The sequence below is a fragment of the Psychrobacter sp. Ps4 genome (assembly GCF_022129285.1).
Classification (GTDB): domain Bacteria; phylum Pseudomonadota; class Gammaproteobacteria; order Pseudomonadales; family Moraxellaceae; genus Psychrobacter; species Psychrobacter immobilis_A.
On the sequence record NZ_JADQAK010000007.1, the window covers coordinates 1 to 57671 of the forward strand.

General features: G+C 44.0%; 49 protein-coding genes and 2 pseudogenes (1 of these 51 running past the window's edge). 25 read left to right on the forward strand and 26 right to left on the reverse strand.

Annotation, left to right across the window (positions count from 1 at the left end; genetic code table 11):
• Positions 1-26: 26 nt before the first annotated feature.
• The 3 genes and pseudogenes from I3252_RS05630 to I3252_RS05640 all read left to right on the forward strand — a co-directional run.
• Positions 27-899 (forward strand): annotated as a pseudogene (locus tag I3252_RS05630) (IS3 family transposase); the annotation flags it as partial.
• A 264-nt stretch (positions 900-1163) separates the two neighbouring features.
• The gene (gene pgsA / locus I3252_RS05635; RefSeq protein ID WP_238034504.1) at positions 1164-1835 is read left to right on the forward strand and encodes a CDP-diacylglycerol--glycerol-3-phosphate 3-phosphatidyltransferase; all 672 of its coding nucleotides are present in this window, start codon (positions 1164-1166) and stop codon (positions 1833-1835) included.
• A 218-nt stretch (positions 1836-2053) separates the two neighbouring features.
• The gene (locus tag I3252_RS05640) at positions 2054-2827 is read left to right on the forward strand and encodes a hypothetical protein (RefSeq protein WP_238034505.1); all 774 of its coding nucleotides are present in this window, start codon (positions 2054-2056) and stop codon (positions 2825-2827) included.
• A gap of 92 nt (positions 2828-2919) precedes the next feature.
• On the opposite strand, the gene I3252_RS05645 is transcribed toward I3252_RS05640, so the two are convergent.
• A complete protein-coding gene (locus tag I3252_RS05645) occupies positions 2920-3414 on the reverse strand; it encodes a pyridoxamine 5'-phosphate oxidase family protein (protein ID WP_087814538.1) in 495 nt (164 codons plus the stop codon).
• Positions 3415-3879: 465 nt separating this feature from the next.
• Between I3252_RS05645 and purL the strand changes: the two genes are divergently transcribed.
• From purL to I3252_RS05660, 3 genes and pseudogenes are all read left to right on the forward strand, one after another.
• On the forward strand, positions 3880-7878 hold the full coding sequence (purL, locus tag I3252_RS05650) for a phosphoribosylformylglycinamidine synthase (protein WP_238034506.1): 3999 nt from the start codon (positions 3880-3882) through the stop codon (positions 7876-7878).
• 316 nt (positions 7879-8194) lie between these two features.
• On the forward strand, positions 8195-8686 hold the full coding sequence (locus tag I3252_RS05655) for a hypothetical protein (protein WP_192524103.1): 492 nt from the start codon (positions 8195-8197) through the stop codon (positions 8684-8686).
• Between the two features lie 165 nt (positions 8687-8851).
• Positions 8852-8988, forward strand: a pseudogene (locus I3252_RS05660) (transposase); the annotation flags it as partial.
• A gap of 841 nt (positions 8989-9829) precedes the next feature.
• Here I3252_RS05660 and tdh read toward each other — a convergent pair.
• From tdh to I3252_RS05705, 9 genes are all read right to left on the reverse strand, one after another.
• Positions 9830-10855, reverse strand: a complete 1026-nt coding sequence (gene tdh / locus I3252_RS05665; protein ID WP_192529555.1) for an L-threonine 3-dehydrogenase — start codon at positions 10853-10855, stop codon at positions 9830-9832.
• Positions 10856-10939: 84 nt separating this feature from the next.
• Complete coding sequence (kbl, locus tag I3252_RS05670; RefSeq protein ID WP_238034507.1) at positions 10940-12130, reverse strand: glycine C-acetyltransferase; 1191 nt, start codon at positions 12128-12130, stop codon at positions 10940-10942.
• A 265-nt stretch (positions 12131-12395) separates the two neighbouring features.
• The gene (locus I3252_RS05675) at positions 12396-13136 is read right to left on the reverse strand and encodes a pyridoxine 5'-phosphate synthase (RefSeq protein ID WP_238034508.1); all 741 of its coding nucleotides are present in this window, start codon (positions 13134-13136) and stop codon (positions 12396-12398) included.
• A gap of 44 nt (positions 13137-13180) precedes the next feature.
• A complete protein-coding gene (locus I3252_RS05680) occupies positions 13181-14056 on the reverse strand; it encodes an N-acetylmuramoyl-L-alanine amidase (protein ID WP_238034509.1) in 876 nt (291 codons plus the stop codon).
• Between the two features lie 202 nt (positions 14057-14258).
• On the reverse strand, positions 14259-15041 hold the full coding sequence (locus I3252_RS05685; protein ID WP_238034510.1) for an MOSC domain-containing protein: 783 nt from the start codon (positions 15039-15041) through the stop codon (positions 14259-14261).
• A 225-nt stretch (positions 15042-15266) separates the two neighbouring features.
• The gene (gene rsfS / locus I3252_RS05690; protein ID WP_238034511.1) at positions 15267-15680 is read right to left on the reverse strand and encodes a ribosome silencing factor; all 414 of its coding nucleotides are present in this window, start codon (positions 15678-15680) and stop codon (positions 15267-15269) included.
• Between the two features lie 141 nt (positions 15681-15821).
• Positions 15822-16736: a nicotinate-nicotinamide nucleotide adenylyltransferase gene (locus tag I3252_RS05695; protein WP_201540598.1), complete on the reverse strand. Its 915-nt coding sequence runs from the start codon at positions 16734-16736 to the stop codon at positions 15822-15824.
• A gap of 281 nt (positions 16737-17017) precedes the next feature.
• Complete coding sequence (gene pta / locus I3252_RS05700; RefSeq protein WP_238034512.1) at positions 17018-19174, reverse strand: phosphate acetyltransferase; 2157 nt, start codon at positions 19172-19174, stop codon at positions 17018-17020.
• A gap of 214 nt (positions 19175-19388) precedes the next feature.
• A complete protein-coding gene (locus I3252_RS05705; RefSeq protein WP_055123535.1) occupies positions 19389-20621 on the reverse strand; it encodes an acetate kinase in 1233 nt (410 codons plus the stop codon).
• 684 nt (positions 20622-21305) lie between these two features.
• Here I3252_RS05705 and I3252_RS05710 point away from each other — a divergent pair.
• The 4 genes from I3252_RS05710 to I3252_RS05725 all read left to right on the forward strand — a co-directional run bounded on the left by I3252_RS05710 (position 21306) and on the right by I3252_RS05725 (position 25238).
• On the forward strand, positions 21306-21590 hold the full coding sequence (locus tag I3252_RS05710) for a lipoprotein (RefSeq protein ID WP_238034513.1): 285 nt from the start codon (positions 21306-21308) through the stop codon (positions 21588-21590).
• 93 nt (positions 21591-21683) lie between these two features.
• Positions 21684-23039 carry a diaminopimelate decarboxylase gene (lysA, locus tag I3252_RS05715; protein WP_269129641.1) on the forward strand — a complete coding sequence of 452 codons (1356 nt, stop codon included), beginning with the start codon at positions 21684-21686 and terminating at the stop codon, positions 23037-23039.
• 262 nt (positions 23040-23301) lie between these two features.
• Positions 23302-24189, forward strand: coding sequence for a diaminopimelate epimerase (dapF, locus tag I3252_RS05720; protein WP_045443366.1), 888 nt, complete (start codon positions 23302-23304; stop codon positions 24187-24189).
• 14 nt (positions 24190-24203) lie between these two features.
• Entirely contained in the window at positions 24204-25238 is a 1035-nt protein-coding gene (locus I3252_RS05725) for a tyrosine recombinase XerC (RefSeq protein ID WP_238034514.1), read from the forward strand.
• A gap of 41 nt (positions 25239-25279) precedes the next feature.
• Here I3252_RS05725 and I3252_RS05730 read toward each other — a convergent pair whose 3' ends face one another.
• Positions 25280-26176, reverse strand: a complete 897-nt coding sequence (locus I3252_RS05730) for a nitrilase-related carbon-nitrogen hydrolase (protein WP_238034515.1) — start codon at positions 26174-26176, stop codon at positions 25280-25282.
• Positions 26177-26489: 313 nt separating this feature from the next.
• Between I3252_RS05730 and rpoN the strand changes: the two genes are divergently transcribed.
• Complete coding sequence (gene rpoN / locus I3252_RS05735) at positions 26490-28145, forward strand: RNA polymerase factor sigma-54 (protein ID WP_238034516.1); 1656 nt, start codon at positions 26490-26492, stop codon at positions 28143-28145.
• A 428-nt stretch (positions 28146-28573) separates the two neighbouring features.
• The gene (gene raiA / locus I3252_RS05740) at positions 28574-28942 is read left to right on the forward strand and encodes a ribosome-associated translation inhibitor RaiA (RefSeq protein WP_045443369.1); all 369 of its coding nucleotides are present in this window, start codon (positions 28574-28576) and stop codon (positions 28940-28942) included.
• 237 nt (positions 28943-29179) lie between these two features.
• On the opposite strand, the gene thiS is transcribed toward raiA, so the two are convergent.
• From thiS to I3252_RS05760, 4 genes are all read right to left on the reverse strand, one after another.
• A complete protein-coding gene (gene thiS / locus I3252_RS05745; RefSeq protein ID WP_055123529.1) occupies positions 29180-29380 on the reverse strand; it encodes a sulfur carrier protein ThiS in 201 nt (66 codons plus the stop codon).
• Between the two features lie 136 nt (positions 29381-29516).
• Positions 29517-29894 carry a DUF423 domain-containing protein gene (locus tag I3252_RS05750; protein WP_201627307.1) on the reverse strand — a complete coding sequence of 126 codons (378 nt, stop codon included), beginning with the start codon at positions 29892-29894 and terminating at the stop codon, positions 29517-29519.
• Between the two features lie 63 nt (positions 29895-29957).
• Positions 29958-30821, reverse strand: a complete 864-nt coding sequence (gene rpoH / locus I3252_RS05755) for an RNA polymerase sigma factor RpoH (RefSeq protein WP_198329691.1) — start codon at positions 30819-30821, stop codon at positions 29958-29960.
• 241 nt (positions 30822-31062) lie between these two features.
• Positions 31063-31518: a sulfurtransferase TusA family protein gene (locus I3252_RS05760; RefSeq protein WP_238034517.1), complete on the reverse strand. Its 456-nt coding sequence runs from the start codon at positions 31516-31518 to the stop codon at positions 31063-31065.
• 492 nt (positions 31519-32010) lie between these two features.
• On the opposite strand from I3252_RS05760, the gene I3252_RS05765 reads away from it, so the two are divergent.
• Positions 32011-33681, forward strand: coding sequence for a M48 family metalloprotease (locus I3252_RS05765; RefSeq protein ID WP_238034518.1), 1671 nt, complete (start codon positions 32011-32013; stop codon positions 33679-33681).
• Between the two features lie 47 nt (positions 33682-33728).
• Here I3252_RS05765 and I3252_RS05770 read toward each other — a convergent pair whose 3' ends face one another.
• Together I3252_RS05770 and rpsU are read right to left on the reverse strand one after the other, a co-directional pair.
• Positions 33729-34178 carry a GatB/YqeY domain-containing protein gene (locus I3252_RS05770; RefSeq protein ID WP_045443381.1) on the reverse strand — a complete coding sequence of 150 codons (450 nt, stop codon included), beginning with the start codon at positions 34176-34178 and terminating at the stop codon, positions 33729-33731.
• A 144-nt stretch (positions 34179-34322) separates the two neighbouring features.
• A complete protein-coding gene (gene rpsU, locus I3252_RS05775) occupies positions 34323-34538 on the reverse strand; it encodes a 30S ribosomal protein S21 (protein WP_010195908.1) in 216 nt (71 codons plus the stop codon).
• Between the two features lie 409 nt (positions 34539-34947).
• On the opposite strand from rpsU, the gene I3252_RS05780 reads away from it, so the two are divergent.
• The 6 genes from I3252_RS05780 to I3252_RS05805 all read left to right on the forward strand — a co-directional run bounded on the left by I3252_RS05780 (position 34948) and on the right by I3252_RS05805 (position 40025).
• On the forward strand, positions 34948-35352 hold the full coding sequence (locus I3252_RS05780; RefSeq protein ID WP_238034519.1) for a hypothetical protein: 405 nt from the start codon (positions 34948-34950) through the stop codon (positions 35350-35352).
• 84 nt (positions 35353-35436) lie between these two features.
• Positions 35437-35946, forward strand: coding sequence for a c-type cytochrome (locus tag I3252_RS05785; RefSeq protein ID WP_238034520.1), 510 nt, complete (start codon positions 35437-35439; stop codon positions 35944-35946).
• A 341-nt stretch (positions 35947-36287) separates the two neighbouring features.
• Positions 36288-37346 (forward strand): tRNA (adenosine(37)-N6)-threonylcarbamoyltransferase complex transferase subunit TsaD, encoded by a 1059-nt coding sequence (tsaD, locus tag I3252_RS05790; RefSeq protein WP_238034521.1) that lies wholly within the window; start codon positions 36288-36290, stop codon positions 37344-37346.
• A gap of 55 nt (positions 37347-37401) precedes the next feature.
• A complete protein-coding gene (locus I3252_RS05795) occupies positions 37402-37773 on the forward strand; it encodes a CrcB family protein (RefSeq protein WP_045452571.1) in 372 nt (123 codons plus the stop codon).
• Between the two features lie 198 nt (positions 37774-37971).
• Complete coding sequence (locus I3252_RS05800) at positions 37972-39015, forward strand: hypothetical protein (protein ID WP_238034522.1); 1044 nt, start codon at positions 37972-37974, stop codon at positions 39013-39015.
• 290 nt (positions 39016-39305) lie between these two features.
• The gene (locus I3252_RS05805) at positions 39306-40025 is read left to right on the forward strand and encodes a hypothetical protein (RefSeq protein WP_238034523.1); all 720 of its coding nucleotides are present in this window, start codon (positions 39306-39308) and stop codon (positions 40023-40025) included.
• Between the two features lie 334 nt (positions 40026-40359).
• Here I3252_RS05805 and I3252_RS05810 read toward each other — a convergent pair whose 3' ends face one another.
• The 4 genes from I3252_RS05810 to potA form a co-directional block, all read right to left on the reverse strand.
• Positions 40360-41250 (reverse strand): LysR family transcriptional regulator, encoded by an 891-nt coding sequence (locus I3252_RS05810; RefSeq protein ID WP_238034524.1) that lies wholly within the window; start codon positions 41248-41250, stop codon positions 40360-40362.
• 108 nt (positions 41251-41358) lie between these two features.
• Positions 41359-42189 (reverse strand): spermidine/putrescine ABC transporter permease PotC, encoded by an 831-nt coding sequence (potC, locus tag I3252_RS05815; protein WP_238034525.1) that lies wholly within the window; start codon positions 42187-42189, stop codon positions 41359-41361.
• The gene (gene potB, locus I3252_RS05820) at positions 42189-43067 is read right to left on the reverse strand and encodes a spermidine/putrescine ABC transporter permease PotB (protein WP_238034526.1); all 879 of its coding nucleotides are present in this window, start codon (positions 43065-43067) and stop codon (positions 42189-42191) included. Before potB ends, potC begins: the two co-directional genes overlap by 1 nt.
• The gene (potA, locus tag I3252_RS05825; RefSeq protein ID WP_345945878.1) at positions 43067-44329 is read right to left on the reverse strand and encodes a spermidine/putrescine ABC transporter ATP-binding protein PotA; all 1263 of its coding nucleotides are present in this window, start codon (positions 44327-44329) and stop codon (positions 43067-43069) included. The genes potB and potA overlap by 1 nt, the downstream gene beginning before the upstream one ends.
• A gap of 492 nt (positions 44330-44821) precedes the next feature.
• Here potA and I3252_RS05830 point away from each other — a divergent pair, with 492 nt between their 5' ends.
• From I3252_RS05830 to I3252_RS05840, 3 genes are all read left to right on the forward strand, one after another.
• Positions 44822-45460 (forward strand): carbonic anhydrase, encoded by a 639-nt coding sequence (locus tag I3252_RS05830; protein ID WP_238034527.1) that lies wholly within the window; start codon positions 44822-44824, stop codon positions 45458-45460.
• Between the two features lie 152 nt (positions 45461-45612).
• Complete coding sequence (gene gloA, locus I3252_RS05835; RefSeq protein ID WP_087814567.1) at positions 45613-46194, forward strand: lactoylglutathione lyase; 582 nt, start codon at positions 45613-45615, stop codon at positions 46192-46194.
• A 115-nt stretch (positions 46195-46309) separates the two neighbouring features.
• Positions 46310-47284, forward strand: a complete 975-nt coding sequence (locus I3252_RS05840; protein ID WP_238034528.1) for a mechanosensitive ion channel domain-containing protein — start codon at positions 46310-46312, stop codon at positions 47282-47284.
• Between the two features lie 111 nt (positions 47285-47395).
• Here I3252_RS05840 and I3252_RS05845 read toward each other — a convergent pair whose 3' ends face one another.
• From I3252_RS05845 to ribA, 3 genes are all read right to left on the reverse strand, one after another.
• Positions 47396-47866, reverse strand: a complete 471-nt coding sequence (locus I3252_RS05845; RefSeq protein WP_045443409.1) for a cytochrome c — start codon at positions 47864-47866, stop codon at positions 47396-47398.
• 429 nt (positions 47867-48295) lie between these two features.
• Positions 48296-49303: an oxygen-dependent coproporphyrinogen oxidase gene (gene hemF, locus I3252_RS05850; protein WP_238034529.1), complete on the reverse strand. Its 1008-nt coding sequence runs from the start codon at positions 49301-49303 to the stop codon at positions 48296-48298.
• 30 nt (positions 49304-49333) lie between these two features.
• Complete coding sequence (gene ribA, locus I3252_RS05855) at positions 49334-50005, reverse strand: GTP cyclohydrolase II (protein WP_238034530.1); 672 nt, start codon at positions 50003-50005, stop codon at positions 49334-49336.
• Positions 50006-50559: 554 nt separating this feature from the next.
• Between ribA and dxs the strand changes: the two genes are divergently transcribed.
• Together dxs and I3252_RS05865 are read left to right on the forward strand one after the other, a co-directional pair.
• Positions 50560-52617 (forward strand): 1-deoxy-D-xylulose-5-phosphate synthase, encoded by a 2058-nt coding sequence (dxs, locus tag I3252_RS05860; RefSeq protein ID WP_238034531.1) that lies wholly within the window; start codon positions 50560-50562, stop codon positions 52615-52617.
• Between the two features lie 352 nt (positions 52618-52969).
• Positions 52970-53797, forward strand: a complete 828-nt coding sequence (locus I3252_RS05865; RefSeq protein WP_238034532.1) for an inositol monophosphatase family protein — start codon at positions 52970-52972, stop codon at positions 53795-53797.
• 53 nt (positions 53798-53850) lie between these two features.
• On the opposite strand, the gene I3252_RS05870 is transcribed toward I3252_RS05865, so the two are convergent.
• Together I3252_RS05870 and I3252_RS05875 are read right to left on the reverse strand one after the other, a co-directional pair.
• Positions 53851-55290 (reverse strand): wax ester/triacylglycerol synthase family O-acyltransferase, encoded by a 1440-nt coding sequence (locus I3252_RS05870; protein WP_238034533.1) that lies wholly within the window; start codon positions 55288-55290, stop codon positions 53851-53853.
• A 113-nt stretch (positions 55291-55403) separates the two neighbouring features.
• Positions 55404-56228, reverse strand: a complete 825-nt coding sequence (locus tag I3252_RS05875; RefSeq protein WP_087814573.1) for a thiazole synthase — start codon at positions 56226-56228, stop codon at positions 55404-55406.
• 161 nt (positions 56229-56389) lie between these two features.
• On the opposite strand from I3252_RS05875, the gene gspE reads away from it, so the two are divergent.
• Positions 56390-57671, forward strand: the 5' portion of a protein-coding gene (gspE, locus tag I3252_RS05880; RefSeq protein WP_193011286.1) for a type II secretion system ATPase GspE. It continues 272 nt past the right edge of the window; only the first 1282 of its 1554 coding nucleotides appear in the window; the start codon lies at positions 56390-56392; its stop codon lies beyond the right edge, outside the window.

Consider the following 57671-nt stretch of genomic DNA (forward strand, 5'->3'; position numbering starts at 1 on the left):
ACGTAGGGCTATGCCCGCAGTGATAGTTAGTCAGGTACGCCTTTATCAAAGATAATCAGCACTTCTTTAGCATCACCACTATGTGCCGTGTGCTAAGTGTTAAGCCATCAAGTTATTACGACTGGCTGAGTCGTGATATCAGTGACCAACAGATACATCGTAATCAGTCTGAGCTACTGGTTAGGGCTGCTCACAGTGAAACTCGTGAGCGCTATGGTGTTGAGCGACTGCATGCAAAGCTCATAGAGCAAGGCCATGATATTAGCTTGTACATGGTCAGACGTATCAAAGAAGAACATGGCATAAAATGCCGTCGCCATAAACGCTTTAAAGTCACTACAGACTCAAACCATAATAAAATGGTTTATCCAAACGTGTTGGATCAGCAGTTTGATGCTAAGCGTCCTAATGAGTCTTGGGTCAGTGACATCACCTATATCTGGACGAATGAGGGTTGGCTGTACTTAGCAGGGGTTAAAGACTTATACACTAAAGAGCTGGTTGGCTATGCCATTAACAAACGTATGACCGCTGATCTAATATGCAAAGCATTGAACATGGCCATCAAGAACAAACGGCCCAGCAAAGAGCTAATAGTTCACTCTGACAGAGGCAGTCAGTACTGTAGCCATGCCTACCACAAGATTATCAAACAGCATCAGTTTACAGGCTCAATGAGCGCTAAAGGTAATTGCTTCGACAATGCACCCATAGAAAGCTTCTGGGGCACTTTAAAGAACGAGCTGGTATATCACGAAGACTATAAAACAAGGTTTACAGCCATCAGCGATATCATTGGCTATATTGAGCTGTACTACAACCAAACGAGGATTCAAAAGAGTTTAGGCTATAAATCGCCAAGACAGGTGTGGTTTGATTATTATCGTCAGGCTGCGTAACTAAAATCTCCCAAGTTTAAGTCTACGGGATTGACGGCAGGGGTCAGATTGATTAATTTTAATAGTCATTCCACTATAAAAATATTATTGCGTTAACCTCGCTTGAAGTATTAAATATACATCTACATTCGGTTGCCTTGTGCTGGTTTTAAATTCAACCGACATTATATCGATAACTGAATAGCTAAAGAGATGGCATGACGACCTGCGTGAAAAATGCTAAGCTATCTACCATTAATATGTTTATATAAAACTGGGTTTGCCATGACTGATAATACGCATTTGCATACGCAGGAGCCGCAAAATACCAAGAGTATTTTTAACTTGCCTAATAACCTTACTATCGCGCGGATTTTAATGATTCCGCTATTTGTCGCGATTGCTTATTGGCCACCTGCTATGGGAATTGGCCTGCCTGCCATATCAGACAATGTGATTGCGCGGGTCGGTATGAGCGAATTTAGTGATAGCTTGTTACGCCATTTACTTTTGACTAGCGTTTTTATTATTGCAGCGATTACTGATTGGCTTGATGGATATTTTGCCCGTAAGCTTAATGTTATGTCAGCCTTCGGTCGTTTTTTAGACCCTGTCGCTGATAAGTTAATGGTGGCGGCGGCGCTTATTATCTTGGTGCAATGGCATCCCAATATTATTATGGCAATCGCCGCGATTGTGATTATCTCGCGTGAAATTGCGGTGTCAGCGCTACGTGAATGGATGGCAGAGTTGGGCAAAAGTACCAGTGTGGCGGTGTCGTATGTCGGCAAGCTAAAAACGACGTTTCAAATGGTGGCTATTACGGTACTTTTATTAAACTGGGAGTCGCTCGAAACGATCGGTTATGTGCTGATGGTTGCTGCTGTTATTTTGACACTATGGTCGATGATGATTTATCTTAAAGCGGCTTGGCCTTACCTAAAGCAAAGCGGGTAAATATATAACGCAGATATGATCAACAAACAACATAGACAACAAAAAACGCCAGTCGCATTAGCCGCTGGCGTTTTTTATGGTCTGTTTGAAATACGGCTGATGTTGCCTATTTGTCTTAGACATTGTTTGTATGGTTGATATATACTAAAAATTAGTAAACAAAATACAAGAAAATTGATCCAGCTATCATGAAACGGCATTCAAATAAGGAAATAAGCATGACAGTACATCAGACACAATCGGGCGTTGCCGTATTATTGTTGGCATTATTAACGGGGTGTTCTTCTGGCTCAAACATGCAGGAAGAGTCCACCTCAACCATTCAGCGAGAAAAATCTATCGAAACAGACGCTACTGCAGAACGTTCTACTCAGGACGCGGCAGAATCGGAGCGTTTGGGCACAAAATGGGGTGATGATGTCAACTCTGAAGTGACGACTGTTGATCTGCGCCGTACGAGTAGTGAGCCGATCGAGCAGATGCAGGTTCGTTATGCAGAAAAAGCCTATAATGGACGTGCGGTAAATAGCATGTCGCTACTGGCGGGCAAGGTTGATTTTTCGATGGAAACGGACACAGATACGTTATCGATCTATCGAGATTCGGGTAATTACTACGTCCAAGGTCAAGCGGGTCAGGCCTATCGTTTGGTGTACAACAATAACAGTCCCAATACTTATGAAATCGTCGCTAGTGTCGATGGAATCAATGTCCTCAATGGCAGCGCTGCCAGTCGCTATGACAGTGGATATGTGCTACATCCAAATGATAACTTGGTGATTGAAGGCTTCCGTAAGAGCCAAAGCTCAGTAGCATCCTTTATATTTAGCAAACCAGAAAGTGCCTATGCTGCCAATACCAGCTCAGGTTCTATCAATAACACAGGTGTAATAGGTACAGCCGTTTATGGTCTATATGATCCATCTAAGCCGAAGACTCAACAGCCGCAAGCTTACCCTGCGGACAATGGTTATGCGAAACCACCGCAGTAATGCCTATCGATAGAAAATAGATAACGCGTAAAGAAACGCCAGTCGCATTAGCCACTGGCGTTTTTAATTTTGCTATTTCTGATTTAGATAACTTATAACGTTACTGAGTTATTTTCACCTAGGTTAGTTGCTTTCTTACCATCCATCACAGCAGCAGTGGTCATCTTAAACATATTGACGACCGAGCTACCACTGAGCCAATATTCAGCACCGTGTGGTACGACTTTAATCAGCTGTACATTTGGATCTTCTTTACCTTGCTCATAAAAAGCATTGTAGATCGGCGACCATAGCTCGTCTAATTTCTCTTGGTCTTCAACCAGTTCCGCTTTACCATTAATTGAGACATAGTTTTTGGCGTCTTGGCTGACATATGCCAAGTTTACTTGCGGATCTTTCTCAATGTCACTCACGGTTTCGGTAGTCTTATCACCAATAAACCAAATTTCTTTTGCACCGATGCTCATCTCGCTCGTCGTCATTGGGCAGGCATGCAAATGCCCTTCGTGAGTACGAGTTGTCATCATGGCAAACTTAATGTCTTTTACCAATTCTTGCACTTTATTGATGTGGTCTTGTCTACTCATAGTAAATTTCCCTTTCTTTATTTTGATTAAGTCGTAGTGATTAAATAGTTGATTGGTTATAGTAGTTTTTATTCAGGCTAAGCGTTTTTCAAATTAAGCGTTTTCCAAGTATCGAAAACCAGATGAATTGAGAAAAACGATCGTCGCCTTAACAACTGAAACTAGAATACCTAGTTGTGACCTTGTGTTTATATAGGTTGCCCGTAAGGCGATGTGAGGGTTTGTAAGGACTATAAGCTTTAGGTAAAAATTGTGACGACATCGCTGTTAAGTTTCTGTTGTGAAAGTAGCCTGTTTTAAAAGTAACAAGGGTTTCAACGATGGCGAAGATTCCACTATTATTGAATAGCAAGCATCAGCAATTTATCTTGGTTTTGACCTGCTTATTACAGGGCTTCTTGTTATAATACCCAGACCATTTACTTTGCATGGCAGAGATGCCTTGATCTTACGGATTATGCCTTTATGATGACCATCGCCGGACAACCGTTTCTTACCGATTTTCAGACGCAGCAACTCATCAGTCAGTTCCAGCAAAAAACCGAGCTAAATGTCAGCCAAATCCATACCCAGCAAGTGTATGTGTTATCACGAGAACTAGAAGGTGATGAGCATAAAAAAGCGCTAGACTTACTTGCTGTCGATAGTAGCACTGTCCTTGAAGCCCCAAAAAGCAATCAATTACAAGTCATCGTAGGTCCACGTTTTGGCACGATTTCGCCATGGGCAAGTAAAGCGACTGATATTTTTAATAACTGTGAAATTGCGATCAATCGCGTCGAGCGTGTCGTTGTCTATACGCTGACCATCGATAGCAAGATCAGTGAAAAGCTGTCTACTGCCGCTGAGCAGGTGTTGTTTGACCGTATGACGCAGAGCTTGGTTTATGACTTGAGCGATGTCAGCAAATTGTTTGACGATCAAGCGCCAGCATCACTAAATCATATCGATGTGATCGGACAAGGTCAGTCAGCACTAGAATCAGCTAATACAGAATTCGGCTTTGCGTTATCAAGTGAAGATATTGATTATTTAATGAACGCCTATGTCAATGAGTTGAAACGCAACCCAACTGACGTTGAGCTGATGATGTTTGCACAGGCAAACTCAGAGCATTGCCGTCATAAGATTTTCAATGCTCAGTGGACAGTTGATGGTGAAGTGCAGCCAAAATCACTGTTCCAAATGATTAAAAACACGTACCAGTCGAATCCACAAGGTATCTTGTCAGCGTATAAAGACAATGCTGCGGTGATGGCAGGGTCTGATGGCATGCGTTTTTATCCTATCCCAACTGACGCGATGGATGCCAACTCAATCCATCCTTACGACTTTCATCAAGAAGCAATCGATATCTTAATGAAGGTTGAGACGCACAATCATCCAACAGCGATTGCCCCTTATTCTGGTGCGGCAACAGGTGCTGGCGGTGAGATTCGTGACGAAGGCGCGACTGGTCGCGGTGGTAAGCCAAAAGCGGGTCTAACAGGATTCCACGTGTCACATCTGCATATCCCAGAGCTTAGTGAAAAGTGGGAGCAGTCAGGTCAATTGAGTACGCAGGATTATGGTACGCCAGATCGTATGGCAACCAGCCTTGAGATCATGACCGAAGCGCCATTAGGCTCAGCCAACTTCTCAAACGAGTTTGGTCGTCCAAATCTATGCGGTTACTTCCGTAGTTTTCAGCTAGATACCTCTGCCGCAAAAGACGGTAGCGAGATGCGCGGCTATCATAAGCCAATTATGCTGGCAGGTGGTTACGGCAATATCAAACGCAATCTGATTGAAAAAAATGCAATCCAAAAAGGCGATTTGCTTATCGTTCTTGGTGGCCCTGCGATGCAAATCGGTCTGGGCGGCGGTGCCGCATCGTCAGTCGATAGTGGTGATCTTGATGAGGGTTTAGACTTTGCCTCAGTTCAGCGCGATAACGCTGAGATGGAGCGTCGTTGCCAAGAAGTCCTAGATCGCTGTTGGGCACTAGCGGGCGATGATGTCGATGTAAGCAATAACAGTAAAGACGGCAACCCAATCGTTTCACTACATGATGTAGGGGCAGGTGGTCTGTCTAATGCGATGCCAGAATTGGTCAATGACCATGAAATGGGCGCGCATCTGAACTTGCGTAAGATTCCATCATTAGAAGCGGGTATGTCGCCAATGGCCATCTGGTCAAACGAAGCGCAAGAGCGTTATGTGCTCGCGATTCGCCCAGAGAGCAAAGATCAGTTCGATGCCATCTGTGCCCGTGAGCGCTGCCCATATGCTATCTTGGGCGAGGCGACGGATATCCGCCAGCTAATCGTTGATGATGAACTGTTGGACGAGCAACCAGTCGATATGCCGATGCAAGTACTGCTCGGCGGTACACCAAAAATGCAACGCAGCTTTGAGCGTACCGAGAGCACGTTACCAGCATTAGAGCTTGGTGATGTCAATCTAGCTGAGTCTATCAAAGACGTGTTGCGTCACCCAACTGTCGCTAGCAAATCATTCTTAATCAGCATTGGTGACCGCTCTATCACCGGTATGGTCGTGCGTGATCAGTATGTGGGTCGCTATCAAGTGCCTGTATCAGATTGTGCTGTGACGGCGTCAGGCTTGATCGCGCTCAATGGTCAGGTGATGAGCGGCGAAGCCATGAGTGTCGGCGAGCGTACGCCTGTTGCGCTTATTAGTCCAAAAGCCTCAGCACGCCTTGCCATTGGTGAAGCAATTACCAACATCGCTGGTGCGCGTATCGCTCAGTTGTCTGATATCACCATGTCAGCGAACTGGATGGCCGCGTGTGGTGATGACGTAGAAGATGCTGCATTATTTGACGCTGTCTATACTGTCGGCGAAGAGTTATGCCCAGCACTGGGTATCGCTATTCCAGTCGGTAAAGACTCGCTATCGATGCGTGCCAACTGGACTGACAGCAGTGAAGCCGGTGAGACGGATAAATCAGTTGTATCACCAATGAGCCTCGTGATTACTGCCTTTGCTCCTGTGGTTGATGTGGCAAAAACGCTAACCCCTGAGCTAATCAATGGCGATAGCGCGTTTTACCGCATTGACTTGTCTAAAGGAAAATTACGTCTAGGCGGTTCAATCCTTGCGCAAACGCTTAGCCAGTTAGGCAACGACTGCCCAGATCTAGCACAGCCAAGCGACTTGATCGACTTCTTCAACTTTATCCAAGCGGGTAACGAGCAAGGCGTCATCAGCGCCTATCACGATATCGGTGATGGCGGTCTATTAGCAACGATCGCTGAGATGCAGTTCACTAGCCGTCAAGGTATCAAGCTGTCATTAAATGATGATAACTTACTCGGTCAGCTGTTCAGTGAAGAGCTGGGAGCAGTCATTCAAGTATTGCCAGAAAACGTCGCGGCGTTAATGCAATTAGCAGTAGAATTTAATGTCGATGACATGCTGAGCTTAGTTGGTCAAAGTAGCGAGGACGATAGCTTAATTATTCAAACGCCAACGCTTATGGGTGATGATACTCTACGCTTTAGCCGTACTGAATTGCAGCAAGCGTGGACTCAGGTCAGCTATCAAATCGCGCGTCGCCGTGATAACCCAGCGTGTGTACAGCAAGAGTATGACTTGATTGCTGATGCGAGCCATAAAGGCCTCATCGCTGCGCCAAACTTTGATCTAAATCAAAAGGTCGAAGAACCATATTTAGCCAGCCGTGACAATAAACCAAGAGTCGCTATCTTGCGTGAGCAAGGCGTCAATGGTCAGACGGAAATGGCAGCAGGCTTTACCCAAGCTGGCTTTGAAGCGGTCGATGTACACATGAGCGATCTACTCAATGGCCGTATCAATCTACGTGACTTCGACGGTTTGGTCGCTTGTGGTGGCTTTAGTTATGGTGATGTACTGGGCGCTGGCTCTGGCTGGGCGAACTCTATCTTGTTCCATGACGAGCTACGTATGCAGTTTGTCCGCTTCTTTGCCCGTCCTGATACCTTTTCACTAGGTGTCTGTAACGGTTGTCAGATGATGGCTCAGTTAAAAGACCTCATCCCAGGTGCAGAAAACTTCCCACGTTTCGTCGCTAACAAATCAGCTCGTTTTGAAGCACGTACGGTCAACGTAAAAGTCGAGCGTACCAAGTCTATCTTGTTCAAAGGCATGCAAGACAGTATCTTGCCAATCGCTGTGGCGCATGGTGAAGGCTATGCCACACTGGATAACAACGAAATCGACGGTATGGCAAAACACGGTCAGCTTGCGATGCGTTATGTCGATAGCCAAGGTCATCCAACTGAGACGTATCCGCTCAATCCAAATGGTTCGGTCGGTGGTGTCACTGGACTGTGTAGCACTGATGGTCGTGTGACGATTATGATGCCACATCCTGAGCGTAACCTAAAAGCCTATAACCACAGCTGGAAACCAGAAGAGTGGGATGAGGATGGTGCGTGGATGCGTATGTTCCGTAATGCACGAGCTTGGTTGCGCTAGTCGCAAACCTAGATGCTTGATTAGCTTTGTCAAACTTGCTGAGCCTACGACATGTAGTGCTTGCGCATGTTTTCCTCGCTACTCAAACCTCTAGCAATTGCTTGTAGTTTTAGATAGCTGTTTTTTAAAATGAAAAGGTGGGCTCAAAGCTCACCTTTTTTGTGTTTGTGGCTTGGGTTTTTGAGAAGTAGTGGAGCTACTCCCGCCTTCCACTTGTATCTGCCAGTCTGGGCTAGCGGTAACATCGTGTTCTTGCTATTATCTACTTATGAACTATCTGAAGATCTGAATAAATATTGTATTTTGAGATTAAAGCATGCGTAAATATATTTTTATCCTAGCAAGCTTTTTATTAATAGCTTGTCAACCAGAGGCACATAATAATTCAAACGATACACCAAATAGTAGCCTCGAAGTAGACATGGATTCTAAAATAATGAGTGACGATGAAGAAGCAGGAGATAACGTTAAGATGGCGCCGATTACGGAACAAGATGATTACGTTGAAAGTGATTTCGATACAATGAAAGGCTTAATTAATAAAAAGGGAAAGTGCCTTTATATTGATGACTATTTAATTTTGATTCAAACCGAGAGCTTGTCTTTTAACGAGGATATATCAGCTTTGTATGATGAGGAAAACCAAGTCAGTTTTGGAATAGGAGATACAGTAACCCTAGGTGGGTTCTCAATTGATTACTCTGATCTTATGGACAACGATATGGGGTCTAGTACGGAATGGAAAAATCCATATCTTTATGATTGTCAAGCAGACAAAGTATGGATAACAGTGGACATTGTCTATTGATTTAACAATAGTAAAAAGTGCGTAGGTTGGGTGAAGTTTGCGACACCCAACAATTTAGAGTTAATAATCTGAACCAATAACTTGTTGGGTTTCGTTCTTCGATACCAACCTACAAAAGAGTTATGATATACATCCAAATCATAACTCTTTTGTAGTGTAGTAACTATACGACACTTGGTTGAAAACACGTTTGCAAGGCTAAAACAATTTGTAGTATGGCGACTCGCTACGAAAAACTGGCACGAAATTATAAGTCTATGCTGTATTTGGCTTGTACTATGATTCATTGTAAACTGAATTAGGAACACGCCCTAATATTGTTATTGGCATTAAATTCATTTCGTTATATTACTCTCTACTCTTAATATATTCTCTCAGTTAATCATAACTGTCCAGTGATTCATTGTAGTAAACCTGCCAAGAAGGAGTAAAATCATCGCTATTAAGATAAAAACCCTTTCCAATTAGAAAAAAACTTAACCATATTAAAAGAAAAGCAATTGATATTGAAGTTCTTCTAAAAAACTTCCTATGTTTCATATTAATACTCAACTTCTGAAAATATTAGTAGCCATATAATTCGTTATATTTATTTTCCATTTGGTCTATATATTAATTTGCTGACTCTACTCCTTCTTCTATGATGATTTTATCAATTTATTTTTTCATAAGTATATAATTCTTATCAACTAGATAGCGTGCGTCATTTAATTCATCATTATGATTTTTTTTGGTAATTAAGTAACCATGACCAAATCCAAACAATCCTACAGCGAAAAATGCAATAACAAGTGTTTTCTTATTTATTAGAGCTTTGTACGCTGCCATAATTTTAAAGTTGGGTTTTAGCATACTATTTGCACACAGCTATTTTTTAACATTTTTCTGAGCCTCAGCAATCAACTCATGAATCTTGGCACTTTCTTTTAACACACAAACGTCATATGCAGAGAGCGGCTCAGGTTCCTGCTCCTTTGCCTGTGCTTGCTTGGCTTTTTGTTCTAGATATTTTTGCAGATCATCTTGGTCAGAGTTATTAATCGTTTCTCTTTCTTACTTTTTAATATCCACAAAAAACGGCACTGAAATCAGCGCCGTTTTATAAGTCATGATAATTTAAAAGCTAACTAAGAGTCACCAAAATCAATCCCAGCTTAAAATCACTTTACCGCATTGCCCACTTTCCATGATATCAAAGCCTTCTTGAAAATCATCAATGTGCAGGCGATGGGTAATGATGGGCGACAAATCAATACCGCTAATCAGCATTTGCTCCATCTGATACCAAGTCTCCCACATCTCACGCCCATAAATACCTTTTAGGGTTAACGCCTTAAAAATAATCTTGCTCCAATCCACCGTGGTGGTGTCAGGTAAAATGCCCAAGAGAGCGATTTTAGAGCCGTTATACATGTTACTAATCATCGAATCAAAGGCCTGAGGCGAGCCAGACATTTCAAGCCCAACATCAAAGCCATGCATGTTTAACGTATCGATGGCGCCTTCGATGGTTTCACCTTTGGCTGGGTTTACGGTCATAGTCGCGCCCATTTTTTTGGCAAGCTCTAAGCGATAATCGCTGATATCACTCGCCACAATATTACGCGCCCCTGCGAAGCGGCAAATCGCCGTTGCCATTGAACCAATCAGCCCCGCACCGGTAATCAGCACATCCTCACCAAGTACAGGAAATGATAAGGCGGTATGAGTGGCATTGCCAAAGGGATCCATAATGGCTGCCATGTCATCACTGATACGCTCATCGAGTTTTATGGCATTATCGGCAGGTATCACCAAATATTCGGCAAACGCGCCATCGCGGTCAACGCCCACGCCTATAGTGTTTTCGCACACATGTAGCTTACCACGGCGGCAGTTACGACAATGCCCGCAAGCGATATGTCCTTCGCCTGTGACTCGATCACCCACTTCAAAATGCTGCACACCATCGCCCACTTCACTAATGATACCGACGTATTCATGTCCGATAATCATTGGTGTTTTTATGGTTTTTTGTGACCACTCATCCCACTTATAAATATGCAAATCTGTACCACAAATGGCGGTTTTTTTAATTTTTATTTTAACGTCATTGATGCCAACTGTAGGTTCTGGCATGTCTTGCATCCAGATGCCTTTCTTGTCATGGGCTTTAACCAGTGCTTTCATACTTTTCTCTTATTTAGCTGTGTTGCATTTTATTGTTGAATCTAGATAAATACTGAACTGCTCTTAGGGTGTGTTAAACACGTTCTAATCAATCACCTTCATTTGCTTGGCGACTTTGATGAAGGCGGCGATACACTGGTCTAGCTGCTCGCGAGTATGGGCGGCAGAGAGCTGCACACGGATGCGAGCCTCGTCTTTGGGCACGACAGGATAGAAGAAGCCAATCACATAAATGCCTTCTTCAAGCAGTGCGTCTGCCATTTGTTGCGAGACATTGGCGTCATAGAGCATCACTGCACAAATGGCCGATTCGGTAGGCTTGATATCGAATCCCGCCTCTTGCATTTGCTTCACAAAATAGGCAGTATTTTCATGCAATTGGTCTTGTAAGGTATTGTCTTGCGATAGCATCTCAAACGCTTTTACCCCAGCGGCAGCCACCATAGGAGGAATAGAGTTTGAAAACAGATACGGGCGCGAGCGTTGACGCAGCATCTCAATCATTTCTTTTTTGCCTGTGGTGAAGCCGCCAATAGCACCGCCAAATGCCTTGCCCAAGGTACCAGTGATCAGCTCAATATCGCCACGTAGATCAAACAATTCAGTCACGCCGCCACCAGTGCTACCGACCACACCTGCTGAATGTGACTCGTCAATCATGACCATGGCATCATATTTTTGTGCCAACGCATAAATCTCATCCATCGGCGCCACGTTACCATCCATTGAAAACACACCATCGGTGACAATCAAACGAAAACGCTGTGCTTGTGCCGCTTGCAATTGCGTTTCTAAATCTTGCATATCTGCATTGGCATAACGATAACGCGCAGCTTTACATAGGCGCACACCGTCGATGATTGAGGCATGATTTAGCGAATCAGAAATAATCGCATCTTCACTGGTTAGCAGTGGCTCAAAGGCACCGCCATTGGCATCGAAACAGGCGGCATAAAGAATCGTATCTTCGGTATTAAAAAACTTGGAAATCGCCGCTTCTAATTGCTTATGCAAATTTTGCGTACCACAAATAAACCGCACCGATGACATGCCATAACCTGAGTTTTCAATAGCCCCAATAGCCGCCTTTTTAATCTCAGGGTGGTCAGACAGTCCAAGGTAGTTATTGGCACAGAAGTTAAGCATTTCACGGCCATCGGCGATCTTGATGAGCGCATCTTGTGGAGAGGTGATCACGCGCTCAGTTTTATACAGTCCTGCTGAGCGTATGTCGCTGATTTCTTGTTGTAGATGTTTCTGAAAGTCTTGATACATAAAGATTCCTTTTTTAATATTATTGGCGTTTGCATTGATAATGCAGATATTAGGTCTGCTGATAGAACCAAACTATTTGCTCATTAGGGCGTGTCTTCATTTCAAAAATGGTGATAAAAATGAGATAAATTGCCGTCAAACAAGGAAAATAGTGCAGATAATATCGGGATATTAACCAGCTATTTGACGATGTTTGGCAAGATTTAGCCATTTTTAGCCCATTTAGAGGACTATCGAGTGAATTGAAGACACGCCCTAGTATGAACTAAGCACAAATTGCTAAATACTGACGCACGACATTATCCATGCCTTGTTCCAATGATTCAATCGTAAATGCATGACCAATCGACACCTCAGCGATATCACTAAGCGCGAGTAGATCAGCCAAATTATCCAAATTCAAATCATGACCCGCATTGACGCGGATACCATTTTGATTAGCTAGATTAATACAGTCGCTAAAGCGTTGCTTGAGCTCATCGAATTGGTCGCCGCTCTTACCGTTATTGTAGGCACGCGCCCATTCTTCGGTATACATCTCGATCGTCTGTACATCGCTCTCGATGACCGCTTTGATTTGTTCGATATCAGGGTCGATAAACACCGCACAGCGCGTACCAAAGGCTTGCAGCTCTTTGCTTAACGTTGATAAAAACTCATGATGAGTGATGATATCAAAACCATGATCGGAGGTCAGTTGGTCTTCGCTATCGGGTACGAGGGTACATTGATGCGGCTTAACCTCACGAATCAGCGCTAAAAACTGCTCGTTTGGATTGCCTTCGATATTGAACTCAATCTCTGGATAATCCTTTAAGAACGCACTGATATCGTAGACGTCTTGGTATCTGATATGACGCTCATCTGGTCTCGGATGTACGGTAAAGCCTTTGACACCTAGGTCAATCAGCTTTTTCACAAAGGTCAACAGGTTAGGGTAGTCAGTGCCGCGAGAGTTACGGATCAAAGCCAATTTATTCAAATTTACGCTAAACAATGTGCTCATAAAATTCCTTGTACAGCTTGTTTATTATTGATGATATGAAAGGGTTAATAAAAATCGTTGGTATCAGCATACTTCTTATTCAATGCCTTTAAAATAGCATAAGTCTCTAAGTCCACCGTTCCTGTTGGGTTACGGGGTCGAAAGTGTAGTTGGAACGCATAGACGACATCGCGACTGGTTTTGTCCCACTCGTCGCTACTGTTAATCTGATAGCCATAGTCACGAAATTGCTGCTTGATCTCAGGTATCGTGGCCGCTGCAAATGCGTTTGTATCCATAAAAGACAATTTATCAGCGTCATCATACCAAGCACCGATGCCATACTCTTTATACAGCTGCTCCCAAGGGAACTTTGCACCGGGGTCTATCTTGCGTGAGGGTGCCATATCAGAATGGCCGATGATATTCTTCGGTGAGATGTCATATCTAGCGGTGATATCTTGTACCAACTCCGCGACCTTTTTAATCTGTAACTCGTCAAACGCCACATAATGGTCATAAGGATGATAGTCGAGTTCGCCATTTTTTAGTGCATCTTTATATTCAGGTGCAATTCCTACATTGACGATTTCTATGCCGATAGAAGTATCGTTCAGGATGGTTCTACCTGCAAACCCGCCATCACCCGCATGCCACGCGCGCTCGTTTTCTGGTACTAGATTGTAGATTTTATCATCGTCATTATCTAACACTAGATAGTGCGCGCTGACCTTGCCTGTGGTCAGTGTTTTGATCGATCGGTCATTATCTGACACCGTGTAGTGCAGCACAATGGTCTTGATGCGCTCGCTTTTGCCAGTGGCTTGATAGGCTTTACTGTCCACGATGTAGTTCTCAGTACTTGCCACTGGAGAGGTCGTGGTCATGCAGCCAATCAGTGGTAGTGTTAGGCCAAACGCTAAAAAGATATTTTTTACCATGAAATGCTCTGTGTAAATAAAGGTGAGCTTTGATATAGTCGTTTCAATATGATTTGGATACAAGGAAGGCGAGCGAAAGTACTACACATAGTAGACTAAGCGAGCCTGACACCGTATCTGATTTATATAGGATTGACTATACTTGCCTTTATTTTTTTATTGATAGTAGATAGATGAGTTCGAGATATCTTTGAAAGTTTTTTTAATCCTTGCGAATCTTCTTCGCTAAAACTTTCTTCCAACTGTCTTCTAAACACTCAATCGCGAACCATGGCTCAATCACATCGGCATCGTATTTCTCTTTTGAATTAGACAATTGCCACAGTATTTCAAGCGTCGCAAACGGATAGGGACGTTCGACTAAGTAAACTGGCAAATCAGCGCTAATCATGCCATCACGTACCACTTTGAAATACCAACCAGCGATACCTTGTTTGCTGACCCATGCCGCGATATTCGGTACTTTGGTAAACTGTCCAATTTGATCATTGATCTTGTAGCAGGGGCGGCGCGGTTGCACGATACGCAGTTGTAAATTATCAACATCATCTGTACTAGTAGCCGTATCACCATACTCAAAAACGTCACCAATGCAAACCGTAGACTCAGTCATTTCAGGTAGACCGTTGGCGGCTTCGGTCGTGAGATTTTCGCCCAACGTACCAACGCGGACTTTTAGACCAAATTCTGCGTTAATTTTCTCATAAGTTGCAGGTGCCAGTTGATGCACGGCTTTTAACGGGCCACCATGATGCTTGCGATCGGCTTGCTCATCAGTAATTAATCCCATAAAATTGACCGCGACAGGTGCGTTAATTGGTGCTTTATCAATAGCACTCATTTCTTCACGGGTGAATGGCATGGCTTTGCCAGCGCGGACGCAAATTAGATTGGCGATATGTAGCGGCAGGTTTTGGTTAAAGTCGGCTACATTTTTTGGGGTAGAAGATATTAGCGTTGCTATATTTATAGGTTCTAAGCTCATAGGTTTTCCTAATCTGTAGGGATTTATTAGGGGAGAGGCTACTTTAATACTGGTATTAATAATGCGTATTATCTTAGCTTAATCACTCATCTAATGCTAAGCATTCAGCCGCTTAAAATTTAGCAGTAGGTGAAAGGGTATTAGAACGGTAAATTTTAGACAAAAAAAGACCAGAATAGATATCTGGTCTTTTTGGTTTTCACAGCGTTATAAAAATAAATAAAATTATTTATTTTTATTGCGGCGACCGGCCGTTTTCTTTTCACGCGGTACAGCGACCAGCTCAGCCAATTGCTCAGGTGATGACCATAGACCTTCTAAGTCATAGAACTCACGGGCTTGTGGCGTCATTACATGCACGACGACAGCGCCCAGATCAATCAATGTCCAGTCAGAGTCGATACCGCCTTCGCGACCAAGTGGCATAAAGCCCGCTTGCTTCGCTTCAGCGCCGACATTGTCAGCCATCGCGCGTACATGGCGCTTAGAAGTACCGTCAGCGATAATGATGCGTTCGGTTACGTCAGTCAAATCTTCTACATTCATTACGGTGATGTTCTTCGCTTTCATATCATCTAGAGCGGTCTCAACAACGGCTAAGCATTCTTTTAAGCGTTCTTCAGTCATGGTGTTGGTCATAAATTTTGATCTCTTGAATCGTCAATATTAAAAATAAAAAGGTAAATCGTCAATTTGCATGCGTTGGCATTGTCGAATGGACTAGATGTCGCCAGTCAGCTGTAGAGACTGGATGGGCAAAATGACAAAGATAAGGCGATTTTAACGGAATTGAGCAGCAGAATATAGCTGATGGGCGATAATATATTGATAAACAGCAGGATTTAGCCATTTAGCTAATGGATTGGGTGCAGTATTGTCTATGATATCATTTATTGGTGCGATAGATGTCATTTGCCTTGCCGCTGCGGATATTATATTCGATCGATTGTCTGTCGGCTGCAACTGTTGGCGTATCTGTGTACTGGATATCGTGGCGATAGGACGCGAGTCTATATAAATGTGGCCTTGATGGGTGTTTTTCAAGAGACGGCTATCGGTCGATGCTTGAGAGGTGGGCTGTAATAAATCAATAGGCGCATCGATGCGTAAAGATTGCAGCTGCGCAGGTAATTGGATGTGCAAGTTCATCGTATCCTGCGCGACTAACGTTTTGTTGGCGCAATGAGTCGTGGTTGCCAACAGGCGATTATTTTTATGATTAATATCAGACAGGTCATCACGATTAAACACCCAAAGATTGACGTAATCCGTAAGCTCTAAACCGTTTTTCCATTTGCTCAAACTCAGCGCGCTATCCATACCGATGATGAATATTAGACTGTCATGCGGATAACGCTGGCGCAACGTGCGTACACTATCGATGGTATAAACAGGTGGTGTTTGCCACAGCTCAAGCTCATTAATTTGTAGCGGTGTGTTGAGTGTCGCAAGCTTTAACATCGCCAGACGGTGTTTAGGAGCTGTACTTTTTTCTTTAAAGGGTGAGCGCGCATTGGGCAATAGTGACACGTGCAGCGCGCGCTGTTGCTGCTTGGCTATCGGTAGCAAACGCTGATAAACAGTCATCGCCATTTGCAGATGACCATCATGTACGGGATCAAATGAGCCGCCAAGATAAGCACGGATGGCTGGCGCAGGTGTATTTTTTTGAGAATTTTTGCTGGTATTTGGCATAAATAAATGCGTAAAAATAGATAAGAGGCACGTTGTCGTTGATGCATTTTACCCTTTTATCAGCGGACCTTTTTAGGATAAATGCTTCGATGGTAGCGCTATTGTAGAGGGCAAGTGGGCATCTGTCATTAAAAGTGCTGAAATACTAGGTAAAATGAGCGCTTAGCTATCCGTAATGAAAGCGTTTTAAAAAGTCAGTTATAAACATAGCCAATAAAAAACCGACCATCATTTTGATAGTCGGTTACCTATAGCGCAATTAGTCACACATTTTAATGCAATTAAATCGCGTCGCTATGAGCTTGAATAGCGGTAAGGGCGATGGTGTAGATAATATCATCGACCAAGGCTCCGCGAGACAAGTCGTTTACTGGCTTATTCAAACCTTGCAGCATTGGGCCAACACTCACTACATTGGCGCTACGTTGTACGGCTTTATAAGTGGTATTGCCCGTATTGAGGTCTGGGAAAATAAAGACATTGGCTTGCCCAGCGACAGGTGAGTCAGGCGCTTTTTGCTTGCCGACGCTCATGACAGAAGCGGCGTCATACTGTAGCGGCCCATCGACTTTTAGGTGTGGCGCACGCTCGCGGACGATTTGGGTCGCACGAGTGACTTTTTCGACATCTGCGCCAGTTCCTGATGAGCCTGTAGAATAGCTAATCATCGCGACTTTTGGATCAATACCGAAGGCAGCAGCAGACTGTGCTGATTGAATGGCAATCTCAGCCAGTTCTTCGGCATTTGGATCAGGATTAATGGCACAGTCACCGTAGACCACCACTTGCTCAGGCAGCAGCATAAAAAATACTGATGATACGAGCGAGTATTGCGGTGCGGTCTTAATCAACTGAAACGCTGGACGGACAGTATTGGCAGTGGTATGAATCGCGCCAGAAACGAGGCCGTCGACTTCGTCCATCTGTAGCATGGTCGTGCCTAGATATACGGTGTCTTTTAAGTATTCAGCCGCGACTTCTGCGCTGGTTTTGCCTTTACGGCGTTCGACCACTGCAGCGATATACTTATCCATATCAAGCGTATCGGGGTCAATTATTTCAAGACCTTCTGGTAAAACTAAGTCAAGATTTTTAGCCACTTGCTCGACATCGCTACGCTTAGCGAGTAGTACACAGTTGGCGATGCCGCGGCTTTGACAGATACAAGCGGCTTCAACCGTACGCGGCTCGGAACCCTCTGGTAGCACGATGCGTTTTTTGGCGTTTTGTGCTTTTTTAACCACTTGATGACGGAATGCAGATGGTGAGAGGCGCGGCTCATGATTTTGACTAAAATAGTCTTTAATCCAGCTAAGATTTAAATGAGCGGCGACATAACGAGCCACTTCTTCAGCACGTTCGGTATCATCACTTGGAATCTCTGCGCTCATGTGCATGAGGCTTTGTACGGTCTCATAGCTGTCACTTTCGACACTCATGACAGGGATACCTGTTTTGAGGGCAGATTGCCATAGCTCAGCGACGGTTGCACTCGGCTCGACGCCGCCGGTTAATACCAATCCTGCCAGCGGGATACCATTGATACAAGCCAAACCTGCTGCTAATAGTAAATCATCTCGATCGCCCGGTACGACGATAAGGGTGCCACGTTTAAACACCTCATCGACGCGTGCGACCGAGCGTGCAGTTAGGCTAATGCGGTTAATACGGCGTGACTTAGCTTCACCGACATTGAGCCATTTGGCATCAAGCTCAGTGGCGATATCCCACGTACGAGGCACGGACAGTGAATCACTGAATGGCACCACCCCGATTAAACGGAACGCATCAGTATTAAAATGCGGTGATAGGCGCTGGACTTCTTGCATAAAGCCGTCATCTAAACTCACAACCGCTTCACCAGGGGCAACGATTTGATTTTCTACAGTGCTTTGCGCATTTGGCAAGTCATGTACACGCATCAAAATCGCGCCGAGCGTACGCTCATGGGCGATGCCGCCAAACTCACGAGCGTGAACGTCAAGCTTATCAGCCAGATAGGCTGGTTTACTGGTATCAGCGGTGCTAACAAAGATGATTCTAGCATCTAACGCATGAGCAATCGCACGGTTGATTTGTGAGGCATAAGAGGTTTCTGTGGTCGGTACTAAGCCTTCACAGATCACCACATCATAATCATCGCCAAGAGTATGATAATTGACGACCACTTCTTCCATCAAGTCATCAAGGTTACCATCACCGATCATACGCTCAACACGCTGCCGACTGATAGATTTAGGTGGCGTCAGACCAAAAGCATGCATTGCTAACGCGCTTGAGCTGTCTAAACTGTTTTGCTTATCAAGTGTATCATCTTGCAAAAATGGCTTCATAAAGCCCGCTTTGATACCGTTGTAATCAAGAGCGCGAATCAATCCAAGCGCTGCTGACGTTACGCCGATACCACGGCTGATGGGAACTAGTAAAATGGTTTGCATAAAGTATCCTACGGTTTATTATATTTTTAAAGCTCACTTCATCCTTGCTGGAATGAGTAAAACGTCGCGCTTCTCATCATAGGCTATGTATAAGAAGCGCTGGGCAAAAAACAATCCAAAACGTCTAATGAATAAAAGCTTATAAGGCGACTAGAAGCTTATGAGAAAATTACAAGTAACTTATAATATAAGCAACTTATAAAAAATCTCGAGCTTAGAGTAAGCCCAATGCTTCACGTGTTTCTTGAGCAATACGGCACTCTTCATCGGTTGGCACAACCCATAGCTCAATGCTGCTATCGTCTGCGTGGAAGCTGCCTTCGCTACCACCAAACAAGCTCGCATTTTTGTCAGCGTCTACTTTTATGCCGAAATGACGCATCACTTCTAGGATACTGGTTCGGGTGGTGACTGAGTTTTCGCCGATACCACCCGTAAAGACAATGCCTGTGAATTCTGGCAGCGCGCAGCTTAAGCTGGCAAGATATTTACCGACGCGGTAACAGAACATCTCGATAGCGAGCTTAGCATCTGCGTGACCTTCGTTCGCCGCTTGTTCGACGGTACGTAAATCATTAGACAATCCTGAGACACCCAATAGACCACTTTCATTATTGAGCATGGCATCAATCTCTTCCAAGCTCATACCAAGCTGGCGCTTTAGGTGTATGTGTAGACTTGGGTCAACATCACCACTACGCGTACCCATCATGAGCCCTTCAAGCGGGGTCAGACCCATACTGGTATCGAAACTTTTGCCATCATAAACGGCAGTCGCCGAGCAGCCATTGCCCAGATGCGCTGTAAGCCAACCATGTGGGCCTTTAGACTCTGTAATCTCACTGGCACGCTCTGAGACGTAAGCATGAGACGTACCATGAAAGCCATAACGGCGGATTTTGTGTTCTTCGTATAGGGCTTTTGGTAGTGGGTAGCGAAAAGCAACAGGAGGCATGGTTTGGTGAAAGGCTGTATCAAAGACGACGACTTGAGGAATATCAGGATAAATCGCCTGTACCGCTTCGATACCTAAAGCATGGGCAGGGTTATGCAGTGGCGCGAGTATTTTTAAGCGTTTTACTTCGTCCAGTACGTGCTCATCGACACGGACTGCTGCAGAGTACTCACGGCCACCATGAACCACGCGATGACCAACGGCGATGAAATGATACTGTTCTAATAGCTCAAGGATTTTTTGTAATGCTAACTGATGACGACCACCTGAGATAGAGATTTCCAGCTTATCACCATTTAACGTCGTGTGTTTGATACGAGCAGTATCGAGTCCTAAGTTTTCGGCCAAACCAGTGATACGAATAGAATTGTCTTCGCTAATCAGCGCGTATTTGATAGAAGAGGAACCGCAGTTGAGGACTAAGGTGGGATTGATTAGGTTCGATGTTTCGGTGTTTTTGTCATCAAAAGTGGTGGTTAGGCTGGCGCTCATACTCTGTCCTTAGATTGTATTTTGTAAAGGGTGACTCATCACAGACGAGTACCGGTTGAATAAACAAAAACCAGCCGCATCCATGCCGACATAGGTCAAGCAAGTACATTGCTGATTCTGGTCACTCTTGGGCTGGCACTATTGATCAGTGCTTGTTAAGTCGCATGCTAGCGCCTCAACACAGTCGCAAGGTCTACACATAATGTACCATAGTTTTATGGCTATACCACGATAACTATAAGGGTTAAATCGATAGAATGTGGTATAGACAATACAACTGTACACCGAGTGTCGCTAGGGTTTGTCGGCTGCTACAGCCAAATATAATAGCTCATAATAAATTGTAAGAAAATTTGTCTAAGTAAATATAATAGGCTGTTTTACCATTATAGCGATACATTAAGACCGCTAGTATCAACGCTCGCTTAGTAAATGGCAGTCGCACGGTCTAGTAAAGCTTAGCAAAACTTAGCAAAACCAAACTCGTCCAAATTTATTGATTAGGGATATTCAGTATGCACACAGCATTATGTAATAATGCTATTATCCAAAGCAGTCATATTGTCATTTTTTAGCGATGGCGATAGCTTTTATTTAGCTGTCTATAGCGTTTGATCTATCGCCTTTATGACTCGTGCTTTTTATCATTTTCATGCCATTGCAAAGTCACAGGTTCTCTATTCTATGTTTACTATTAACCGCTTTTCGAAAACTGAGCACACTAATGTCGCTGATCTTGGTCGCCGTGTTATCTCCCCTTTTATTATTAGTGGGGTGGTTATAATGGGTTTGACGGGTTGCGGTCAAAAAGGCAATCTATACCTCGCCGACGCTAGTAGCCAGACGGTTCAAGGAGCTACGGATAGCGCTGGCATACAGGGTAGTACCTATTCGACACAAGATGATAGTCATCAAGAAATGGATGGTTTTAAGCTACCGGAACCCAGTAAAGACCCTAATGATTATTGATTTTTATTAAAAACTCAATGCCGTCAACGAGATTTCGGTGTGCACCCTAAGATTTTTTAACTTTGATAACCTGATGAAATTAGAGATGTTTATATGAGTCATTCTGAGCAACAAACTGGCGAATCTGTCACGATCCAAACTGAGCAAGGCTTGTATGTTAATCCTCAAGCTTTAACCGCCCATTTACCCGCGCTAGATTATCGCGATGGTGCATTGTATATGGAGCAGGTGAGCATTGATGATGTGGTTAAACACTATGGTACGCCATGCTATGTCTACTCAAAGCAAGCCATTTTGGATGTCTATCAAGCTTATAGCGATAGCTTTGCCAGTTTAACGCACCAGATTTGTTATGCGGTAAAAGCAAACTCTAATCTTGCAGTACTTGGTATATTGGCGCAAGCAGGGGCAGGGTTTGACATCGTCTCTCGTGGTGAACTCATGCGCGTATTGGCGGCAAGTGGTGACGCTTCACGTGTGGTGTTCTCAGGCGTTGGCAAAACCTATAGCGATATCGAATATGCCCTGACCCAAGGTATTGGTTGTTTTAACGTAGAGTCAATCAGCGAGCTGACTTTGATTAATGATGTGGCACAGAAATTGGATAAACCTGCGCCAATTTCACTACGGGTTAATCCCAATGTCGACGCCAAAACCCATCCGTATATCTCAACAGGGTTAAAAGACAATAAATTCGGTATTACCCACGAAGACGCGGTTGCCGTCTATGAGCAAGCGGCGCAGTTATCCCATATTGATATCGTCGGTATTGACTGTCATATTGGCTCGCAGTTGACTGAAGTTGCGCCATTTGTCGCGGCTTTGGATAAAGTGATTGAGCTAATATACAATTTACGTGATAAAGGTATTGAGCTGCGTCATATCGATTTGGGCGGTGGTTTGGGTGTGCGTTATATCGATGAGACACCAGTATCTATCGACGAGTTTGCTCAAGCGTTATTACCGAAACTTAGCGAGCTTGGCTTAACGGTATTCTTTGAGCCGGGTCGCAGTATTGTGGCAAATGCTGGGGTATTATTGACCAAGGTTGATGTGCTAAAACCAACGGAACATAAGAACTTTGCCATTGTTGACGCAGCAATGAATGACTTGATTCGTCCGGCGTTATATCAAGCTGAAATGGCAGTCATTCCAAGTGTCTTGCCTGATAATGGCATCGACACTGATGGCACACAGCCATGGGATATCGTTGGCGCTATCTGCGAAACGGGTGATTTTTTAGCGAAAGACCGTTTATTGTCGCTCGCGGCAGGCGATGTTTTAGCAATCACAGGCGCTGGTGCGTACGGCTTTACCATGAGTAGCAATTATAATTCACGCCCGCGTGCTAGTGAAGTAATGGTCGCCGATGATAACCATCAACTGATTCGCAAACGCGAAATTATTGAAGCGTTATATGCAGACGAAGTATTGTGGCAAGGTAAATAAATCGGTGACCAACAGATTTAGCCATTTTTAGCCCATTTAGGCGTTTTCATTTAGATTGAGGGCATGCCCTAGATAAAAAGCCTATTGTCTTTATGATGATGGGCTTTTTTATGGCCTGCTCTAATGAGAGATATCGGTTTGGCTGTACAAGATGGATTCAGCATCGCGTTAACTTAGTATTTGATAGCGGTGATAGTTATGATTGTATCTGACAGCGTGCTAATATAAGACATACATAAAAATAGGATAGGATAACAAGGATATGCTAATAGAATTTACGAAGATGCATGGTCTGGGCAATGATTTTATGGTCATCGATTTGGTGACTCAGCGCTTAGATTTGACCAAGGATTTGGTACAGTTACTGGGTGACCGTCATTTGGGTATTGGCTTTGATCAGCTGCTCGTCGTTGAGCCACCGATGCGTCCTGACGTTGATTTTAGTTATCGCATTTTTAATGCTGATGGGTCAGAAGTTGAGCAGTGCGGTAATGGTGCGCGCTGTTTTGCCCGTTTTGTGCAAGCGCGTAAACTTTCATTTAAACAGCGTTTGCGTGTTGAGACGGCAAGCGGCATCATTTCATTGACCACTGATCGTTATGGCTGGGTCGAAGTCGATATGGGTAAGCCCAAGTTTGAACCAAGCGAGATTCCTTTTACCCCCAGAGCCACGACCAAAATTCAAAACGCCTATCATCTCGATGTAAATGGCACTCCTGTACAGCTTTATGTTGCCAATATGGGCAACCCGCATGCCGTTATCAAAGTTGATAACGTGCTCGATGCCGACGTTGAAACCTTAGGCAAAGCCATCGAATCGCATCCCGCCTTTCCTGACCGTGTCAATGTCGGCTTTATGCAAGTGATGAACCAGCGTCACATTCGTCTGCGTGTGTATGAGCGCGGTGTCGGCGAGACACAAGCCTGTGGTACTGGCGCTTGTGCCGCAGTAGCGGTTGGTATCCGCGAAGGCTGGCTCGATGAAGGCGAAGACGTGCGTGCGCAACTTTATGGTGGCAGTATGATCATCAAATGGCAGCCGGGTTATTCAGTGATGATGACCGGTCCGACCGCCTTTGTTTACGAAGGCGTATTTAGCCCAGATGGTCTGATGGCCCAAGCGGGCATCAAGCCCAATCCAGAAGGCTAATGGATAATAGGGCTATGTCTAATAAAAACAATCATACGATGGAGCCTACCTCAGATTCTGAGGCAAAAGCATGGCTATCAGTCGAGCACGCCGCAGCTATAGATTCGGATGCTGCATTACGTGATTTGTTAGCGCCCGTACATCGTTGGCTTAATGTCTTGTCGGTGCGTAACCATTCACCACATACGTTGACCGCTTATTTTGCAGGATTGAATCAATTGGCGCTATTTTTACGTGGGAAACGCCTGACGTGGACGCGCTGCGATAAGCGCCAATTAGCCCAGCATATTAGCCAACGCTTGGATGAAGACAAGCTGGCACTTTCCAGCGTCCAGCAAGAGCTGTCAGCCATTCGCCATTTTTATGGCTGGTTGATAGAAGAGAACTTGGCACGTATCAATCCAACGACTGGCTATCAGCTCAAGCGTAGTCCTCGACCGCTGCCGTCTATCGCTGATGTTGATTTGCTCACTCAACTGCTTGACCAAGAGATGCCTGATACACCCGAACAAGCGCGCCTATGGCTGCGTGATAAGGCGATGTTTGAATTGCTTTATAGCAGCGGTCTGCGCGTAGGTGAGTTGGTCGCGTTGGATATGGTCGATGTGGATTTGTCAGACCTGCGCGTGCGCGTGACAGGTAAAGGCAATAAAACGCGTTTGGTGCCGTTAGGTGTCAAGGCAGCAGAAGCGATTAGCCGTTATCTACCGCATCGTAATCTGTGGGTGGAGCAAATGGACAGCGCACTATTTATTAGTGAAAAACTAGGTACGCGTTTATCGACACGGGCAGTGCAGCAGCGTCTCAAAGTTGCGGCTACGCGTGCCGGCATCGCACAAAATATGTATCCGCATCTATTGCGTCATTGTTTTGCCTCGCACATGCTGTCGGGCAGTGGCGATTTGCGCGCGGTGCAAGAAATGCTTGGGCATAGCGATATCAGTACCACGCAAATTTATACCCATGTCGATTTTGCTAAACTCACGCAAGTCTATGATCGCGCTCATCCGCGCGCGACTCATACACGGACCGAAGAAAACAACACCTAATATTCGATATTCAATACTTACTATTCAGTATTGAAACTGACTTACGCCAAACGATGACAGTCAAAAATGGGCATTTTTTGGCGACCTTGCTGTTGAGTCTGTTTGTCTAAGGTTGCCAAAATCAAAGCATAATTTTTATTATCTTTATTAATAGCGTTGTTTAATTCACTATCCTCATAGCTGTTAATAATTGTGCCATCAAAAGCTGTGATAGTGGTATGCCCCCACGTTTGACGGATATCACCGTTTTTATAAACATGGTCGCCGCCTTGTGCTGCGCCAATGACCATGCACTGACTGTCTAACGCCCGCGCGCGAAGTAACAGCGACCAATGTGCTTGCCCCGTTAAATAAGTAAATGCCGATGGCGCACTTAATAGGTCAGCGCCTGCTTGACGTAAGCGCTGTGCCAATGCGGGAAAACGCAAATCAAAACAAACCATCATACCGAGCTGATAAGCAGCATGATCACTCTCTACTGTTGCAACTACAGTCTGTGTGCCGGGCTCAAACGTCGCCGCTTCATTATAGCTGCCATGTTTATCTGCTACCGTCGCCGTGAATAGGTGAATTTTATCATAGCGTGCCACTCGCGTACCATCAGGGGCAAATAGCTGACTGACTTGGCGCAGTCTGCCATCAGGCACGATAACGCCATCAGGGCGATAAGGGCAGGGCAGTGAGCCTGCCAGCACATAGACACCGTAAGTACTGGCATAGTTTGCTATCGTCGCTGATAGCGCATCAAAGCGCTCTGCGGTGGCAAATTGTTCGCCCATGCTACAGCAGTTTTCTGGTAAGACAACAAGATGAGCACCTTGATGACTGGCATCGCTGATGGCAGCTTTTATAGCCGCTACGTTTTTTTCGATGTCTTGCTGGCTATTCATTTGAATCGCAGCAGTGATAAAGTGCAGTTTATTTGCTTGGTCATTCATCGTATTATTCTCGGTTAATGTTAAGAGTGATTCAATTTGCTCGAAGGTTTTGTGTCATGTACCTTGTGTTTTTTATACAGCCTTATTATGATCAACAAGATTTGGTTGTTTATTCTTTAGCAATTCATGCTAAAACGGTCAAATTTATAGGGTTTTATAAGTAGAGAGCAATAAGCGTATTGGGCCGTCTATAAATTATCATAGCAAAATTGCCACGAAAAATGCTATCGTCATGTCCTGATAACGTTAACTCGCTACTTTAAGTGGCAACATATATAGACTATCACCAGTATCGGAGTGTAATAAGCCACCCATGAGTATGTCTTTCGGATTGGCGACCACGCTGAGCACCTCACAAAAACTCACACCGCAAATGCAGCAAGCCATTAAATTGCTGCAACTCTCTAGTCTTGAGCTTGCGCAAGAAGTTCAGGCCAAGCTGGATAGTAATCCATTGCTTGAACGTATTGAGGATGATGAAGATGAATACGATTATGGCAGCGGCGATAGAGTAGATGAATCATTGACACTTGATAGCTGGAACCAGAGTACTGATATTGACTCATTTAGCGTAACCTCTGAGAGTAATACCCATACCTCTGAACCAGATGAAGACTTTAGTGACAGCTTGGACAAGTTACAGCAAGCCAGTATCGATGATGGTGCCATAGACAATCATACGATGGATAGTGACGACTATAGTAGCTTTGAAAGTAGTGTTGATAGCAGTAATTATGCATCTACGGCAAGCAGTTCGGGGAGCAAAAGTGACGAGGATTTTGATAGTTATCAAGGCGGCACTTCTGCCACCATACAAGACCACGTGCGCTGGCAGCTGAACTTTAAGCATCTCTCAGAAGCGGACATGTTGATTGCAACCTATCTGATGGATTCTATGGATGACATGGGTTTTGTGCGGCTTGATATCGATGAGCTGTTGCAAAGCTTCGATACGATGGCAAGTTTTTATCAATGGGAAGAGCCTGTTGAGCACGATGAAGTCATGGCTGTTTTACGTGTTATTCAGTCTTGTGATCCGCTGGGTGTGGGGGCGCGAAATCTCAGTGAGTGCCTAGCGATTCAGTTGTCCAAGCTCGATGCAAATACTGACCATCTAAAAGAAGCACAAGCATTGTTGTCAGCCAGTGAGCATTTGGTGAGCAATAACATCAAAGCATTGACTGAGCGGACTGGACTCGCGCCTACACAGATTACCCCCGCGCTTAACTTGCTGCGTACCTTGAATCCGTCACCTGGTTTGCTGTTTCAAAGCAGCCAACCAGACTATACTCAGTCGCCAGCCAGCTATGATATTCCTGATGTTTTGGTCACGCCTATACGTCACCATCAGAATCAGACTAGTTCAGATACATCGACGCAAGAGGACGGCTGGAATGTGCGCCTCAATCCTGAGACCATGCCAAAGCTAAGAGTCAATCAAGAATATGCCAATTTGGTGAAGCGCGGTGATGACAGCCCCGACAATCAATATCTGCGTGAAAACCTCACCGATGCCCGCTTGTTTATTCGTAGTATTGAAGAGCGTAATCAAAACCTATTAAAAGTGGCAACCAGTATCGTGCGTTATCAGCAAGAGTTCTTGCAGCATGGCGCGACTGCCATGCAACCGCTCATCCTAAAAGCTATTGCGGAAGAAGTGGGTTTGCACGAATCGACTGTCTCGCGTCTAACCACCAGTAAAACAATTTTGACGCCGCAGGGATTATTTTCACTCAAGCATTTCTTTTCATCTCATGTCAGCAGTACCGACGGCGATATTTCATCGACTGCCATTAGTGCCATGATTAAGCAACTGATAGCCGACGAAGATGCCAAAAAGCCATTATCAGACAGTCGGATAAAAGATTGTTTATTATCCGAAGGTATCGATATCGCCAGAAGAACCGTGGCCAAATATCGTGAAGCAATGAATATGGGCTCGTCTACTCAGCGTAAACAGAAATATTAAATGTCGTAATTCAATGAGTTAAGAGAAAAATTGTGCTATCGCTAATATATTTCTTGATAAATATAAAAAATAAAATTTTCTGATTATATAGAAACATTGAGGAAACAACCGTTTTTATTACATTTAATTACACTTTACTGTCTTGCTACTATTCGATATTCATGACAAATTAGAGTCATACCAACAACGAAATCTAAGTGTCGATTTAGCGTATTTACTTATCTCATTAATCAAGATGACAACGAAAGGATACGTTCGATTTTTGCTAAAAGCATCGATTATTAAAGGCGCTAATTAATAAAGACACCCCATTCATTGTTGGTAAGGCAGGATGAAAAAGCAGGAATGCTGGCTCATCTGTTGATTGTAAGTAACAACGCAAGCAACAACGTAGGCAACAATGTAAGTCATAATAAAAGGACAACAATATGAATGTTTCTATCAGTGGTCACCATATCAGTGTTACCGACGCTATGAACGCAGCTGTTCAAGAAAAACTTGATAAAATTGGTCGTCATTTTGATCAAATTCAAAGTATTCAAGTCATTTTATCATTAGATAACAGCGGTGCTATAAAGAGCCATAAGGCTGAAGCGATTATGCGAGTCTCGGGTAAAGAGATGTTTGTCCAAGCGCTTGACGATGATATGTATAAAGCCATTAACGAGATGGCAGACAAACTTGATAGACAAGTACGCAAGTACAAAACCAAGTTGGAGAGCAAAAAGACTCAGGGTGCTGGGCGTGATGGACGCTATGAAGAGCTGATGACAGACGATGCTGCTCCAGCAGTTTAATGTTATAGAGTTTAGGATATTTAAAGGTTAATGATTACTGGCTGATGAAATAATAAATAGTATAAATAGCCGCATTTTTAGATATCTCTAAATGACATTGCCTAAAACGGAAAAAGACCTCGAACGTTTGCTACGTTGAGGTCTTTTTTATGAGCAATTATTTTTTAAAAACTCACCTTTAAATACATTTCTTTAAGCACATTCATTTTCAAATCAATAGATCATCATTTTAGCTAATTAGCCACCACCGACTGCTTGTACCACTTCGATATTCATACCTTCAGCGATACTTAATTGAGCAAGCTCACTCTTTGGAATCAGTTCACCATCGACTTCTACTGCGTAACGACCTTGGCTAAGACCAAGCTCATTGATGACCAATTGCACGGTCTGATGGGTAGTCTGTAGTGTCTTACCATTAACGATAATGGTACTCATAAAATATACTCCTTAATGATTTTTTATCCTTTTGTGCGTACTAATTGTGCGTACTAAGGCGTGTTCTCATTTTTATCTCTATTTTCAAAATGAGCACATGCTCTAAAATGCAATTTAATTATTCTTGTTTAACTGGTTATTTTGCGACCAATTTGTTCATCTTAAATGATGACACTGCTAGCCATAGCCAACCTGCAATCATTAGTACACCACCGATAGGCGTGATCGCGCCAAACCAAAGTGGTGCGCCAAGTGTCATCGCATATAAGCTACCAGCAAATATGATAATGCCAATTTGTAATAGCCATGCGGTGGTTTGCGTGAGATATTTTAGGCGAATTAACAGACCAACCATTAACAAACCCAGCGCATGTATAAATAAATATAATGTTGCAGTATGCCACCATTCGAGTTGTTGCGAACTGGCGATGTTTTTTAAGCCATGCGCCCCAAATGCTCCTAAAGCGACGGCAATGGCCATATTGATCGCCGCAATACCTATCCAATTTAACATGACAAACTCGTATGATTTAAAAACTACCGCTGGTGAAAGACAGGCACTACTGATAGGTAATTGCTACTGAATATCGTCTGGCAAAATAACGCTATCAATGGTCATTGCCTCGCGGATTTTGTCCATGGCATTTTTTTCGATTTGGCGTACGCGTTCTGCTGAGATAGAGTAGACGGCTGCCAATTCGTGTAAGGTTGATTTTTGCTCAGAGAGCCAGCGCTGCTCCACGATATCGCGTGAGCGCTCATCAAGGGTATCCATTGCCGCGATCAATGCAGATGAGTTACTTTCTTCCCAATCTGCTTCTTCTAACTGCTCGGCAGGATCGATACCATCTTCTAAAAATAGCTGCGGTGCATAACGTCCATCGTCGTCATCGCTAGATTGCGCTTCAAACGAGGCGTCATAAGAGGTAAGCCGCGATTCCATTTCTAACACCTGCTTGCGTGTGACATTTAAGTCCTTGGCAATGGCATCAGCCTCTTCTAGCGTTAGCTGGTTGTTGGTTTTTTTGAGACTACGTAAGTTAAAGAATAATTTACGGTGAGCTTTGGTGGTCGCGACTTTGACAATGCGCCAGTTACGAATCACAAATTCATGAATTTCTGCTTTAATCCAATGCACTGCAAATGACACCAAACGCACGCCCTTATTCGGGTCAAAGCGTTTTACAGCCTTCATTAGTCCCAGATTGCCCTCTTGGATTAAGTCTGCTTGCGGCAAACCATAACCCGAGTAGCTACGGGCAATATGAATCACAAAACGCAGGTGCGACATCACGAGCAGACGCGCTGCTTCTACATCGCCTTCATCATAATAACGATGCGCCAGCTCTTGCTCTTGGATTGGTGTCAAAATTGGGATTTGGTGCACCGTGTTGATATAAGCGCCCAAATTAACCCCAGGCGCTGACAAATGAGTCGGCATCGCTGGCACTAAGTCACGGGTGCTAGTATCACCTAAGGCGCTAGCATCATAAGGTGGACGTTGGGCGGCAGCTTTTAATGCGGCATCACGTGCTTCGTTTTTTATAGGAGCTGCCTCATCTTTTTTATTCGTTTTTGCCGTATCAGTAGAATTATTAGCCATATTCTTGACCTTGATTAAATAGTAACGCAAATAGTCAGATAAAAATCTTTATAGTTGTAATTGTAAAGGATAGCGACACTTAGTTGCTATCAGTTTTAGTAATGATGAAGTGATATATTGTATCGAAACGCTGTGCTGATAAGCTATCCGCTGATGGCTGATCCGTCATGCTATTAACGATTAATCGCAGTTGACTTGCGGCATTTGCTTGCTGGCTTTGTTGACAAAAAGCGGTGATATCAGCCTGTGAGTTGGCATCAGTTGCGACCACATATAATGAACCGCCAGCTGTGACGTCACGTAGTGCTACTTTGGTTTTTAACAGCGGCATTGGACAAGCAAGTCCGCGACCATCGACGAAACGTTGGACATGAATAGGCTGTGTTTTATTCGCCTCATGATCTGTAGTGACAGTATGCGCTGGTAACAAGTCTAACAGGTTGTTGATGTCTTGCTGCTCAGTATCAGACAAATCTGCTGATAAGTTTATGGAATAATGCGAATATACGGTGGTTGACTGACGATCAGCAGACATAAAATAAACCCTATAAATATTTTGATTTGTACTAGATTGTATTGAACATTCGCAAACACGCAATGACAGTGCCTGTAATTCATAAAAGACACTCGGCAGTGACCAGATCCTATAGTCGTGAAATGTCATTATATCAAATAGCCGATATGTAGTTGAAGTTGAATATAATCAACGTCACATTCAGTTCATTAGAATCACATATAGTCTGTCAAGATAATTTAGATAGAAGGAAGGCGAGCAAAAGTACTAAAAATAGTAGACTGAGCGCGCCTGACACCATATCCATTTTATAGGGGATTGACTAAAGCCATGTTGCGCAATAGTGACGGGCAGCTGAGTTATTGGTAGTCGAATGCAGACTAGAATTGACCTTATATCAGCAAGCTCGTATAGTCGAAAAACGTTTAGTCAAAAAATCAGTCGAAAAAACCTTAATTCAAAAAAACCTTACTTCAAAAACAGTATCATTACTCACTTGCATAGGATACGCACTTGAACCATTTTAATAGACAATCGATACTTGGTAATGCGCCCATGACTCAGGGAAAAAAATGTAAAAGTGCTGCGCGTTCGATGGCATTATCGAGCGCTATTAAATTGGCATTGTCGGCGGTACTAATGACGATGACCACTGCTGCCATGAGTGAGGATAGTCTTAATAATGCTAATACGAGCAGCAAAGCGATGGCATCCAATTATAATTCATGGCAAACCACCGGCTCAGAAGAGCTAAATCTGCCCAATTTGCGCGGACAAGGCTTGAGCTTCGCTGAGCAATATCAAAACAAATTGCTCGGTGAATGGTCGTTACGGAACGTCAATGGTCGTATAAAAATGGAGCATGATCCTTGGATTCAAGAAACGGTCAAAGACATGACTTGGCGTCTCAATGCGCAAGCAAGGCAGCAAGCGCCGATGGGTTTGGTTATCATTGATAACCCAAGTATCAATGCCTTTGCAGCACCAGGCGGGGTCATTGGACTCAATACAGGGACGATTCTGGCCGCTAGCAGTATGGATGAGCTTGCCAGTGTGGTGGCGCATGAAGTTGCTCACATCAGCCAGCGCCATTATGAAAGTGGTGCTGATGAGCGCAAAAAGGCCTTGCTGATGCAGATAGGCGGTATGCTGGCAGCGATTGCAGCATCGGCAGTCGATGGTGATGCGGCGGCGGCAGTGATGATGGGTAGTCAAACGGCAACGATGAACAGCACGATGGCATTTAGTCGAAATAATGAGCGCGAGGCCGATCGGGTGGGCATGCAAATCATGACCCAAGCAGGCTATGACCCAAGGGCGATGCCGCGATTCTTTGCCACGATGAATCAACGCAGCCAGCTCAACCAAGTTGAAAATCGATTTTTACCAAGCTTCGTACGCTCGCATCCACTGAGTAACGAGCGCTTAAGTGAAGCGCAAAGTCGTGCCCAGCATTATCCCTCATTGTCACTAAATCAGCAGCAACGCCATCAGGCTTTATTTGATCTGCTCTACTGGCGTGTCCAAAGTACGGGTAAACATGCCTCAGAGACAGTGCTAATGACGGCTGCTAAAAATAGCGTAGGTGCCAAATTGGCTCTGATGAACTGGTATGGCGAACAGCAACGCTTTACAGAGGCAAGCGATTTACTGGCTGAGATCAATCGACTGCCGCCTACGCAGCGCCAAAATTTAGAGCCTTTACTATCGATTACTCATAGCAAAATTCTAACGGAACAGAATAAATGGTCACAAGCGGCGGACGTATTAGCCAGCCAGCAGCGTGTTTATCCTGAGCGTCGTGATCTGCGTCTTTATTTGGCAGAAGCGCTCACCAATAGCAATCAGCCCATCAAAGCCCAAGCGTTGCTTAAACCACTGACCGAGCAGCAGCCAAGCGACCGTTATGCTTGGCAAAGTCTACAACTGGCCAATGAAAAACTGGCAAAAACGACCGACTCTGCGTCCCTGAAAAATATTGCCACCATTAACGCGCTACGCTATCGCAGTCATGACCAACTATGGAGTAGTCGTTACGAGAGTGCGTTGACGTCACTGACCCAAGCCAAACAACTGGCGGAAAAACTACAAACCACGGCTCAAGCCAGTAGCGCCCGTCCATTGCTTGCCAATATTAATGCAGAAATCAAAGCAGTAAAAACCGCCAAAGACTTTGAGCCTTAGGCGGTTATTTTTACGATGTCGTCATTAGCTTTTGATGACACTAATTACTAGCCTTGCAGCGCATCTTTCACCAGTTTAGAGATGAGCGCAGGATCTGCGCGTCCTGCGGTTTTGTTCTTTAATACACCCATCACACTGCCCATGTCACGCATAGATGTCGCGCCTTGTGCAGCGATTTCCGCATTGACCAAAGCCGCAAGTTCAGCATCATCCATTTGTTTTGGCATAAACTCATTGATGATATCAATCTCAAACTGCTCTTTGGTTGCCAGATCATCACGATTATTTTCGGTAAAAATAGTCAATGACTCATGGCGTTGTTTTAGCTGCTTTTGCAGTATATCTAAGACTTGCGCATCATCAAGCTCTATTTGACGGTCAATCTCAATTTGCTTGATAACCGCTTGCACGTTACGTAGTACTTTGACACGCTCAAGCTCACGCGCTTTCATAGACACTTTGACATTGTCTGATAAAGTCTGTTTAAGTTGGCTCATTGTTATTATCCTTATTTGTTAAGAGGTATTTATTCAAATTTTTAAGCAATAATAATAAAAATTGTAGCATAAAAAACGCCACTGATATCAATGGATAACAGTGGCGTTAATGTAGCACTTGTACTTAATTAATCGAATTATCGATTAGTACATACGAGTGGTACGAATAGTTTCGCGTTGTAATTTTTTCTTATAACGCTTTACGGCAGCAGCTTTTTTACGCTTACGTACTTGCGTTGGTTTTTCATAAAACTCACGCTTACGTACGTCTGATAATACGCCAGCTTTTTCGCAAGCACGCTTGAAACGACGGATAGCGATGTCAACTGGTTCGTTTTCTTTAACCTTAACTGCAGGCATGAAGACTCCTCGATTAGGATGAGATATAAGGGCATTAGTTTGGCTGTGTATTAGTATTTAGCCGTAATATCTCAAGATTACAGGCATCAGCTCAAACTAGGATAATCTTGCGCATGAGCACAAGGGCAAGCATTTTAATAAAAAATGTCAGTTAAGTCAATGATTTTAGCACATTAATCCATATTTATCATTAAGTTGCAAGGGGCAATGCGCAGAGACAATTCTAAAAGTAATTAGAACGCAGATTTTTGCTCCAGCTTTAATGAAACTGGAAATGCAAAGTATAAAATTACTATGAATAAAAAACCCTACTGTCTATAACGGTTTGGTTGGAGTTTATGCTATGATAATTTGCATATAATAGTCAGCATACTAACCATTTTATGTGTATTTTATTGAGGATGTTGGAATGAAAAAAACAGGACTAAATACAGCCCTAAGCACTGCATTTATCATTGCTCTTGGCTTTGGCATTAGCGCTTGTAGTGGTGAAAAAGAAGGCGAATCACACGAAGTATTGGCAAAAGATCGCGTTGATGAAGCCGCTGAGCTGGCTCGCAAAAACGCACCCGAAGCTGAAAAAATGGAGTTCCCAGAAACGGCTCCAGCGCCAGCAACTGAAGCTGAAGCTGATGGCACCGTAGATGGTGCTGCAACTGCTGAAGCAGGGACGACTGCTACTGATATGACAGATGCAACGGATAGCGATGTCGCTGTCGCTGACAGTGCAGATATGCCAGCTAGTAGTGCAGATGTGCCAGCTGCTGATACGGCGGCAACGCCTACTGCTGACGCTGAACCAGCTACGAACTAATCACGGTTTGTGTGTTGATAGGTTTTGAATTTATGCGCTGTCATAAACAGTCGCTAACATGAAATATCGAATAGAGGTGTGATCATGATAAGTAAACAGCAGCGTATGAATAAACTGGTCTTATCTGCCATTAGTTTAAGTGCGCTATTAGCAATCACTGCTTGTAGTGGTGACAATGCAGCGGTTGAAGAGCCTGCTGTTGCCAATGAATCTGCCGATACAACGGTAGTGGTAGAAGACGCGCCTATAGTCGAACCTGAAGTCGTTACACCTGAACCTGTGGCAGGTACCGAGACGACGGTCATTGAAGATAAGCCAGTGCAGGAAATCTCCGCGGAGCCAGAAGTGTTGGCGGCGGATGCAGGCGCCAAGCTTTATGAGACCAACTGTAAGGTTTGTCATGAAGGAGGGCTGCTGAACGCGCCGAAATATGGTGATAAAGCCGCGTGGGAGCCGCGACTGGCTAAAGGCACAGAGACGCTGCACATGCATTCGGCAAAAGGCTTTAATAAGATGCCAGCACAAGCCACCGATAAGGTCAGTGAAGCCCAAGTTTACGCGGCTGTAGATTACATGATTGAAGCAGTTAGCTGATCCGGTATATTAAGAGATATTGACCATTGAAATTTGTTAAACTGACCGTCATTGTGACTGACAATGGCGGTTTTTTCATGCACGTTTTTTGGCAGATACGAGGGCGTGTCCTCAATTCAATCGATTAACCTCTAAATAGGCTAAAAATGGCTAAATTTTGTCAAACAGCGCCAAACATTGTCAAATAGCTTATTAATATCTCGATATTATTTGCGCTGCTTCCCTTGTTTGACGACAATTTATCTCATTTTTATCACCATTTTTAAAAAGAGGACACGCCCTAAAAGATAGCAACGTTGTAAACAATAACACGCAGACCAAAGTATGATAAAGGCAAAAATATGAAAGTATTGGGTTTAGAGACTTCTTGTGATGAGACAGGTCTGGCGATTTTTGACAGTGAGCAGATGAATAGTGACAATCAAGGGCTGATTGGACAAGTCCTGTATTCACAAATAGAGCTGCACGCACTATATGGCGGCGTTGTGCCTGAGCTTGCCAGCCGCGATCATATTCGTAAGTTGGTGCCTTTGCTTAATGAGTTGTTAGAGCAGTGCAATGTGAAGAAAAGCGAGATTGATGCCATTGCTTATACCAAGGGACCCGGACTCATTGGCGCTTTGATGACAGGCGCATTATTTGGGCGCAGTTTGGCGTATGGTTTGGATATTCCTGCCATTGGTATCCATCATATGGAAGGACATCTGCTCGCACCGCTGATGGGTGCCAATCCACCCGCCTTTCCGTTTGTTTCGTTATTGGTCTCAGGTGGGCATACATTACTTATCGCCGCACGCGGTGTCGGGCAATATGAGATATTGGGTGAGTCGATCGATGATGCCGCAGGTGAATGCTTTGATAAAGCCGCCAAAATGTTAGGTTTGCCCTATCCGGGTGGTCCCAATATTGCCAAATTGGCTGAAACAGGCGACCCAACTGCTTACAATTTGCCAAGACCAATGCTACATCGCGGATTAGATTTTTCTTTTAGCGGTATGAAAACCGCCGTGCATAACCTTATTAAAGACACCGATGGTTCAGGAGGCTCAGGGAATAATGCGGATAGCGATCCACAAGTTCGCGCTGATATCGCCGCCAGCTTTCAGCATGCAGTCGTCGATACGCTGGTGAGAAAGTGCGTGAAAGCACTGAAGCAAGTAGAGATGAGTCGATTGGTGATTGCGGGCGGCGTTAGTGCCAACACTCATTTGCGTGAAACTTTGGAGAGCGAGCTTGCTAAGATAAATGCCACGGTGCATTATGCGCCGCCTGCATTATGTACTGATAATGGGGCGATGATTGCTTATGCCGGTTATGAGCGCCTGCATGCAGGGCAGTCTGATGATTTAGCGGTGAGCTGTGTGCCGCGTTGGCCGATGACTGAGCTACCAGCAGTGTAAAGACGGCCTTGCTCAATACTATCTCCGTTAACCTTTATTAACCTAAGGATGAACTATGCAGTGGCTTGCTATTGGACTAGGGGCTGCCATTGGGGCTTGCCTGCGGGCGTGGTTGGCTCGCTTTAATCCGCTGCATCACTGGATACCCCTTGGGACGCTTGGTGCCAATGTATTGGGTGGACTATTAATAGGGTTGGCACTGGTGTGGTTTGAGCGCGTGGGCAGCAGTTTATCGCCCAATGTCCGACTATTTGTGATTACCGGTTTTTTGGGAGGATTGACCACCTTTAGTACTTTTAGTGCAGAAGTTTTTACCTTTATCAACGCTGGTAAATTATTAGCAGGTTTGGGATTGGTCGGACTACATCTGGGACTGACGTTGCTAGCAACGGCTATCGGATTTTACTTCTTTAAGCTGGTTTTGTAGTTGTTGGTTATCGCAAGCTTCACCCAACCTATGTTTTGGAATTGTTACGAAACTGTAGTCTAACAAGCAATTAAATATGGATAGATAATAGTTTTTTCCTTCGTTGTTAGTTTTACAAACTACTTTTAGCCTGTTAACAGGGCCTTAGAGGGCCTTAGAGGGCCTTAGAGGGCCTTAGAGGGCCTTAGAGGGCTTGAGATGGATCTATTTACCCCTGTAGTTGAGGAACACTTACAACATAAAAACTTTAGCTCAGTTCTTATTCCTCACCGTAAAGCGGAAAGAGATCTTTTGGAAGAATGGGCTGACGGGTTTGTTGATCGAGATGGGAAGTTAGTAAAGGAGTTTCAAACAACTTTTAATTCTAGTTTTTGGGAGATTTATCTCTTCTCTGTATTTAAATATTACGGTTTTTCTGTAGATTGGAGCTCACCGACCCCTGACTTTTCAATATCAGATGGAAAATCGGAAATTATCATTGAGGCGGTAACAGCTAACTCTGCTCAAGGAAAGCCTAATGAGTGGGATAAAACTTTTAGTGTAGAAGAAATAAAAGGTCTTCGTCGCTTTAAGAATCTGAATACTGAAGCAATAATTAGGCTATCCAATTCAATTTTTAGCAAAGTACAGTTATATAATGATAAGTACCGAAAATTAGATCATGTTAAAGGTAAGCCATTTGTTTTAGCCGTTGCTCCATTTGAACAACCTTACTTTAATCATCAATATGATCGCCCAATTAAAGCTTTGCTTTATGACTATTATGTAGATGAGGATGCATATCTAGATAATCCTGATAAATTTCCAAACGGACCCCCAAGGATAAACCTAGGATTTGTTGAAAAAGATAATGGTGCAGAAATTCAACTTGGGCTTTTTAATAATCATTCTATGTCTGAGGTAAGCGCTATTGTTTTTAGTTGTGTTGCTACTTGGGGAAAGTTGTCTGCAATGAGTGAAAACCCTATCAGAGAGATTGAAGTTAACTCTATTTGGGCTACTCCGCATAATGGGGTACTAGAGAATAGGATTTGCTCTTCAGTTGATCATAACGAAACTGTCTCTGATGGTTTACAAGTATTTCACAATCCCTATGCTAGATATCCTCTTGATCCAAGCTTTTTTCGTTCAGAAAGAGTTGTTCAGTCATATTTTAATAAAATTACTGGGAAATGGAGCCATGAAGGGGAACAAAATTGTTTATACTTTCGTCAAGTGATTAACTCCCCCAAGGTGAAATAAACTCTCTAGCAAGCGTATAAGATCACCATCGTCTTCTCATGGCACGTAGGTGTTAGTCGACTGCCAGCGACAACCGGACATCGACACTGATTAGATGTAATAGCTAGTTAATTGGGCAAACTGTTGTTTGTTCGCAAAAGGGTTGACTATAATCACTCAAACAATCAAAATGAACACAGACCTATCGTCTAATTTGGTAAGGCACCGTTCCTTGAGCGGGTTCCCGGTTCGATTCCGGGTAGGTAAAGGGCATTTTCCCAAGTGTTCTTTACCTACCTTGGAATGAATATATGTTAGAAACCGATAGAATAGATGTGTTTGCAGCCCAGACGGAAAACGTAAGGGCATTAGAACAAGCATGGAAACATATCAATAAGTCTTTAAATGCCGCATATTCTAGTGGCGATAGCTCTTCTGCAGAAATTCAAACCAAAATCTTAGCACAAGTCTATTGTGCTTTTGCAGAAGCTGTCTTTTCAAAAGTCATTCATACACCGGATGGTTTGACGCTTGATGAGATTTCACAAGTCAAATCCCAAGGTAAAAGAAATATCGTTGTGGCGTGGAAGAAGTGCGTTGAACTTTCCTTGAAAAAAGTGCAAGGAAAAAACAGTGGTCATGTTCCCAATACGCAGAAAAAAATATTCGCCCTTATAGATAAGTACATATTTGATCCTAGCTTGTTGCGAAATAAGATTGCTCATGGTCAATGGCGTGTGGCATTAAATTCAGACAATACGAAAGTCAATGCAGATTCCACAGCCAAGGTAAATTCTGTCAATGTTGTCGATTTATACAGGCATAAAGCCGCATTTCAGAGCTTGTTCCGTATAGTTGAAGATATTATCGAATCGCCAAATAAGGCCCATCACAGAGATTATTGGGCACATATCACAAAATTTGAGAAAACGCAGCAGGAAATGGCTTCGTGGTCTGTGGAAAAGAAAGTCAAAGCACTAAAGGAAAAGCGGGCACGGGCTAAAAATTATAAAAGTATAATAAGCACATAAACACTTACGGATTTTTCGTTAATATTTTTCCCAGAGCAAGTAAAATTGTTCTCTCAAACACCGCCGATCAAGCCCGTAGGTTGGGTGGAGTGTGCGACACCCAACGCAATAGATTAAGATTAACTCTGCTCTATCACTCGTAGAATACCATGCAATATCGCAGATATTACTATAAAGTGGTAAGTCACTTTTTCACTATTAAGCTTGCTAATAGATTAAGTGACTTGATTATCAAAGAGATTAAAACACTGCGCTACGATTTGAAAATCGTAAAAAAAACCTTCTTTCATATTGATGCTATTGTAACCGTGCTCTATTATTTGCATATAAAATTCTAAACCGGCTTCACAATACCTTCTAACAAACTCGCAAATCCTTGCATATAAGCGGTATCTTGGGTTGATGTGCGCATTGCTGCATATAGCTGACAATGCACACCCGTACCCAACGGACGCGAGACGACCCAGCCTTTTTTCTCATATTCAGCAACCACCCAATCAGGTAACGCCGCCACACCGCGTTCACTAGCAACCAACTGAATCAGCATCGCCGTCAACTCTGTAGTACGAATACTATCAAAGCTTACCTGCGCGGGGGTCATAAAATTGGCAATAATATCGAGACGCTTGGCTTCCACTGGATACGCAATCAGGGTTTCATTGGTTAAATCATCTGGCTCAATAAATTTCTGCGCCGCCAAATCATGCGTTGGTGATAGCACCAAGCGACTTTCATACTCAAATAACGGCTGATAGCTGATACCGTCTATCGGTAAATCGCTGGTGGTAATGAGTAAATCAATATCACCTTCTATTAATAAATGATGTGGCTCTGGCTCAAAACCTGTCGCAAAATCTAGCTCTACATCAGACCATTCGCGGCGGTAATGATTGAGTATCGGCATTAACCAATCGAAGCAACTGTGACATTCAGAGGCTAGCCGTAATCTACCCGCTTGACCGTGAGCTAAGCGCTTAAGGTTGGATTTGGTACGGGTGACTTGTGGCATGATGCTATCTGCCAATGCCAATACCGTCTTGCCAGCTGGCGTAAAAGTCAGCGGGCGTGTTCGGCGATTGACCAAGCTGATATCGTAATAGTTTTCCAGCTCTTTTAGCTGATGCGAGACCGCAGACGCCGTGACGTGCAGTTCATCGGCAGCCGCAGCGAGTGAACCATGCGCTCGCAGCGCGGTTAGGGTATTGAGATGACGAAGCTCTAACATAAGACAACCTAACCGCTAAAGTGAGAAAAATTCATTATAATAGATATAGCACTGATTTTCATTCAAAGTCTGATTTTTAATCAGCAATGCTAAATTAGCAATGGCAAACTAGCGTCGACGTAATAATAGCTGCGAAATAATGACCAATATCAGCGAAGCAACCAGTAAAATCGTCCCAATGGCATTGACCTCTGGTTTGAGTCCTACTCGTACCATTGAATAAATCCGTAGCGGTAAAATCTCATAACTGGGCCCCGTGACAAAGGTAGAAACCACCACATCATCGAGCGATAAGGTAAATGCCAGTAGCCAACCTGCCATCACTGCGGGCAGAATGACAGGAATGAGCGCGGTACGCACCATCGTTGATTCATTGGCGCCCAAGTCGCGCGCAGCTTCCATCAAGCGTTCATCCAGACTGCTCAATCGTGCAAACACCGTGATGACTACAAACGGTAAGCAAAAAGTAATGTGCGCGAGTAACAGCGAGACGAACCCTAATTGCAACCCTATTAATAAGAATAATGCCAATAATGAAATAGCGAGTACAATTTCAGGCGACATCATTAATACAAATAACAGCCCATTTAATAAGCCTTTACCGCGAAAGTTATATCGATGTAGCGCGAGAGCAGTTAGCGTTCCTATCAAAGTTGAGACGGTGGCTGCGACCAATCCTAATACAATAGAATGCCAAAAAGCATCGAGCATCGCTTGGTTATTCAGCAGCGACTCATACCACTTTAAGCTAAAGCCGCCCCAGTTATAGCCGACTTTTGATTTATTAAAGGACATGACGACTAAGACGATAATTGGCAAATACAGCATGGTATAAATGAGACTAAGATAGCTTTTAGCCGCGATACTGCCAATCTTAATAGACGATCTTTTTTTAGTTGTCGAGCTATTCAGTTGATGATTCAGTGAACTATCAGACATTAGGCCACCTCATTAAAGTCGGTCTTGCCAATGCGGCGACTACTGGCACGGTAGGCGAGTAATAGTACCGCCATTGCTAGTGTTAATAACACGCTGGCAGCTGCGCCAAATGGCCAGTCACGCGCATCCAAGAACTGGTTTTTGATGATATTGCCGACCAATAAATTGCGTGAACCACCCAAAATATCTGCCACATAAAACATACCCATTGCAGGCAGCAACACCAATAATACCCCTGAGATAATGCCAGGCGTCGTCAATGGCAATATGATATGCCAAAAAGTCTGGGTCTTTGATGCGCCCAAATCCTGTGAAGCGAGTAGCATGTCATTGCGCAAATCGGTAAATACTGCGTATAACGGCAACACCATAAATGGGAACAATAAATACGTCAAACCAGCAATCACCGCCACTTGCGTGTATAAAATATCGATAGGAGTATCGATGATACCGACTGCCAGCAGCGATTTATTAATCAAACCATTATTGGCAAACAGTAACTTGAGTGCATACGTCCGCACAAGCGAGTTGGTCCAAAATGGTAGTATTAACAGCATCATGAGTAGCGGCTGCCAACGGGTTTTGGCTTTGGCTATCAGCCAAGCAAAAGGGTAGCCAAGTAACAAGCAGATGATGGTTGTGATGCCTGCCATCCATAACGAATGAATAAATACGCCAAAATATAGCGGATCAATCATGCGTATATAGCTGTCGATGCTGACAGGCAAGCTAATAAAAGCACTGCTATCGCGGCTCAAAAAACTGACAGCGATGACTAAGATATTTGGCAATAGTGCAAATATCAATAACCAACCCCAAATCAGCCAGAGCGTTACGGTACGAAAAGGACTTTTGCTGCCTAAGCTATGACCTGCCATCAGCTAATATCCTTTTGAGCAGCTAAACTGGCAGCTTGATGATTGGCTTCATCATCAAGCGTACCGTCTTCTGGTAATACCCACTCCCAGCCATCGACCCATGATACTTTGACACCTTCATTTAACTTGTAATCAAAGCTTGGATCATCCTCATCAAAGAATTCAGAAGCCTTAATAATATGACCGTTTGCTAATTCAATAATCGAATCTAAGGTGCTACCTTTATAGTTGCTTTCAATCACTCGCCCGAGTAAGCCACCATGTTCTTTATCATTTGGGTCATAAATTCGCAAATCTTCAGGGCGTAGCAATAAATTAACGATATCGCCCACTTGTACATCGTTAGCAAAATCAGGGCGGCGTAGATTGCGTAAGGTGGTCGGACCGTCTTGCGCTTGTGCTTCACAAACTTCGACTTCGATACGACCATTGGTCACGCGACCGTCGCGATCTGGTTGGTCAGGATAAACGCCTCTGACTTCCGCTTTAAACAAGTTGGTCTCACCGATAAACTTGGCGGTAAATAAATTCGACGGCGTTTCATAAATCTCAATAGGCGTGCCGATTTGCTGAAAAGTGCCATCTTTCATCACGGCGATACGATCCGACATCGATAGCGCTTCTTCTTGATCGTGGGTGACAAATACAAAAGTGATGCCAAGCTCTCGTTGCAGCCGTTTAAGCTCAGATTGCATTTGTAAACGCAGCTTATGATCGAGCGCAGATAGGGGCTCATCAAGTAGCAACAGTTTAGGACGATTGATGACGGCTCGTGCAATGGCGACACGCTGCTGCTGACCACCAGACAAGTCTTGTGGTCTGCGATTGGCTAAATGCTCCAGCTGTACCATGGCGAGCATCTCGCGCACGCGGGTTTGAATCTCATCTTTTGGTACTTTTTTGAGCTTAAGCCCGTAAGCAACATTTTGTGCGACACTCATATGCGGAAACAAGGCGTACTGCTGAAATACTGTGTTCACGGGACGTTTATCCGCTGGCAAGCCTGCCATCTGTACGCCGTCTAGATAAATTGCCCCAGCATTTGGCTGCTCAAAACCAGCGATTAGGCGCAGTAAGGTTGTTTTACCGCAGCCTGATGGACCAAGCAGCGTCAAAAATTCACCGTGCTTGATATCAAGATTGATGTCTTTTAATACTTCAGTTTGATCATAGGTTTTTTTTAGACCAGTCAGTTGCAGTAGTACTTTGTCATCTTGAGCTGATGCAGAGGCTCTGTGCATATTTGGCGGTGAATTGGTCATAATATTTATTCCTACGTGTCCGACATCGCAGTACAGCTATTTATTTAGGACACTGTGGTCAAGGTGATTTGATATGGATATAAGCGATGGGTGTAAACCCGATTTGGTCGCCGCGTATTATAACAAACCCTTGATATAAATCAGTGCAAGTTCGTTATAAGTTCTGCGAGCAACACGATTAAGCTGTCAATGGCTGTTGATGCTTGATAGTTCGGTGTTGTCTGTTTGATGCTCGGTTTTGGCTAATGCATTTCTGTTTTTCAGTTTCACTTCCAACTTTATAATTCTGTATGATTGGCAATAACTGCCATTCTATGACGATATTTAAACAAAATTTTTTATCATTTTTTGGTTTTTATTCCTATACAATCACGGTATGGCAGACAAACACAATGCGCCTGATAGGTTAGTAGCCATTCGCAAATCTATGTTTGAATACATGTGTGTAAAGCTGTTTACAACGCTAATATTATTAATGATAAAGGATGTCTTATGCCTAACGATACACGCCCGAAAACCGGTCAAGAAGCTCTTGCGCTTTTAAAAGAAGGCAATATGCGCTACATAGATAGTTTGACCACTACTGATCCAACAATGCAAAGACGACCTGAATTGGTTAAAGATCAAGATCCCTTGGCCATTATTTTGGGTTGCTCGGATGCACGAGTACCAGTTGAGATTGTATTTGATCAAGGCTTGGGTGATTTGTTCGTTATTCGAGTCGCCGGTAATGTCGTCGCGCCTTCACAGATTGGCTCGATTGAGTTTGCGGCCGAAAAGTTCGGTACAAAATTGGTGGTCGTGCTTGGGCACTCACATTGCGGCGCTGTTACGGCTTGTGTTGAGACACTGATCAATCCTGAGAAAAACTATTCGCCCAACTTGCAGTCGATTGTCGATCGCATTCGCCCAAGCGTTTATAACTTGCATGAGCTTGCCACTGCCAATGGTCAAGATGTCGACGCAGACGAGTTGGTCGATCGCTCTATCCGCGCCAACGTCTGTATGTCAGTTAGCCAGCTCAAACATGGCTCGCGGGCATTAGAAGACTTAACTAATAGTGGTCAATTGCTGGTCGTGGGTGCAGAGTATGATTTAGAGACAGGAAAAGTACGTTTCTTAGACAGCTAATTAATCGGTTAAATGGGTAGCACCCAGTGTGCGCTCTTACAAAACCCACTCAATGCTTTCGCGATTTTTTATTATGATAAAAGGGTCAAGCGCGTAAAAAATATTCACGCGCTTGCTTTTAAACTCTCTATTTTGTCAATATTAGGATGACTATGTCTACAGCAAATACTGGCTCAGCCACTGATAATAATAACGAATCACTTATCGCTCAACCAACGAGCAGCGTCAATACCGATGGTGTGCAGCCTATCTCAGTACAGACGACAGGTTTCACTTTTAACCACACCATGCTACGTGTCAAAGATCCTGCCAAGTCGTTGGCGTTTTATACCGGTGTCCTTGGTATGACTTTGCTGGCAGTCAAAAAATTCCCTGATATGGGTTTTGATTTGTACTTTTTAGCCAAGTTAACCGAAAGCGAGCGCGACAATTTGCCCGCGGGTGATGATTTGGAAATCTTTGCCTTCCGTCAACGCGGCATCTTAGAATTGACCCATAATTATGGTACCGAAACGAAAGCTGACTTTAGTTATCATGATGGTAATGGTGAGCCACAAGGTTTTGGACATATCTGTTTTAGCGTACCTAGTCTCGATGAAGCGGTTGCTTGGTTTGATAAAAATAATGTCGAATTCAAAAAACGTCCAGAAGATGGCAGCATGAAAAACATTGCCTTTATCAAAGATGTTGATGGCTACTGGATTGAAATTGTACAAGCAGATTTAATGGGCTAGCTTGACAGGCTGGTATGTCAATACGTCAGTTAATCTAGGACATGCCCCAGTCGAACAATCAATTAATCGAGTGAATGGAAGCATAAAGCCAACCAACCAAAGGAGTGACATCTAGATGCCTACCTCTGAGGCAGAAACGACAGTAAATACCAATATAGCGGCTGAACCAGTGACAACAGATGTGCTGACATATCAAAGCATCATTGATTCAGCAAATGAGATAGTGGTTGGCTTTGTTGAACGCATTCCTTATTTTGTCGCATCAATTATTGTTATTCTGGTTTTTTGGTTTCTATCGATTGTCTTCAAAAAAGTGGTATACAAACTTTTAGGCAGTCGCAGTCGGCATCAGAATTTGGTTAAAGTGTTTCAGCGAGTAGGCGGCGCACTCATCATTTTTATCGGTTTTATGATTGCTATGGTGATTGCCGTGCCAGGATTTACGCCTGCTAAGCTGATTGGTGCACTCGGTATTGGTTCCGTCGCTATTGGTTTTGCCTTTAAAGATATTTTTCAAAACTTGCTCTCTGGTATTTTGCTGCTGATCTCAGAGCCGTTTCGCATCGGTGATCAGATTGTCTCAGGCGACTATGAAGGGACGGTTGAGGATATTAAAATACGCGCCACGACTATCAAGACGTATGACGGTCGGCAAGTGGTTATTCCCAACTCTGATTTGTATACCTCAGCATTGACTGTCAATACCGCCTATAAGCAGCGCCGTTTGCAAGTGGCTGTTGGTATTGGCTATGAAGATGATATCGAAGCAGCAAAAGCTGAGATTCTGCAAGCGTTAGATAAAGTCGAAAGCGTATCGAAGCAAGCGCAGCCAAGTGTGATTGCTACGGGTTTTGGTGATTCAACGATTGATTTGATGGTACGTTGGTTTATCGAAGATGGCACTCAAGCCAATAAAGTGACCTCGATTCATCAAGTGACCGTAGAGATTAAGAGCGCACTCGATGCAGCAGGTGTCAACATTCCATTCCCGATACGCACGATAGATTTGAGTGACCCATCAGTGACATCGATTGTGAATAAATTGCATGAGCAAAAGGCGATCGATGTTAATAAAGCAGCGGCAGAGTAATTTGTTTAGCGCGTTATTTTAAAGAACGGCCTTTTACACAATATTTTCGAAATAAAAATCCGCCCTATCAAATGACATGGCGGATTTTTTACGATATCAATTTATGACAATTTAGTCAGTTTTGACTTTAAAATCGGTATGACATGATTTACAGCTAGCACCAACTTCACCAAAGGCTGGTTTGACATCGTCGATGCTAGTGGCTGTTTGTGCAGCAGCGTTCAGCTCAGCAGTGACTTTTTGAAAGTTTTCTGCTTCTGCGCGAAAACCATCGGCATTTGACCAAACGGCATCAGTCGCATTGCCAACGGCTTCTTTATTTTCAAAATGACTCCAAGGCGTAGCAGCGTCTTCTGCTAAAAATGCGGCTTGCTCTTTGAATACGGCGGCATCAAAGGTGTCTGGTGCTTTCATCATATCACCCATGACACCCATCGCATCACCATAGCTTTTCATGCTATCTTGGCGGGCTTTTACATCAGGGTCAGTGGCAGTGCTACACGCTGTTAGACCTAGGGCGGCTGCCATCAATGTGATGCCAAAGATAGATTTTAATGATTGGTTGGTATGAACCTGTGCCATGTGAATTACTCCTGTAAAATTGGTTAGTAGTAGGCGCGCTTATAAACGCTGGCTTTACATACTGTTTTTAAATATCTGCCCTTAAAGGCTTTTTCTAAAAAGACTTCTTCTAAATTAAAAGGCTTCTTCTAAATACTGCTTTTAAATAAAGCGTATTGTTATAAAAATTACCTCATCATCTTTTGGAAACGCATTCGCTTCTAAAGGATTTTTCCAACAATAGTTTTCATTGTAACGGTTATCTGTGCAGTGAACGTAAATTTAGTTGTTATATCATCGTAATTTTTGAGTCAGTGATTTTCGCTCATATAAATTTGCGCCCATATAAATTTGCGCTCATATAAAAAGGTCAGCGTGGATAGCTGACCTTCTTGATACTCTCTAAAGACAAGCTAATAAATACCTTAGCCTTTATTATATTCACACAAACTATAGAGTCAACCAATCGCGTGGTTTTAGATAAAAATCGGTCAATGCAAACTCAGGCGAGCCTTCAGTCGGCTCAAAGCGATAATGCCAGCTGGCAAGCGGCGGCATACTGACTAAGATAGACTCAATACGGCCATTGCTTTGTAGTCCAAATAGCGTGCCGCGGTCATAAACAAGGTTGTACTCAACATAGCGACCACGGCGATAAAGTTGAAATTCGCGCTGTGCCTCGGTATAAGGGGTATCTTTACGCTGTTCAAAGATGGGCATGATACCGTCAAGATAACCGTTGCCGACCGCCTTCATAAAATTAAAACAGGTTTCAAAGTCCCAGCCGCGACTTTCTGTATTGACATCATCATAAAACAAGCCACCGATACCGCGCTGCTCATCACGATGACGTAGGTGAAAATACTCATCACACCATTGCTTGAAATCAGGGTAGACGCTGTCACCAAAAGGCGCGCACAGATCATGACAGACTTGATGCCAATGCACGCAATCAGCGAGTACGGGATAAAACGGCGTCAAATCAAAACCACCACCAAACCACCAGATAGGGTCTTCGCCCTCAGCTTCAGCAACGAACAAACGCACATTGGCATGGCTGGTTGGGACGTTCGGATTTTTGGGATGGACAACCAATGAGACACCCATGGCTTGGGCTTTACGACCAGCGATATGGGGATGGCGTGCAGTGGCTGAAGCAGGCAAGTTATGCACGTGAATATGACTGAACATCACACCCGCTTTTTCAATCACCTCACCATCTGCTAGGACACACGAGCGACCGCCGCCGCCTTCAGGACGTTCCCAGTCATCAGGAATAAAGACTGCTGACGTTTGGCTATCACTGCTGCCATCGCGTTCTTGCGCTTCTAAGGCTTGACAGATACGAGCCTGCAAATCGACCAAAAACTCACGCACACGCATGATGTCGTTATTGGCTGGCACTGTTAAGTCTGTCGCTGATAGCTCTGTCTTATTATCTGTATTTGAAATACTCATAAAATATCTATTTATTTAGTGTATTGATGTCTACTTATTAAGATGTAACGCGGTATTAAAATCTTTATCTAATAAATGACCCATGCGGTCGCGCTTGGTCGCTAAATATTCAGCATTCATATCGTTCACCCCAACCAATAAAGGCACGCGTTCCACGACATTAATACCGTGCTCGGTTAGATAAGCCACTTTGTCTGGATTGTTGGTGATGAGTCTGACGACGTCAACACCGATATGAGCGAGCATCGGCCCGCACATATCATAAATACGTGCATCAGCAGGTAAGCCCAACATGAGGTTGGCATCTAAAGTATCATGACCTTGGTCTTGCAGGGCGTAAGCGCGAATCTTATTGGTCAGACCAATACCGCGACCTTCTTGGCGCAAGTATAATATCGCCCCGCAGCCAGTCTCTTGTATTGCTTGCATCGCTGTGTTGAGCTGCGGCCCACAGTCACATTTTAATGAGCTAAAAGCATCGCCCGTTAAGCATTCTGAATGAATGCGAATCAATGGAATGGTTTTTTCTGCTCGCGTGGCGTCCGTCTGACTCGGTGAGCTGTCCGTCATATGTTGATCGACGACAGGCAAACCAACAGTCAGCATCACATGCTCTTGACCTTCGTCGTTTTCAAAGATATGAATATCAAACTCGCCGTGACGAGTAGGTAGTTTGGCACTGGTAATAAATTGATATGACATTAATGTCCTGCATAAGCCGATAAGCGTGGCGGTAGAGGGTCTTTTTTAACCATATTAAAACAGCGATGACATCCTAGCTGCATGATGAAAGTAGGATAATGCCAGTATAATTCATTCGTAAAGAGTGCATGCTGATTGTCTTTATTATAAAAACACACAAAGTTCACAAACGACGCACGATGATTAAAGCGACAATTAAAAATAAATGCTATTATGCCATACTATTTTGACGGATACAGTGACAAGTCTTTGCCCTTACATTACTATGTCGTCACTAACATCCGATATTGATGCAGAATAATAAGGCATAATATTATCCCTTGTTATGAAAGCGCTAAAGCAAAGCTCCATCGCTGTCTATTAAGGCAGCGTATGTGCTATTCGGCGCAGCTTCTATATGTTTATATAAAGACATAGAGGCTGCCTGAATAAATTTATGAACAGTTATATGGTCGATTACACCAATAATGGTGTAGATATTATTGACGTCACTTAGGTAGCATTATGCACTAAGAGGCTGTCTTGTCAGCAGATTGGTAGGTATCGTACGGTTTATGCAGCAGTCACCTCATTCCCCACAGTCTCAGTCCGTATCTATGCCAGCTGTCGATTCTGCTGCCCAGCTGTCGAATTTACAGCAGACTTATACTGTGATTCCACGTGTCCGTCCTGATACGCCCTTGCTGGATAGCATTGCAGCGCCAGCTGATCTTAATACTCTGACAACCGCTCAACTTATCACCTTGGCTGATGAGCTGCGGCTATTTCTATTGTATTCAGCAGGTCAAAGCGGTGGGCATTTTGGTGCCAATTTGGGCGTAGTTGAATTGACCATTGCGCTACATTACTTACTAGATACGCCGCAAGATCAAATCGTTTGGGACGTGGGTCATCAAGCCTATGCCCATAAAGTCTTGACGGGTCGCCGTGATCAGTTGGCGACGATTCGCTCAAAAGATGGTTTGACTGCCTTTCCAGAACGTGCAGAATCCGTTTACGATACCTTTGGCGTTGGTCATTCATCGACGTCAATCTCAGCTGGTCTAGGCATGAGCTTAGCACTGCGTTATCAAGGTCGCGCGCAAACCGTTGCTTGTATCATTGGTGATGGTGCAATGACCGGTGGTATGGCGTTTGAAGCGATGAATGATGCGGTGCAACAAGATGCGGATTTATTGGTTATTTTAAACGACAATGATATGTCGATCTCTTGTTCTATCGGTGGTTTTTCACGGCATTTAGCGATGCTGTGGGAGTCAGGATATCAGGTCGATATCTCTGATTCAGGCGAGCCAGTACTATGCCAGCGCCCTGATATGCAAGGCTTTGATCGCCGCAAGCGTCACAAAGAGATGCGCGATGTGCCGCAGTTAGAAGACAATTTATTTAAAGCGATTGGTTTTACCTACTTTGGTCCGTTTGATGGTCATAATATCCCTGAGCTACTGCGGGTATTGTCACTTGCCAAGCAGATAAAAGGGCCTGTTTTAGTCCATATTTATACCACCAAAGGCAAAGGTTTTGCCCCAGCTGAGTTAGATCCCGTCGGCTATCATGCTATCAGCAAACTCCCTGTCGAAGTCAAGAATGATACTCAGGCTATCGCCATAGAAAAATCATTGCTCAACACCAAACCTGCGTTAAAATACTCGCAAGTGTTTGGGCAATTCTTATGTGATAAGGCTGCTGAAGACGATAAGCTGCTTGCCGTCACACCTGCTATGGAAGAAGGCTCGGGGATGATTGACTTTGCCCGTCAATTTCCAGAGCGTTTTTTTGATGTAGCCATCGCTGAGCAACATGCAGTCACACTGGCTGCTGGCATGGCGACCCAAGGTATAAAACCAATCGTGGCGATTTATTCGACGTTTTTGCAACGTGGCTACGATCAGCTGATTCATGATGTGGCTTTGCAAAACCTTGATGTGATGTTTGCTATTGATCGTGCTGGCCTAGTCGGTGAAGATGGTGCAACGCATGCAGGCGTATTCGATTTTGCCTTTTTACGCTGCGTGCCCAATATGCTGATCGCCGCGCCAAAAGACGAAAACGAATGCTACCATTTGCTCAATACGTGCTATGAATATCAAGGCTGTACGGCAGTACGCTATCCGCGCGGTGTCGGTACTGGCGCAGTTATTGCGTCGCCAGCACAGACTTATAACGTTGGCGAGGCAGTGATAGAATCGGTATTAGGTAGTGAGGATGCGCCTAAAAAGCTGGCGCTACTCACATTTGGTACCATGGTTGCGACGGCTCAGCAAGCGGCAGAAAGCCTAATTGACAGTGATATAGAATCAGACTGTCAGGTACATGTCATTAATATGCGCTGGGTAAAACCTTTAGACACGGCATTATTAGAAAAGTTATTAGAGCAAGGTATTACACATATTGCGACTTTGGAAGAGCACATGGTTATGGGCGGCGCGGGCAGTGCGGTAAATGAGTATTTGCTGAATGAGTCGCCAGCCTTTACAAACAACCGCCCTGCCGTTATTAATATCGGCATTCCAGATCGCTTTGTCGCCCATGGCTCACAAGCAGAGCAAATGGCTGATTGTGGTTTAGATGTTAATGGTGTGGTAAAGCAGCTTGAACAGTTGCTGTTGTAAGTTTAAGTTATACCTTTGAACGTTTTTAAGTGTTTAAACTGTCATTTGGACAGAGTATTGGTTAAATAGATAAAAGCTCGATCGATAGAGCGAACGCCTACTTAGTCGTAGGTGCTGACTTTTTTACAACTTACGCAGTTTGTGATGACCACCAGAATTTGGGTTGGTTTGACGAACGTCATGGTTTTTTTCGTTTTTTATCGAACAATTTTAGTATAATGCGATCATCGCTTTTAAATGGCGCATTTTTTTAATCGTATAAATACAGTGTGATGCAGCGGCTGATTGGCATGTTGTGGGCACAGAATTCGTCTTATTTTTGACATTCATTCATCAAGCAAATAGGTTATTTATGGAACCCATGGTCGTCATCGCAGCACGTACTGCTGAAAAAGTTGGTAAAGAGATTTTATATGCGCATCAAAACCGCCATAAAATTGAATTGGATATTGAGTCAAAAGGGCTTGATGGATTGGTTACGCGTATTGATCGCTTTAGCGAAGAGCTGACCATTGAAACCCTAAAAGCCAGCTATCCAAATCACTCGTACTTGGGTGAAGAGTTTGGTATGCAAGAAGGTCGCGGTGAAGATGCGGACTGGTGCTGGATTATTGATCCGCTAGATGGCACCAAAAACTTCGTCCATGGTGTGCCGCAGTTTTGTGTGTCTATCGCTGTGCAGCATAAAGGCGTGACCCAACATGGTGTGATCTATGACCCTGTCCGTGATGAGATGTTCTCTGCTAGCCGTGGTAAAGGCGCGCGCTTGAACAATCGCCGCATGCAAGTGAGCGAGCGCAAAACGATTGATGGCGGTCTATTTACCACTGGTCATCCGCTTGAGCGTAAACGCAATGGCGAAATCATCTCTTATGCCAAGCAGCATTTTGAAAGCTTGCAAAAGATCTCTGAAGCGGGCGGTCAAGTGCGCCGTTTAGGCTCTGCTGCGCTTGATTTATGTTATGTCGCTGCTGGTCGTTTTGACGGTTATTTTGAGATGTCAATTAAGCCTTGGGATATCGCGGCAGGTGAGCTTATCGTGACCGAAGCACGTGGCGTGGTGGTTGACCATACAGGCGCACACAACTCAATGACTTCAGGCTCTATTTTCGCCTGTAACATTAAGTTATTGAAGCCATTGATGCAAGTGGTTGTTCCAGCGTGGGGTGACGCATTTTAAGCACCACTTAAGCATAATTATTAAGACAACTTAACACTAAAAAGCTGGTTCCATTATGGAGCCAGCTTTTTTGTTTTACTATTATTCTTATAGCCACCTTTATCTTCAACCGTAATGCCTTGAAACTTAAGCGCTTTACTGGTGGTTTCCAACAGTTGTAACTCTTCTTCAATAAGCGTCAGCATTTCTTGCACATGTGGTAGTGCCTTACTACAAGCCGTAATCCCAAATTCAATCTTATCTAGATAACTAGCAAGGGTGATATTCATTGCTTGACCGTTGAAGACAATAGACGCAGGGTACAACGATTGCAAACGTGCACCATTCCAATATAGCGGTTTTTCAGAACCAGGTACATTAGAGATAATCAGGTTAAACGCCTGCTTTTTGGGAAATAGACTGGTCGCTAAGTTGATACCTTCCCAAGCATAGGCAATCACGCTGTAGTTAATCACTTGGGCTTGATTCATGCGTCGAAAGCGGCGTTTGCCGTTATTCATACTGCGATGAATCAGTTTGATTCGGCTCAAGGGATCATCTAAATGCGTGCCCAAATTGGCCAGTACAAAGGATAATTGATTGCCTGCCACACTGTCATCTGTACGCAGCGACATCGGTACAAAAGCAATGAGTGGCTTGCTAGGCAGCGCATCCATGGAGATGAGATAACGACGAATGGCACCCGCACATACCGCCAGCACCACATCGTTTTTACTGATATTTAGTCGCTCAGCAATATCGTTAAAACGCTGAATATCATAAGACTGCGCGGCTATGCGCCGTGAGGCTGAGATGCGTTTATTAAGTACACTCATCGGCGCATCAAAAGTACCGACATAACTGTCATCACCATAATTTTTCAAATTATCCAGCAGTTCGGTAAATACAGGTTTAATGGTAGATATTTGCTCTTTAATGATGCGTAATGCGGAGCGCTCTTTGGGTAAAATCGCATCGACTTGATTGCGATGGCGTGCCATTAATGACCAAATCGGTAGCGTTACTGGCTCAGTGGGCGATTGTGATAATGATTTTTTGACAAGGCGCATGGCAGCAATGCCATCAACCAACGAATGGTGAATTTTAAAATATAGAGCAAAACGCTCAGGGTCGCCTTCGTTTTCTGGTTGAATACCTTCAATCACATGACATTCCCACAATGGCATGGCACGATCCAACAGCCGACCATGCTCTCTTGAAACATACATCAATAACTCGCGAACCCGTGCAGGCTTTGGTAAGGCAACATGATGCAAGTGATGCTCAACATCAAAATGCTTGTCCTTTTTCCAAAAAGCCAAATGCTCAAGCACTTGGTTGAAAGGAAAGGTAGGCGACACATCAGAATCTTGCATCTGTTTGACCAATTGGCAAACAAAACCGCTACCCGCATTCTCTGGCAATTCGAATAGGAATAGACCTCCAACATGCATGGGCTGTTTACGCGACTCAAGAAGTAAAAACAACTGGTCGACTGCTGTGAGAAGCCGCATAATAAATCCTTTTATGACGATAAGTTGAGTAAAAGTTACTTCTTTTATTATTATTTTATAGCTGACTTTTTATTAAATACTATGAATTTAATAATGGTCGTTAAATTTAAAAGCTATTGAAAAAAGTATCCTGTTTGCGGTGAGCTCGCAGTTGCCATTTTGCGCATTGGCATACGACCCGCCAAGAACGCCGCGCGCCCTGCCCAGATGGCATGCTTCATGGCATGGGCCATCATGACTGGGTTTTGCGCATTGGCAATCGCCGAATTCATCAGGACGCCATCACAGCCAAGCTCCATAGCCAGCGCTGCATCAGAGGCCGTGCCAACGCCTGCATCAACCAATACCGGTACTTTGGCATTTTCGATAATAAGACTGAGGGTGTGACGATTCAGCAAACCAAGACCTGAACCAATCAAGCTACCAAGTGGCATAATTGCCACACAGCCCATACTTTCTAATTCTTGAGCGACGATAGGGTCGTCTGAGGTATAAACCATCACTTCAAAGCCATCATCAATCAATACTTTGGCAGCTTTTAGCGTTTCCATCACATTCGGGTAGAGGGTTTTTTCATCGCCCAATACTTCAAGCTTAACCAGATTATGCCCGCCTAACAGCTCGCGAGCAAGCTTACAGGTACGAATGGCAGTCTCGGCATCGAAACAACCAGCAGTGTTGGGTAAAATGGTGTATTTATCGGGGGAAATCACATCAAGTAGATTGGGCTCATTGCTGTTTTGTCCGATATTGGTACGACGAATAGCAACGGTGACAATCTCTGCTGCCGACGCGCCAATGGCGGCGCCCGTTTCAGTCATATCCTTATACTTGCCCGTACCGACCAACAGGCGAGAAGAAAAAGTACGACTCCCGACCGTAAAAGTGTCTTGTAAAAGGGGCGTCGGATGAGTAGCAGTGCTTGTGTTCTCTGACATAACTGAAAATCCTAATGGCGAGTAAAACAAAATGCTATTATAACAAAATCATGCAATCTTACTTGCAGTCTTTTTTGGTTTAGCCAGTTAAGCATAATACGTTTGCCACGCTTTGACACGAGTTTCTTTCTGAGTTTATCTTTATCTATCAGGTCGCTTTTATGATGCAACTGCCGTACAGTTTTGCGAAACGCCATCAAATTTTGGCCATACTTGCCATTGATCCTGAGCTGCCAGCGACTTTGGTGCTGACCAAAGCCACGCCATTATCAGCGATTAATGAGGCAGTGCGATTTTTACAGCAGCAAGGGGTACGCGGTGTGCCCACTTATGAAAGCATCAGCGCCGATGACTTTGAAAAGCGCATGAACGCCGCTTATGCAGGCAATACTGGTGAGTCGCAACATATTGCCGCTGGACTCGAAGACCATCCTGATCTTGATAGTTTGGCAGATAGTGTCCCTGAAACTGAAGATCTGATGGATCAACAAGATGATGCGCCTATTATTCGTCTCATCAATGCATTGTTGTCCGAAGCGATACGTTTAAATGCCTCAGATATCCATATTGAAACCTTTGAAAAACGCTTGGTCGTGCGCTTTCGTGTTGACGGTGAATTAAAAGAAATCATTACGCCAAAACGCCAATTAGCGCCATTATTGGTGTCGCGTATCAAGGTCATGGCCAAGCTCGATATCGCCGAAAAACGCGTGCCACAAGATGGACGTATCAGCTTACGGCTGGCAGGGCGTGAGGTTGATGTGCGGGTATCGACATTGCCATCGAGCTTTGGTGAACGCGTGGTCATGCGTCTATTAGATAAGCAAGCAGGTCGCCTGAATATGACATATTTAGGGCTATCTGATAACGATTACAGTGAGCTAAAACGCTTGATTCATCGCCCACACGGCATTATTTTGGTGACAGGGCCGACAGGTTCAGGGAAAACCACGACGCTATATTCAGCATTGACCGATCTCAATGACCAAACCCGTAATATCTTGACCGCTGAAGATCCGATTGAGTTTCAGCTCGATGGCATTGGGCAAACGCAGGTTAATAATAAAGTCGATATGACCTTTGCCAAAAGTTTACGTGCGATGTTACGTCAAGATCCAGACGTGGTGATGGTTGGTGAGATTCGGGATTTAGAAACGGCAGAAATTGCCGTACAAGCGTCGCTTACTGGACATTTGGTGTTATCAACTTTACATACCAACACCGCCATTGGTGCCGTCACGCGTCTGCAAGATATGGGCGTTGAGCCATTTTTATTATCGTCATCGCTGATTGGTGTCGTCGCCCAGCGCTTGGTGCGTACGTTATGCCCGCATTGTCATGGTTGGCAAGTGGCTGATAGTGAGCAAGCCAAATTATTTACTGAAATTGGTATTGTGCCAGTCTCAGAGAATGGTGCTGAAACTTTAACAACTACACCTATCA

Bases quoted from the DNA above. Each gene is read 5' to 3' on its own strand.
- I3252_RS05730 (WP_238034515.1), bottom strand. From the start codon at position 26,176: ATGAATGACCAAGCAAATAAACTGCACTTTATCACTGCTGCGATTCAA.
- I3252_RS05845 (WP_045443409.1), bottom strand. From the start codon at position 47,866: ATGGCACAGGTTCATACCAACCAATCATTAAAATCTATCTTTGGCATC.
- I3252_RS05695 (WP_201540598.1), bottom strand. From the start codon at position 16,736: ATGCCAAATACCAGCAAAAATTCTCAAAAAAATACACCTGCGCCAGCC.
- pta (WP_238034512.1), bottom strand. From the start codon at position 19,174: ATGCAAACCATTTTACTAGTTCCCATCAGCCGTGGTATCGGCGTAACG.
- tdh (WP_192529555.1), bottom strand. From the start codon at position 10,855: ATGAAAGCACTGGTTAAAGCCCATGACAAGAAAGGCATCTGGATGCAA.
- I3252_RS05725 (WP_238034514.1), top strand. From the start codon at position 24,204: ATGTCTAATAAAAACAATCATACGATGGAGCCTACCTCAGATTCTGAG.
- I3252_RS05655 (WP_192524103.1), top strand. From the start codon at position 8,195: ATGCGTAAATATATTTTTATCCTAGCAAGCTTTTTATTAATAGCTTGT.
- I3252_RS05830 (WP_238034527.1), top strand. From the start codon at position 44,822: ATGCCTAACGATACACGCCCGAAAACCGGTCAAGAAGCTCTTGCGCTT.
- potC (WP_238034525.1), bottom strand. From the start codon at position 42,189: ATGTCTGATAGTTCACTGAATCATCAACTGAATAGCTCGACAACTAAA.
- rsfS (WP_238034511.1), bottom strand. From the start codon at position 15,680: ATGACCAACACCATGACTGAAGAACGCTTAAAAGAATGCTTAGCCGTT.
- I3252_RS05640 (WP_238034505.1), top strand. From the start codon at position 2,054: ATGACAGTACATCAGACACAATCGGGCGTTGCCGTATTATTGTTGGCA.
- I3252_RS05865 (WP_238034532.1), top strand. From the start codon at position 52,970: ATGGAACCCATGGTCGTCATCGCAGCACGTACTGCTGAAAAAGTTGGT.
- pgsA (WP_238034504.1), top strand. From the start codon at position 1,164: ATGACTGATAATACGCATTTGCATACGCAGGAGCCGCAAAATACCAAG.
- dapF (WP_045443366.1), top strand. From the start codon at position 23,302: ATGCTAATAGAATTTACGAAGATGCATGGTCTGGGCAATGATTTTATG.
- I3252_RS05805 (WP_238034523.1), top strand. From the start codon at position 39,306: ATGTTAGAAACCGATAGAATAGATGTGTTTGCAGCCCAGACGGAAAAC.
- I3252_RS05750 (WP_201627307.1), bottom strand. From the start codon at position 29,894: ATGTTAAATTGGATAGGTATTGCGGCGATCAATATGGCCATTGCCGTC.
- purL (WP_238034506.1), top strand. From the start codon at position 3,880: ATGATGACCATCGCCGGACAACCGTTTCTTACCGATTTTCAGACGCAG.
- I3252_RS05770 (WP_045443381.1), bottom strand. From the start codon at position 34,178: ATGAGCCAACTTAAACAGACTTTATCAGACAATGTCAAAGTGTCTATG.
- I3252_RS05785 (WP_238034520.1), top strand. From the start codon at position 35,437: ATGATAAGTAAACAGCAGCGTATGAATAAACTGGTCTTATCTGCCATT.
- I3252_RS05680 (WP_238034509.1), bottom strand. From the start codon at position 14,056: ATGGTAAAAAATATCTTTTTAGCGTTTGGCCTAACACTACCACTGATT.
- I3252_RS05675 (WP_238034508.1), bottom strand. From the start codon at position 13,136: ATGAGCACATTGTTTAGCGTAAATTTGAATAAATTGGCTTTGATCCGT.
- I3252_RS05870 (WP_238034533.1), bottom strand. From the start codon at position 55,290: ATGCGGCTTCTCACAGCAGTCGACCAGTTGTTTTTACTTCTTGAGTCG.
- hemF (WP_238034529.1), bottom strand. From the start codon at position 49,303: ATGAGTATTTCAAATACAGATAATAAGACAGAGCTATCAGCGACAGAC.
- I3252_RS05645 (WP_087814538.1), bottom strand. From the start codon at position 3,414: ATGAGTAGACAAGACCACATCAATAAAGTGCAAGAATTGGTAAAAGAC.
- raiA (WP_045443369.1), top strand. From the start codon at position 28,574: ATGAATGTTTCTATCAGTGGTCACCATATCAGTGTTACCGACGCTATG.
- I3252_RS05705 (WP_055123535.1), bottom strand. From the start codon at position 20,621: ATGAGCGCCAGCCTAACCACCACTTTTGATGACAAAAACACCGAAACA.
- I3252_RS05760 (WP_238034517.1), bottom strand. From the start codon at position 31,518: ATGTCTGCTGATCGTCAGTCAACCACCGTATATTCGCATTATTCCATA.
- I3252_RS05875 (WP_087814573.1), bottom strand. From the start codon at position 56,228: ATGTCAGAGAACACAAGCACTGCTACTCATCCGACGCCCCTTTTACAA.
- potB (WP_238034526.1), bottom strand. From the start codon at position 43,067: ATGGCAGGTCATAGCTTAGGCAGCAAAAGTCCTTTTCGTACCGTAACG.
- thiS (WP_055123529.1), bottom strand. From the start codon at position 29,380: ATGAGTACCATTATCGTTAATGGTAAGACACTACAGACTACCCATCAG.
- I3252_RS05840 (WP_238034528.1), top strand. From the start codon at position 46,310: ATGCCTACCTCTGAGGCAGAAACGACAGTAAATACCAATATAGCGGCT.
- dxs (WP_238034531.1), top strand. From the start codon at position 50,560: ATGCAGCAGTCACCTCATTCCCCACAGTCTCAGTCCGTATCTATGCCA.
- tsaD (WP_238034521.1), top strand. From the start codon at position 36,288: ATGAAAGTATTGGGTTTAGAGACTTCTTGTGATGAGACAGGTCTGGCG.
- lysA (WP_269129641.1), top strand. From the start codon at position 21,684: ATGAGTCATTCTGAGCAACAAACTGGCGAATCTGTCACGATCCAAACT.
- rpsU (WP_010195908.1), bottom strand. From the start codon at position 34,538: ATGCCTGCAGTTAAGGTTAAAGAAAACGAACCAGTTGACATCGCTATC.
- I3252_RS05800 (WP_238034522.1), top strand. From the start codon at position 37,972: ATGGATCTATTTACCCCTGTAGTTGAGGAACACTTACAACATAAAAAC.
- rpoN (WP_238034516.1), top strand. From the start codon at position 26,490: ATGAGTATGTCTTTCGGATTGGCGACCACGCTGAGCACCTCACAAAAA.
- I3252_RS05685 (WP_238034510.1), bottom strand. From the start codon at position 15,041: ATGAGCTTAGAACCTATAAATATAGCAACGCTAATATCTTCTACCCCA.
- ribA (WP_238034530.1), bottom strand. From the start codon at position 50,005: ATGTCATATCAATTTATTACCAGTGCCAAACTACCTACTCGTCACGGC.
- kbl (WP_238034507.1), bottom strand. From the start codon at position 12,130: ATGTATCAAGACTTTCAGAAACATCTACAACAAGAAATCAGCGACATA.
- I3252_RS05780 (WP_238034519.1), top strand. From the start codon at position 34,948: ATGAAAAAAACAGGACTAAATACAGCCCTAAGCACTGCATTTATCATT.
- I3252_RS05710 (WP_238034513.1), top strand. From the start codon at position 21,306: ATGTTTACTATTAACCGCTTTTCGAAAACTGAGCACACTAATGTCGCT.
- gloA (WP_087814567.1), top strand. From the start codon at position 45,613: ATGTCTACAGCAAATACTGGCTCAGCCACTGATAATAATAACGAATCA.
- potA (WP_345945878.1), bottom strand. From the start codon at position 44,329: ATGACCAATTCACCGCCAAATATGCACAGAGCCTCTGCATCAGCTCAA.
- I3252_RS05795 (WP_045452571.1), top strand. From the start codon at position 37,402: ATGCAGTGGCTTGCTATTGGACTAGGGGCTGCCATTGGGGCTTGCCTG.
- I3252_RS05810 (WP_238034524.1), bottom strand. From the start codon at position 41,250: ATGTTAGAGCTTCGTCATCTCAATACCCTAACCGCGCTGCGAGCGCAT.
- rpoH (WP_198329691.1), bottom strand. From the start codon at position 30,821: ATGCCGACTCATTTGTCAGCGCCTGGGGTTAATTTGGGCGCTTATATC.